Raw genomic sequence first — 57,671 nt, 5'->3', positions numbered from 1 at the left:
CGTGACTGCGATGTGCTTGTCATGTTGGGGACGGATTTCCCCTATGAATGGTTCCTGCCGGAAAAGGCTAAGATCATTCAGATCGATCGGAATGTGGAGCATTTGGGTCGCCGTGCGCCAATAGCCTCGGGCTTGTTAGGGGATGTTGGGGCGACGCTGGATCTGTTATTGCCAAAGGTAGCTGCCAAGGCAGATCGCAAGTTTGCCGATCATCAGGTCAAGCTGTGCACCAAATGGCTGAAGCAGCAAGACAAGGATGCCAGTCTGGAACGGGATGCTGAACCGCTGCATCCGCAGCTGTTTGCGCGGGAGATTTCCAACCAGGCCTCTGATGATGCGGTGTTTGCCATGGATATTGGTGAATGCACCGTCTGGGTTGCGCGGCAGACACGGATGCAGGGCGAACGCCGGATGGTGGGATCATTCAACCACTCCTCCTTAGGCTCGGGCCTGCCTTCCGCACTGGGGGCCGCAGCACTTGATCCGGGCCGTGAAGTCTGGACCTTCTGCGGGGACGGTGGCTTTGGCATGTCGATGCAGGATTTTGTGACGGCTGTGCGCTATGACTGGCCGATCAAGGTGATCGTGTTCAACAACCAGACACTGGGTTTCGTGAAGATGGAGATGGAGGTGTCAGGCTACCCCCTGAACCCGGCCGCGACCGATCTCGTGAACCCGGACTTTGCAGAATACGCCAAGGTTTGTGGCGGTGACGGTGTTCGGGTCGAACACGCGGCCGATATCAAAGATGCGATCGCTCAGGCCAAGGCCAGCACCAAGCCCTTTATCATCGACGCCATGGTAACCCCCGGAGAGTTGGTGATGCCGCCGCATATCGACAGCAAGATGGCCTGGGGATTTGGCATGTCCAAACTGAAAGAGGGCATCCTGCTGGCCAAAGGCGACCACGCACAATGGGATAACTGGGTCAAGGAACTCAAGGCCACGCTATGATCAGCGTCACCTAGGGAGAACAAAATGATTGTACGCAGAATTTACTACGCGGTGACCTATGTGGTGCTGCCTCTGACATTGATATTGGGGCTTTACTGGCCGCCCGTTCATTGGTTGCTGATCATTTTGATCCCATACGCTGTGGTCGGGCTCTATGACATGCTGACCACCAAGCACAACGTGCTGAATAACTACCCTGTTCTGGGCCACTTTCGCTACATGCTGGAATTTGTGAGCCCCGAAATCCGGCAGTACTTTGTGGAAACCAACGAAAGCGGCCGCCCGTTCAACAGGATCGTGCGCGCGTTGGTCTATTCGCGGGCAAAAGGGCAGGTAGATACGCAGGCTTTTGGCACCCAGTACGACATCATGACCGTCGGCTATCACCGGGCGAACCATTCGCTTGCGCCCAAGGATGTGCCGGAATCCGAAGAACGCATCATGTTGGGCGGTCCACAGTGCGAAAAACCCTATAACGCCTCGCGCCTGAACGTCTCAGCCATGAGTTTCGGAGCACTCAGCGCAAATGCCATCAAGGCGCTGAATGGTGGGGCCAAAGACGGAGGTTTTGCTCATAACACCGGCGAAGGTGGACTTTCGCCGCATCACCTGGCTGAAGGTGGCGATATCATCTGGCAGATCGGCACTGGCTACTTTGGATGCCGCCGACCCGATGGGGGTTTTGACAAGGACAAGTTCGCGGATAAAGCCAAGAAAGACGTCGTAAAGGCCATTGAGATCAAGCTGTCGCAGGGGGCCAAACCATCTCATGGTGGGGTGTTGCCTGCAGCTAAGGTAGATGAGGAAATTGCCGAAATCCGGGGCGTACCTGCGCATCAGGATGTAATCTCGCCTCCAATCCATTCTGCGTTTGAGGGCCCGACAGGTTTGATGCACTTTGTTCAGCATCTGCGGGAAATGTCCGGTGGCAAGCCCGTCGGGTTCAAGCTTTGCATTGGTAACCAATCCGAGTTTATGGCGATCTGCAAGGCGATGCTGGAAACGGGTATCTTGCCCGATTTCATCACCGTTGATGGAGCTGAAGGCGGCACCGGGGCTGCACCTGTTGAATTCACCAACCGTTTGGGTGTGCCGCTGAACGAGGCTTTGATTTTCGTCAACAACTGCCTGCGAGGGGTAGGTCTGCGTGATAAAATCAGGGTGATCTGTTCTGGCAAGGTCGCAACCGGCTATGACATGATCGAGAAATTCGCATTGGGTGCCGACATGTGTAACGCGGCGCGCGCCATGATGTTTGCGGTGGGCTGTATTCAGGCCTTGCATTGCAACACCAACCGCTGCCCGTCTGGCGTGGCAACGCAAGACCCGATCCGGGGTCGCGCGGTGAATGTTCCCCAGAAACGCAAGCGGGTGCACCGTTTTCACGACTCAACGCTGGAAAGCTTTCGAGAAATTCTGGGAGCCATGGGTAAAGAAAAAGTATCCGATCTGCGTCCATCCGATATACGCCGTCGCACGGCGGATGAACGGGAACATTCATACGCTGAGCTATATAGCTTTATCGATGACGGGGCTTTGCTGGGGGATGCGGTTCCCGAACTCTACGCTGCGGACTGGCAGAAAGCCACGGCCAGCCATTTCTGAGTTAAGTCGAAGAAATAATTTCCGTCCGGTGCCAAGGATCGGGGGTTGGCCTGCGTCTTACTGTTCGAGATGCGAATGATGACTTCGGATGAAGACCTGGCCAAGGCTGCTGCTGGTGGTGACGCGGATGCGTTCGCCACCCTGCTTGCGCGTCACTATGATCGCATGTTTCGGTTGGCCTTTCGGTTAACGGGACGGGCAGAAGCAGCCGAGGATCTGACACAGGACATCTGTGCGGCCTTACCTGCCAAGATCGCAGGGTTCCGAGCGCAGGCCAAATTCACAACATGGCTCTACCGTGTCGTCGTCAACGCTGCTGAAGATGCGCGTCGGCGACAGGCCAGCCGGGATCGGGCCGCAACGGGGTGGGGCGATGTTGAACAGATGCGAAGGGCAGAAGCGGCAGAGGCGACCGAGGCGATGAACTGGCTGCAGCAGGCAATGAACTCCCTTCCGGACGAGTTGCGTGAAACGCTGGCGCTGACATTGGAGGATGACATGACACACGCACAGGCAGCAAATGTCCTGGACGTGTCAGAAGGTACGGTGTCCTGGCGTTTATCCGAGGTTCGCAAACGCCTGCGTGCCATGAAACAAGAGGAGCTTGCCAATGAGTGATGAGCTCGATGATCTGAAAACCCTGATGGATGCGGCAATGCCCGCGCCTGATGCCAAACGTCGGTCCGAAAATCTGGATATGGCGCAGAAAAGTTTTGCCCAAATCCAAGGATCGCGCGTCGGGACGCGTCCCACTGTCGAGCGAGGCTTTTTGGCTCGCGTGACAGAAGGAGCGAAATCCATGTTGAATGCCCTCTCACATCGTGGCGCATTGGCTGCGACGACTGCAGTTGCCGCGGTTGCCCTTGTCATGATTGTCCCGCAAACGCGGGATATCATGGTGAATCCAACATCCCGGTCTGAAAACAGAGCGGCTGCACCGCAGGTGTCGGCTTTGTCTTCCGAGACTGACCTTGCTGATGAACTGCCAGAAGTCGCGTTGGAAGAACCCGTTGTTGAAGCCCCGCTTGCAGTTGAAGAGGCGATAGCACCCTCCTCCAAACGGGTGCAGGGATTTGCGGCGCAAGGTGGGACCACTGCCGGTTTGCTGGGGGGCGTGGTCGAACCGAGCATAGCGCCAGAGCAAAATACCGAAGCTTTCTCCAACGGCGAAACCAATCCATTGAAAGTGACGGTCGAAGATCCGGTTTCCACGTTTTCTATCGATGTTGATACGGCATCTTACTCGATCGTCCGATCCTCGCTGATGAGAGGCCATCTGCCTCCGAAAGACGCGGTTCGGGTTGAGGAAATGGTGAACTATTTTCCTTATTCCTATCCGGCGCCCGAAGGGGATGTGCCATTCAGGCCGACGATCACCGTGACGCCGACGCCTTGGAATGAAGGAACACAGCTTGTCCACATCGGCATTCAGGGTGCGATGCCCGAGATTGATGATCGCCCGCCGCTGAATCTGGTCTTCCTGATCGACACCTCAGGCTCGATGCAGGACGCAAACAAGCTGCCCCTGCTCAAGCAATCGTTCCGCCTGTTGTTGTCCGAGTTGCGGCCCGAGGATCAGGTCTCGATCGTGACCTACGCCGGCAGCGCAGGTCAGGTGCTGGAACCGACATCGGCATCTGAACGCTCCAAGATCCTGTCAGCGCTGGAACAGCTTGAGGCCGGTGGCTCGACCGCTGGTCAGGCGGGCTTGCAGCAAGCGTATCAGGTGGCTGAAGGTATGGCATCGGATGGGGAAGTGACGCGAGTCATTCTTGCGACGGATGGTGATTTTAACGTCGGACTCTCAGACCCCGATGCGCTTGAAGATTTCATCGCTAAAAAACGTGACAGCGGTACATTCCTCAGCGTTCTGGGCTTTGGTCGGGGCAATCTGGATGATGCGACCATGCAGGCGCTGGCGCAGCATGGTAACGGTCAAGCCGCCTATATCGACACATTGGGAGAGGCGCAGAAGGTTCTGGTTGATCAGCTAACCGGTGCTTTGTTTCCAATTGCCAATGACGTGAAAATTCAAGTCGAGTTCAATCCGGCCCAGATCGCGGAATACCGTCTGATCGGATATGAAACCCGTGCCTTGCGGCGTGAGGATTTTTCGAATGACAAGGTTGATGCGGGTGATATCGGCGCCGGCCATTCTGTCACCGCAATTTACGAAGTGACGCCAGTTGGTTCGGATGCAATCCGCAATGGTCCCCTGCGTTATGCAACCGAAACGGCACCCGAGGGATCAGAGGAGCTTGGGTATCTCAAGCTGCGTTACAAATCACCCGGGGCAACGGATAGTCAGCTGATTGAACAGCCAATCCTATTGGGGCAGGGGGTATCGAACGATGATGTGCGCTTTTCCTACGCGATTGCCGGGTTTGGGCAATTGCTGCGGGGGGGAGAGTATCTTGGCGATTGGTCCTATGACGATGCGATCGCTCTGGCCAACGCCTCCAAAGGTACTGATCCGTTTGGCTACCGGGCTGAGGCCGTCACCCTGATGCGCTTGGCAGAGACGCTCTCGCAATAATTCTCATTGGCTGCCGCTCAGGCGGCAGCCGCGCTACATCTGTACTAGTTGATGGATGGTCTTGGATTGTTGGCCGCGTGCGTGTTGATCTTGCGTACACTCCACTCGACTGCATCCCGCATTGTCCGACCCAGTGCCAGATCAAACGCTCTGACCAGATCGGGTGTCTTTTCACTGGCGGATACAACTTTTTCTTCGAACGAGCTGGAGGCTATGATCTGGTCTTCAAATTCGTCGATGATTTTGATGTTCAGGCGAACTTCGATCTGGATCGTTCTTGAGTTCCCGTCTTGAGCAATGACGATCCCCTGGAACTCACGCAAATCTGGAACAACGAGATAGTCTGCGCGTAGCCCAACGGTGGATTTGCCGACTGCAGCTACTTTGTTGCTGTTCTCATAGCTTTCTACCAACAGGGATTGAACGATAAGTGGCGCACGGTCCACCCAGCGTGCACGCGGCAGATATTGCACCTGCAGCGGTGTCGGCTGGATTGCGATCTGATCGGTGTTGACCGCAGCCGTAGCCGTCGGTTCCTCCACCACAATCTGTTTTCGAATACGCGGAAGCGAAGATGAAAACGTGCTTTTGGGTGTCAGCAGATACAAGTCGTTGGGTTTCGATGCCTGCTTCAGGGTCCCCAAGCCAGCGCACCCGCTAAGCGAAGCTATCGCCAGAGTCAGTAGAAAGGGCCTAATCATTGGCGAAACTCCGATGCTTGAGTGCCCAGCAGGAAGCGTGCGGGATCACGTTCTATCTTGTCCACCAGACGATCGAGGCCAATCACCAACCGCTGCGATTCCTCGACGAAGCGGACGAATTGTGGCAACCCGACCCGCAGGAAATCGGAAACCTGCCGACGGTTTTCCTGAACGATCCCATCGATGGTTCCCAACAGTTCCGATGCGGATTTCGATGCGCTCAGGATGTCAGTGGATATTTTGTCGATCTTGTCGGTGACATTCGAAACTGTGGTCGCAACCTGATCCGCCGCCCGACGAATATCTGCAACGACAGCGGACACATCCTCATCCATGACGCGGTTGGCTGAATCAAAGGCACGCTCGGCGGATGTAAGGGTGGCCTTGGCAGTTTCCATGGCCGATGTGATCGACCCGAGCGTCTTGTTTGCGTTCAGGAATGTCTCTGTGACCGTAGCAAGGGTAACGCTCCCTTCTTCGGACAACACCGTCAGGTGTTCGGCAAGGTTTGATGCCCGCTCTATGAATGGGCGTACATCCTGCTGGATGACGCGATCCGCTGTGGCCAGCGTTTCTTTGGCGCCATCCAATGCCCCTTTAGCGGACTCTGCGGCTGTCTTGATGCTCTTGAGCGTATCGGTCCCGGTTGTCAGCGTGGTTTCTGCCGTATCGGCCAACTGATCAAGCCGCTTGGTGAAAGCTCCGATCTCTTTCGCGGCACCACCAAGGTCTCCGGACAGTGTTTCGAAATCAGAAAGCGTTTTGTCCAGCCGCCCCGATGCCGACGCCAGATTATCCAGAATGTCAGACACGGCCTTGCGGTTCTTATCGTCCACGATGGAATTCAGATCCTGCAGAAGGGTGATTGCCTCGTCCAACACCTTGGGTGCACCTTCGAACAGGGATTGAATGGCGCTGCGTTTGCTTTTGATGACACTGTCTTCGGGTAAACGTTTGGCGTTTGGTGCACCGCCAGAAAGCTCGACATAACTCACGCCCGTCACACCAAGAGATTGCAGTTGCGCGATTGTGTCTTCGGTAACCGGGATGTCGGCGTCGACCTCGATCCGCACCCTGACTTTGGACGCATCGTCATCGTCCAGTCTCAATGATATGACCTGACCGACCGGCAAGCCATTGTAGCTGACGCCACCCGCGGCCGACAGGCCCGAGACATTGTCGAACAGCACATCATAATAAGCGTATTGGCGGTTCACTTCGAATTTGGCCAACCACAGGAAAAAGCCAAATGCGCAGAGAATACCCGCAAGGGTGAACGCGCCGATAAGGATGTAGTTCGCTCGGGTTTCCATCGCCTCTACCTGTCCCTACCCCTTCTTTTGCGCCGCACGAGCGCGGGGGCCGGTGAAATATTCTTGTACCCAAGGATGATCTACCTTGGTCATTTCTTCAATCGGACCTTCAACCAGGACGCGTTTTTCTGCAAGTACTGCGACTCTGTCGCAAATGGCATACAGGCTGTCCAGGTCATGCGTGACCATGAAAACGGTCAGTCCAAGCGCGTGTTGAAGCTCTCCAATCAGCTCATCATAGGCAGCTGCACCGATCGGATCCAAACCAGCGGTAGGTTCGTCCAGAAACACGATTTCCGGGTCTAGAGCCAAGGCGCGGGCCAATGCTGCGCGCTTTCGCATACCCCCGGACAGTTCCGAGGGAAACTTACCGCAGCTCAACTGAGGCAGGCCGACAAGACTGATCTTGAGGCCGCCCAATGACTGCATCAGGCTTTCGCTGAGCTTGGTGTGCTCGCGCAGCGGTGCCATCACGTTCTGCAAAACAGTCAGGGATGAGAACAGTGCGCCATCCTGAAAGGCGACGCCCCAGTGTTTTTCGATCCGCCGACGGTCTTCCTCGGGGCCGTTCAGCACATCGACGCCAAGAACTTCGATGCTGCCGGATGCGGGTTTGTTCAACCCCACGATCGTGCGCAGCAGAACCGACTTACCCGTGCCCGAGCCACCAACGATACCCAGAACCTCGCCCCGCCAAACGTCGAGGTTCAGGTTGTCATGCACGACCTGCGGACCAAATCGGTTGGTCAGATTCCGAACGCGGATAACGGCCTCGCGCTGAGCGTCCGCATGTACAGGTTTTTGCTGGGTCGCTCCGTCCATGTCAGACCCCAACTTCTGAGAAGAAGATTGAGAACAGGGCGTCGATGGCGATTACCATAAAGATGGACTGGACAACGGATGCCGTTGTCCTTTGGCCAACGCTTTCGGCCGATCCTTTGACCTGCATGGCCTGCCAGCAGGCAATGACGCCAATGACCAGTGCAAAGAACGGAGCCTTGATCATACCGACGGCCAATTGCCAGACGCCCGTGTTTTCCTTGAGCCGGGTGATAAACATACCGGGGCTCACGCCCAGATCGATCCAACTCATCAATGCGCCACCGATCAGACCGGCCATATCAGCCACAAACCCAAGTATTGGCAGCATGATAAGCAGCGCCAGAACGCGCGGGATAACCAGAACCTCGATCGGGTCCAACCCAAGCGTTCGCATTGCGTCTATTTCTTCCTGCACCTTCATCGAGCCGATCGACGCGGTGAAGGCTGAACCGGATCTGCCCGCGACAATGATTGCGGTCAACAGAATGCCAAGCTCACGAAGCACCGAGATTGAGATCAGCTCGACCACGAAAATCTCGGCACCGAACTGTTTTAATTGTGTAGCGCCCTGAAACGCCAGAACCACCCCGATCAGAAAACCCATCAGACTGACGATGGGCAGTGCTTTAAATCCGACTTCCTCCATTTGGGAAACCAGCGCGGCGCGGCGCAGGCGCCAGGGCATGATAGCAGTGCGAAACAGCCGGTGTAGTGTAAGCCCCAGAAATCCAAGGATCGAGAGGGTGTCGCGCCAGGCCCCGACGGTTTTCTCCCCTATATGTTCGACCCAATTAACAAAGCCTCGTGGGGGTTCAGCGGTGCCGACCTCTTTGGGAATGTTTTGCGATACGGTGTCGATCAGCGCAGAATAGGCCGGATCCAGACCATGAAACGCCAGCTTGGCACCTGCCTCAGTATATCGGCGTGACATGTTGGCGATCAGCCAAGCTCCGCCGGTATCCAGCGCCTCGACTTCTGACATATCTACTGTCACGTCACCGCCGCTTGGCTGAATGTTCTCAAAGTCGGATTCCACAGCACTCAGGGATTGCGTCAGCATTTCGCCTGAAATCCTTATGCGTGTGCTGTCTCCATCACGCTCTGATGCAATCGTGGGCAATGTCATGGGCGTATCAGAGGTGAAACGATGGCCCGCTGCAATGGCTTTATGCATTTGTGCCGGGATTTCAGTTGGATGAATTGCTCAGGTGTTACAGTCCGACTTGAGCCAGTGGCAAATGTGATGCGCAAACCGGTCCGTCAGGTGTCGGACAGAGGGCATGAACTGACCTCAAAGCATTTGCGTCGACTATTTTTAATGCTATCTTATTGTCAGTTTTCTTGTTGAGTTAGTTTGGTTGTGTTCAATGGCAGATCATCACGCAAATGTTGATGTCGAAATCGGGTCAGAGCGAGGCTTTGGCTACGTCTTTACAGCAGTTTTTCTGATCATAGCTTTTTGGCCGGTTTGGGGAGGTGGCGATGTTCGCTGGATTCCTCTGGCCATCGCGGCAGTAATTCTTGCGATTACCTTCTTTGCGCCACATGTACTTCGGGTGCCGAACAGGCTGTGGTTCAAGTTCGGCATGTTGCTTGGGGCGATTGTCGCCCCAATCGTAATGTTTTTGGTTTTCATTACGACTTTTGTCCCATTCGGCATTGCGGTGCGGATTTTGGGAAAAGATCTTTTGTCTGTAAAAACAGATAGTTCCAAGAAGAGTTACTGGGTTGAACGCGACGATCAGCCCGGCAGTATGAAACAACAGTTTTAAGATAGGGGGTACCAGACATGACCTTTGTTTCGGAAATCTGGTCGTTTATGAAAGTCAGGAAAAAATTCTGGCTGTTACCAATTCTCATTGTTCTGGGCGTCTTTGGTGGCTTGATCGTTATCAGCCAGGGTTCGGCCGTAGCACCATTCATTTACACACTGTTCTGATACCATGACGTATATTTTAGGAATATCTGCGCTGTACCATGACAGCGCAGCAGCCCTCCTGCGTGACGGCGAAATTGTCGCCGCCGCTCAGGAAGAGCGGTTTTCTCGACGGAAACACGACCCTGGATTTCCGGAACTTGCGATTGAGTATGTTCTGCAAGAATCAGGCATTTCACTCGCTGAAGTTGATAATGTTGTCTTCTACGATAAACCGTTTCTGAAATTCGAACGATTGATCGAAACTTATATCGCGGTGGCGCCAAAAGGGTTCAATTCTTTCCGGATGGCCATGCCTGTCTGGTTGCGAGAGAAGCTGTTTCTCAAGGACCTGCTGGCCAAGCAGTTGCGAAAGATGGATCCGGATTTCACGGTCGATAAACTGCTGTTCGCTGAACACCATGTTAGCCACGCGGCAAGCGCCTTTTATCCGTCGCCATTCGAAGAGGCGATCGTGCTGACTGTTGATGGTGTGGGCGAATGGGCCACGACCACGGTAGGTGTTGGACGTGGCAATGAATTAACCATGTTGAAAGAGCTGCATTTCCCGCATTCGCTGGGGCTGCTTTATTCGGCGTTCACCTATTACACGGGGTTCAAGGTCAATTCAGGCGAGTACAAGGTCATGGGCCTCGCCCCTTATGGTGACCCGAAATACAAGGATTTGATCCTTGAGCATCTGGTCGACCTGAAAGAGGATGGGTCGTTCCGCCTGAACCAGAAGTACTTCAACTATACCAGCGGTCTGACCATGACCAGCAAGGCGTTGGAGGATCTGTTCGGCCATCCCGTGCGAAAGCCTGAAACCGATCAGCTAACGCAATTCCACATGGATATCGCGGCCTCGGTACAGGCGGTGACCGAAGAGATCATGCTGCGCATCACACGCGATCTGGCGCGTGAACACGGCATTCGCAATCTGTGTATGGCGGGCGGTGTCGCTCTGAACTGTGTTGCCAACGGTAAGATCCTGCGCGACGGCGCGTTTGATAACCTTTGGGTTCAGCCAGCAGCCGGCGATGCCGGTGGTGCATTGGGTGCCGCTTATGCAGCCTGGCATCAGGAGCTGAAAAAGCCCCGCAAGGTTGAGCAAGGCGATCAGATGCGCGGCGCCTATCTGGGGCCAAAGTATGAAGATGGCGACATCGCGCGCGAGTTGACCGAAGTCGGGGCGAAATTCACGACTTATGAGAACGGCGAGATGATCGGTGAAACAGCTCAGGCGCTGGCAGATGGCAAGGCAGTCGGTTGGTTCCAGGGTCGGATGGAATTTGGTCCGCGCGCCCTTGGAGCTCGGTCAATTCTGGGTGACCCGCGATCTGAATCCATGCAGAAAACGCTGAACCTCAAGGTCAAGTACCGCGAGAGCTTTCGCCCGTTTGCCCCGTCGGTCTTGCGCGAGGATGTCGCTGAATGGTTCGAGCTGGACGGCGACAGCCCTTACATGCTGATCGTCGCTGATGTTCAGGATCGTATTCGCCGCCAGATGACGGATGAGGAGAACGCGCTGTTCGGGATCGAAAAGCTGAATGTCAAACGGTCCGAGATTCCAGCAGTGACCCATGTGGACTATTCAGCCCGCATTCAGACAGTGCACGAACAGACCAACCCGCAGTATCACGCGCTGATTTCACGGTTCAAAGAGCTGACGGGTTGTGCTCTGGTTGTGAACACCTCGTTCAATGTGCGTGGCGAACCGATCGTATGCACGCCGACCGATGCGTTCCGTTGTTTCATGGGCACGGATATCGAGGTTCTTGCAATCGGGAACTGCCTGTTGCGCAAAGAAGATCAGGATCCGTCCCTGAAAGAGAACTACGAGACCAAATACGAGCTCGACTAAGGTCAAATTCCCACCGTTTAGCCACATGAATGGTGGGAATACCCTCTCTTGCGGTCATATGCCGACAAATATCGGTCATATGCCGACAAATATCGGTCATTGATCCAAAATATCTTGCGCGCCTTTTGTATCCGCGACACAGTCCGCCTCAGAATCGCGGGCCTTGAATCGAGGATGTCATCATGCGGCAAGCCGGAAATGTCCTGTTCATCATCATCGACCAGCTTCGGGCAGATTGTCTGACGGGGGCGCTGGCGGATCATGTCGATCTGCCAAACATGCGAGCCTTCATGGGTGAGGCGGTTACTTTCAACCGGCATTTTTCGGTCACCAACCCTTGCGGCCCCTCACGCGCATCCCTGTTGACGGGGCAATACGCGATGAACCACCGGTCTGTTCGCAACGGTACGCCGCTGCGCCACGACATACCCAACATCGCCACTGAAATGCGCAAAGCGGGATATCTACCGATGTTGTTCGGCTATACCGACACATCCGCAGATCCGCGTGCCTTTGATGCGAATGACCCGGTACTGAAGACATACGAAAATCCGATGAACGGGTTCCACGAAGTGGTCGAGATGCGAATGGAAGAATCCTATCCATGGCAGTCGCATCTGATGCAAAAAGGGTATGAGTTTGAGAACTACTGGGATGTCTACAAGCCGGTTTCACCGAACGGGGGTGAGCCTAAGCTGAACGACCCGGCCCTCTACCGCGCCGAGGATAGTGATTCCGCCTTTTTGACGGATGCATTTTTGAACGGGATTGCGGCCTATCACAAACAGAACTGGTTCGCCCATCTGACCTATATTCGCCCACACCCGCCGTTGGTTGCGCCAGCGCCTTACAATGACATGTATGATCCTGCCTCCATTCCGATGCCAGCGGGTCTGGCCTCGCCCGAGGATGAGGTCAGGGTCCATCCGTTCTTTGGGCCAACACTGGATACCTATACTGCGCGAGAATTTGTGCACGGCTTTGATGAGGTTGAGCCAACGGACGAAAATATACAGACGCTGCGGGCAATTTATCTGGGGCTGGCGACTGAGGTGGATCATCACATCGGCCGTGTTGTCCAATATCTCAAGGATAGCGGGCAGTACGATGATACGCTGCTGGTGATTACCGCAGACCATGGTGAGATGCTGGGTGATCGCCACTCATGGGGTAAGATGTCGGTTTATGACGCGGCCTATCATACGCCGCTGATAATCCGGATGCCTGGGAACCAAAGTCAGGCGGGCGCGGTGATCGATGCTCCGACAGAATCCATCGACATCACGCCGACAATTCTGGATTGGGTTGGGCAGGATATTCCGAATTCGATGGATGGCCGGTCTCTGTTGCCGCTGGTCCGGGGCGAGACGCCGGAAGACTGGCGCAATTATTCCTTCAGCGAACTGGATTTTTCCGAGCCTGAAGCCGCAACCAAATGGCAGAAGATACTGGGTACGGGAAACAGTGACTCGTGCCTTGGGATCCTGCGCGACGACCGGTTCACCCTGGTAGAATTTGCAGCTGACTTGCCGCCGATGCTGTTTGACCATCAGGGGCAGGGAGAGCTGGAAAACGTTGCCGATAAGCCAGAGTTTACTGCGGATCTTGCGCGGCTTGGTCGCCAGATGTTGCGCCACAGGATGCGCAATATGGATCACACTCTTTCGCTATACTCGCTGACCTCTGAAGGCGCGAAATCACAGCGCAGGTATGGCTAGCTGATATTGTCAGAAGGTTTTGCCTGAAAGATGTGCCTCTAACAGCAGAATCCATCCGATTGTCACGCCTGTCGACACGATACCGATGGGCAGGACATCCTTCATGAACTGGGTGAATGTCACCTCGGTGGCACCCATTCGATCTGCCATCTGAAGAACGATGACATTGCTGGCTGCGCTGATGATGAACACGTTGCCTGCCAATGTTGATACACCGGCCAACATCATCAGGTTGGGCACTTCAAAGGATGGCAACAACTTCAGATACATGTCCACCAAGGGTACATTCGAAAAGACCTGACTGCCGAAAAAGCTGATGCCGGCCGTCACCAACGGCTCGTTCATATGTTCGCGCTCTTCACCCAGAATGGATTGCAGTGACCCGGAATCGAGCAGCGCGCCGGTTACAACGAACATTGAGACAAAGAACACAAGCGTCGGCCAGTCCAGACGTACAAAAGTCCTCACCCGTGCGCCATCAAACAAATATACGGGCAGGCAGGCGATCGCGGCGGCAACACCCAGAGGATAACCGAAATCCGATCCTGTCGCTGCCAGAATGCTCTCGACAGTGACCAGAACAACCAGAACAGCAATGGCCAGAAGGACAGGCCATTGCGTGCCTTCGGTGGTGTCTGTCATGTCGGTAGACCCGCCCTCTGGTGTGGTCACCACCATTCGCTTGGAAAGCCACAGCGCGCTGCCGCCAAGACAGATAAGGGTTGGAACGATCAGCCAGTGAACAAACGTCACCATGGGTGCTGGTACTTCGCCACTGGCGGCGATCAGCAGGTTTTGCGGATTGCCAATCGGCGTTGTCATGCTGCCGATAGTAACCGCTACGCAAAGGGCGATCAGAAAGGTGCGCTGATCTGCGCCGGTCTGATGTGCCAGCATCAGTGCGATCGGAGTTCCGATAATTGCGGCGGCATCGTTCGTCAGTATGGCTGCGACAAGTGCAAACAACATCATGAACGCGACCAGAGAAACACCGGGGGTGCGCCAGCCCACCATCCAACCCGCGATACGGTGCGAGATGCCGTTTTCATACAACGCGCGACCTATGGAAAAGACCGAAAAGAGATACAGCATGACGTTCCAGTCAATTGCGTCGAGCGCGGTTTTGGGTGTTATGGTTCCCGTTGCTATCAGAACAAACGCGCCTGCCGTCATCACGTGCCAGATTTTCAGAAATGAGGGCAGCCATTCGCGAATCGCGATAAGCGTGAAGACGGCAATCGAAACCGCAAGGCTGAATGACACGAGGTTCTCTCCGGCTTGTTGTTGAAGGTTACGGGGTCTCCGGGCTTTCGCCGCTGTTCTCATCGTGACGCGCGTGTTGCGCGGTCTCGGGCATTAGGGTTGCAAAGATCAGGGCGCCCAGCAGTGAAACGCCTGCCAGGAAATAAAAGGCGGTATCGTAACCGCTTAGCTGTACAATTTCTTCGGCGATCAGGTTGCTTGCTGATGCACCGACACCGACCAACGCCGCCAGCGCACCCTGCGCCACGTTAAAGCGACCAGTTCCTTTGGTTACATCCGACACGATCAGCAGAAACAGCACAGCAAAAATACCATTTGCTACCCCGTCCAGAGATTGGATTGCCACCAGCGCCACCGAGTTATCTGTCAACGTATAGAGAACAGCGCGAACTGGCAGGATCGAGAACGCGAGCAGGAACAGGGGTTTGCGCCCCCAGCTATCGGCAGTGCGACCGCACAGAACCGCCATCCCAATCATGATGAACTGGGCAGAGATAATACAGGCCGACGTAAAGGCGATCCCTGATTTGGTGTCGCCGCCGCTGGCCACCTTTTGACTGACCAGGGGCAGCATGCTGGCATTTGCGCAATGAAACAGAACAATGGATGCGCCGAAAATGATCAGTCGTTTGTCGCTGAGGATTGTGGCAAATCCGCTGGGCTTTTCCTGACCGGTACTGTCCTCAGCTACGCCACCGCGCGCTGCTTCGTGATCGATCTGCGATGGCTTGATCAAAAGTGTGCAGCCGATCATGCCCACGCACATTACCGAGATCAGTACAAACACCCCGTCAACAAAACCTGCCAATGCGAGACCGGCGGCAATTCCCGCTGCGGCGACATTGCCGGCGTGGTTCCATGCCTGATTGGCACTGGTTTGCCGCGTAAAGGCTTCTCGACCAACCACGCCCAGTGTAATCGCGGCAATCAACGGCCCGAGGAAGGCCAACGCCACGCCCATCGTGGTCTGGGCACCGTAGATGGCATATTTCTGGTCAGAGATGACAAGAGTAAGCGCGGCCGCTCCGACCGCCGTAACACATGCGATAATCAAGCCGCGTTTCGCATCGGTCCAGTCGATCAGCGCCCCGGCCGGGGTCTGTGCCAGAACGGTTACGATGGATCCAAGTGCAAGTGCAAAGCCGATGCTTTGCGGCGACCAGTGCAACTGCGCCAGCAGATAAATTGCCAGATACGGCCCAAACCCTGCGGTGACGTCGCCTGCAAAGAAGTTTATACCCAGCAGGGGCCGGTTTAGTACCTTGGTTCCTTGCTTTGGCGTGTCGCCGTCTATCAAAAACTCTCGCGCAAAACGAACGCCTCCTGCCCGGTGCGTCAGCCAACCTCGCACGATACTCTTCGCGTGTCAGCGTGTGTCCATACTGTGGCTTACTTTCGGATACCAAACAACCCAGACGGGATTTGGTTGCCTTGCGCTTATCGAGATGGGGCTAAATACACCCGTCTGTTAATCCTGCTGTGATCTTGATCGCCAGACATAGCAAAGTGGGTTAGGACTTTGCTTTTGCTCGATACTGTTCGCTAACACAAACTACGCCTCCGGGTTCCGGCAGCATGATGCCATAAACTTTCTGATATTCGGATAATTCTAGACAAACCCGATACTTAGGGTATCGTGACCTCAAAGATTTCCTGTTCTGATTGAATTGGGCCGGACGGGCGGCTCGGAATTCCAGAGAACGGTACGGTGTTTCTGGTGTTCTGCCTGCCCACAAGTTCGGCGCGTTCCGAGCCTGAATGTGGGAGGTGGGCAATGATTGATTGGTTTGTGAATATTCTGCGAACCTATCCTGAACTGGCGGTGTTTCTGGCTATCGGTATTGGGTTTCTGGTGGGGCCATGGAAGTTCATGGGATTCAGCCTAGGGTCGGTCACCGGTACGCTGCTGGCGGCGGTTGTGATAGGTCAGGCACATATAGATATCGATTCAGCCGTCAAATCGACCTTCTTTATCATGTTCATCTTTGCCGTCGGTTATGGCGTTGGTCCGCAATTCATGCGCGGCCTCAAGGTTGATGGCGCGCGCGAGGTCTTCTTTGCGCTCAGTGTTCTGGCCTTGTGTCTGATCGTCCCGCTTATATCCGCCAAGATTGCCGGGTTGGAACTCGGCTATGCTGCGGGTTTCTATGCCGGATCTCAGACTATCTCTGCTGCCATTGGTGTGGCGACTGATCAGATCAATCAGCTGGGGCTACCTGCGGATGAAGCGCAGAAATATGCGAACCAAATTCCTGTCGCGTATGCGGTGACCTATATATACGGAACAATCGGTTCCGCGATTATCCTCGCCAAAATCGGGCCGCGGCTGATCGGGGTCGATCTGGTGGCTGCCTGCAAAGAATACGAGGCCAAGCTTGGCGGTGCATCAGCAGTCGAGACTGGCGACGGGATAGTCTCAGCTTATCGCGCGATCGAAGCGCGCGCCTTTGAAATTCCGGACGGCAGCGATCTGCTTGGAAAGCCGGTCAAGGACCTGCTGCCGGGTGTTCGGATATACGCCGAACGTCTGCGCCGGGATGGCAAGATTATCGAGGTTGACGCCGACACGGTATTGCAGGCCGGTGATGTCGTGATGTTTTCGGGCCGTCGCGGTGATCTGGTTGGATTGCTGGAAACGAGCCTGAAAGAGGCGGATACACCCGAATTGCTGAGCATTCCGTCGGAAAAACTGGATGTCCTAATCACAAACAAGGACCTGCACGGTAAAACGCTAGAAGAGTTGGGCAAGCTGCCGGTCGCGCGCGGGGTCTATGTCTCAAAACTGTCGCGCAACATGCTGGAATTGCCTCTCTTGCCCGGCACCGAGGTGCACCGCGGCGATATCCTGACGATCCTTGGCAGCAAGCGACATGTCGAAGCGGCGATTGCCGAGATCGGCTATGCCGACCGTCCTGTCGACACAACTGATCTGGCCTTTGTCGGATGGGGTATTTTCATCGGTGGGCTGATTGGCACGCTGGCGATCATGATGGGCGGTTTCCCCATCAGCCTGTCGACAACCGGTGGCGCGCTTTTGGCGGGTCTGGTGCTGGGCTGGCTGCGCACGGTGCATCCGACCTTTGGCCGTATTCCTGCGCCTTCCCTGTGGTTGATGAACACCCTCGGGCTGAACGTCTTCATTGCTGTTGTCGGTATATCGGCAGGGCCGGGGTTCGTGGCCGGTTTGCAGCAGGCGGGTATCGCACTGTTACTTTGGGGGATCGTGGCGACATCGCTGCCAATGATCTTTTCGGTTTATGTCGGGCATTACGTGTTCAAGTTTCACCCGGCCATTCTGTTTGGTGCCTGTGCAGGTGCAAGGACGACAACAGCCGCGCTGGGTATGATTCAGGAGGCCGCGCAGAGCCGCATTCCTGCCCTTGGTTACGGTATGCCCTATGCCATCGGCAACACGCTGCTGACCATCTTCGGTATGGTCGTTGTTTTGATATTGAGCTGATTTGGAGAGGTTTGACCAATGGACAGATTAAAGCTGCACGACTACGAGGCGCTTAGCCCGTTTCAGATCAAGGATGAACTGATCCAGCTGGCTTCGGCCGAAGCGAGAAAGTCCAACAGCGCTTTCCTGAACGCAGGTCGCGGGAACCCGAACTGGGTGGCGACCCGCCCGCGCGAGGCCTTTTTTGCGCTGGGGCAATTCGCGGTTACTGAATCCAAGCGTGTCATGAACCATCCTGCCGGAATTGGCGGTATGCCAGCAATGGCCGGTTGTCATGATCGGCTGCAGGAATGGGCCAGCGCCAATGCAGATATGCCGGGCACTGACACATTACTTGAGGTGGTCGCCCATGCGATTTCGGCCTTTGACTTTGACCCCGATGAGTTCGTGCACGAGCTGACGGATTCGATCATCGGCGACAACTATCCCGTGCCGGACCGTATTCTGCAGCACAACGCCGTCATCGCACATGAATACCTGATGTGGGCCATGTGTTCGGGACGCCGACCAGACATGCAGTTCGATCTGTTTGCGGTCGAAGGCGGCACAGCCGCAATGTGCTATATCTTCAAGACGCTTAAAGCCAACCGGTTGTTGAACCCCGGAGATACCATTGCGCTTTGCACGCCGATCTTCACGCCCTATCTCGAAATGCCAGAGCTGGAGGATTACAGCCTCGAGTCCGTACATGTCGAAACGGATGAGGAAGATGGTTTTCAGCTGACTGATGCGGCGGTTGAAAAGCTTAAGGATCCCAAGGTCAAAGCGTTCTTTCTGGTCAATCCCGGCAATCCGTCCTCGGTCGCTTTGAATAAACCTTCGCTGAAAAAGCTTGCCGATCTTGTCGAAAATCACCGGCCTGATCTGATCGTGCTGACAGATGATGTTTATGGCACCTTCGTGCATGATTTCACATCCGTCATGGGGTATGTGCCCCGCAATACCATCGGAGTGTATTCCTATTCCAAGTACTTTGGCTGCACCGGTTGGCGGCTTGGGGTCATCGCCGTCGCACAAGATAACATCTTTGACCTCAAACTGGCTGATCACCCCGAGGACATCAAACAGAAGCTGGATAAGCGTTATGGCACGCTTAGTCTGACACCGCGCGACATCAGGTTCATCGACAGGTTGGTTGCCGACAGCCGGGATGTCGCCTTGAACCATACGGCAGGTTTGTCGCTGCCACAGCAGATGATGATGACGCTGTTCTCGCTGTGCGAGTTGGTGGACACCAAGAAAGCCTATCAGACTGCCTGCATGGAATTGGTACATCGCCGGTTCAAAATGCTGACCGAGGCGATGGGGATCGAAGTGGATGCAGGCGAAAACTACGACGCCTATTACGGCATTATCGATTTCGAGTTCTGGTTGCGAAAATATGTTGGTGAGGATGTCGTCGACTGGATCAAGCAGAACGTTCATCCGCTGGATATCGCGTTCAAGCTGGCCGAAGACTATGGCATCGTTCTGTTGAACGGTAGCGGCTTTGATGCGCCTGGCTGGTCTGCGCGGGTGTCTTTCGCCAATCTTCCGGACGAGGCCTATTCCCAGATCGGGCGCGCCGTCCGATCGGTCGCACGGGGATATGTAGAAGCTTATCGCGCTTCGCAGGGTAAACCTCTGCACGGCTGACTGGCCCTCGATAAGTCACAGGCAGAACCCTGCCTGTGACATCGAAGTTATTGCGTTTTTCGACTTTATTGATAAACCCGAGTGAATCTGAATCATCGGGAAAAATTATCTATAAAATGTCGGCTACATCGAACACCTGGACGCGCGAAACTGCGCAGGCAATTCACGACCTGCCGCTGATGGATCTTCTTTACCGGGCTCAAACCGTTCATCGCGAGAACTTTGATCCCAACAAGGTACAGATGTCCCGATTGCTCTCAATCAAAACAGGGGGCTGCGCCGAGGATTGTGCTTATTGTTCGCAGTCTGCTCGCAACGGCTCCAAGCTCAGCGCGTCAAAGCTGATCGAGGTTGAACGTGTTCTGAGCGAGGCGCGCAAAGCCGCCGCTTCGGGGTCGACCCGGTTCTGCATGGGCGCTGCCTGGCGCGAGCCCAAGGCCCGCGACATGGATGCGCTGGTTGCCATGATCGAAGGCGTCAAGGCAATGGGCATGGAAACCTGCATGACGCTGGGGATGCTGGATGACAATCAGGTGGTTCAGCTGCGGGATGCCGGGCTCGACTACTACAACCACAATATCGATACTTCGGAACGGTATTACCCCGAGGTGATCACCACCCGTACTTTCGCCGACCGGATCGATACGCTGAACCGCGTTCGCGAGGCGGGCATGAAGGTCTGTTCGGGCGGTATTCTGGGCATGGGTGAAAACGGCGAAGACCGGATCGACATGCTGGTGACTCTGGCCAATCTGCCCGAAGCGCCGGATTCGGTTCCGATCAACATGCTGATGCCACAGGCAGACACCCCGCTGGCCGATGCCAAGCCTATTGAGCCCATTGAGTTCGTTCGCATCATCGCGCTGGCCCGGATCATGATGCCAAAGTCTCATGTACGTCTGTCCGCTGGCCGCAGCGACATGAGCGACGAGATGCAGGCGATGTGTTTCTTTGCCGGCGCAAACTCGATCTTTGCAGGCGATACGCTGCTGACAGCTGAGAACCCCGAAGAAAGCAGCGATGCGCTACTGTTTGCCAAATTGGGTATTCAGCCTATGGAACCTGAATCCGAAGCGTGCCTGAAGGCTGCCGAATGACAGCCACTGCAAGGCTGGACCGGGCGTTGGATGTGCTGAAAACACGCCATCGCCTGCGTCAGCTTGCACCCCGTCAGGGGCTGGATTTCGCGTCAAACGACTATCTTGGCCTCGCCGGGTCGGATCTGATGCGTGAAGCCGCGCAGAACGCGCTAGCTCGGAACGTTCCATTGGGTTCGGGTGGCTCGCGACTATTGCGTGGTAACCACCCCGAGCATGAGCGGTTGGAGGCTGAAGCAGCGGCGTTCTTTGGTGCCGAAGCAGCACTGTTCATGGGCGGTGGCTTTCAGGCCAACCAGGCGATCTTCTCAACACTTCCCGCTGCGGGCGATTTGATCCTGCATGATGAGCTGGTCCATGCCAGCGCGCATGAAGGGATGCGATTGGGGCGGGCGAAAACTCTCGCTTTTCCACATAACGACGTTAGCGCAGCGCGTCAGGTTCTGGCGGACTGGCAGGCCAGCAATAACGGTCAGGTCTGGATTGCTGTGGAAAGCGTGTATTCCATGGAAGGTGACCTTGCACCTCTGGCTGAACTGGCGGCTTTTGCCCGCTCCGAAAACGCTGTGCTGGTCGTGGACGAGGCCCACGCAACAGGTGTTTTTGGGCCTCAGGGGCAAGGGTTGGCCCATGGGTTGGATGCCGAGGTTTTAACCTTGCATACATGTGGAAAGGGGTTGGGCGCCAGCGGTGGTTTGATCTGTGGTCCAAAGCCCATGATTGATACCCTGATCAACCGGGCGCGTCCGTTTATTTTCGCCACTGCCCCGTCCCCGTTTGATGCGGCCCTGGTTCGCGCTGCGATCAATGCACTGCAGGAAAGCCATACGCTGACAATTCACGCCCGGGATCTGATGGCCCATGCGCATTCCGAGGCGCAGCGCCTAGGTGGACTGGGCGGTTTTCACAGCCAGATTATACCCGTGATTGTTGGTGCCGACGAACCAACCATGAGGCGTGCCGAACAATTGCAGGAGCTTGGTTTTGACGTAAGAGGCATCCGCCCGCCAACCGTCCCGCGAGGCACATCGCGCCTGCGCGTGTCGATCACGGGCAATGCAACAAACGACGACATTACGGCCTTGTTTCAGGCCATCGCCAACCAGCAAACGGATACCCAATGACCGCGCTGATCGTGACCGGAACCGATACCGGAATAGGCAAGACAATCTTCTCAGCCGGGCTGACCGCAGCTCTGGGTGCGCAGTATTGGAAACCGGTTCAATCCGGTCTGGAGGATGCAACCGACAGCCAGATCGTGGCACAGTTGTCCGGTCAGCCGGTGCTGCCGGAAACCTACCTGCTGGATATGCCAGCATCGCCCCATCTGTCGGCCGAGGATATGGGTGTCGAGATCGATTTGGATCGACTGGCATTGCCTGAGGTTGATGGCCCTTTGGTGATCGAAGGGGCAGGGGGTATCATGGTGCCGCTCACCCGACAGGCCTATTACCTCGACCTATTTGCCAGATGGAAGACTCCGGTGATCCTTGTGGCGCGTACCGCGCTGGGGACAATCAACCATACGACCCTGTCACTGATGGCATTGCGCAATGCCGGTTGTCCGGTTGTCGGTGTTGCCTTTGTGGGCGCGGCTGAACCCGATGTGGAAGAGACCATCATCCAGATGTCCGATGTTCCGCATCTGGGGCGCTTGGACATGATCGACAATCTGAACAGCGCAACCCTCACACAGGCGTTTCAGGCCATCGACATGGACAAAATCCGGAGTGCCCTGTGACACCGTTGGAGTTTGACGCAAGCCATTTGTGGCATCCCTACACGAACGTGGCCGATCCCGGCCCGATGCATCTGATCGACCGCACCGAAGGTGTTTACCTGGTCCGCGAAGATGGTACGAAAATGATCGATGCCATGTCATCATGGTGGTGCACGATCCACGGTCATCGTCATCCGGCCATCGTGTCAGCGATGCAGCAACAGCTGGAGCAGATGCCCCATGTCATGTTCGGCGGGCTGACCCACAATCCTGCGATCGAGCTTGGGCAAAAAATGGTTTCGATGCTGCCCGAAGGTCTGGACCGCATTTTTTATTGCGACAGTGGCTCGGTCTCGGTCGAGGTCGCGATGAAAATGGCTGTGCAATACCAAATGGCCAATGGGCGGACTGGTAAAGTCGAATTTGCCACCATCCGCGGCGGATATCATGGCGATACATGGAAGGCGATGAGCGTTTGTGACCCGGTCAACGGGATGCATGGCCTGTTCCGGGGCGCTTTGTCGATCCAGCACTTCCTGCCGCGTCCTCAGGTTCGGCTGGGTGATGACTGGATTGATGATGGTGTTCAGAACGGGTTGGCCGCGCTTGAGCAGTTGTTGAAGGAAAAGGGCGATCATATCGCGGCGCTTATCCTTGAACCCATCGTGCAGGGCGCCGGTGGTATGTATTTCTATCACCCCGATTGGCTGCGTGGGGCGAAATCACTGTGCGACGCGCATGATGTTCTGATCATCTTCGATGAGATCGCCACTGGCTTTGGTCGAACAGGGCGCCTGTTCGCCATTGATCATGCGGGGATCACGCCGGATATCATCTGTTTGGGTAAGGCGCTGACTGGCGGCCACATCTCCTTTGCCGCGACGGTCACCAGCAGGAAAGTGGCCTACGGCATTGGCGACAGCGAGGCAGGTGTGTTCATGCACGGCCCGACCTATATGGCGAACCCGTTGGCCTGCGCCGCGGGCATCGCAAGCCTTGGCCTGCTAGAAAATGGCGATTGGCAAGTACGTGTTGCTGAGATCGAGGCTCAAATGACCACTGAGCTTGCGCCAGCCCGGGATTTACCCGGCGTTGCAGATGTTCGGGTGCTCGGCGCGATTGGCGTGATTGAGATGAACGATACCGTTGATCCCCGCATCGCCCATCAGCGTGCACCGGAAACCGGTGTCTGGCTTCGACCCTTTGCGCGCAATATCTATTGCATGCCGCCCTACATTATCTCTCCGGATGACCTGAGCCGTGTCACGACAGCGATGATCGACCTCGCAAGGGGGGATGCATGAGACGACACTGGCTGGCGCGCGAAGGCGGGTCTGAACTGACCCTTGTGTTTGGCGGGTGGGCCCTTGGGCCTGCGCCGTTCGCCTTGCTCAGCGGGTCAGGGGACGTGCTGGTCGTAGATGACTTTCGCGACCTTGCGGATGAGTTGTCTGAAACCAGCAGCTACGATCAGGTGCGACTGCTGGCCTATTCTTTTGGCGTTGCATCCGCTGCACATTGGCTGGCGTCTGTGCCCCTGAAACCTTCGCAACTGGTGGCGGTGAACGGGACGCTGTTTCCGGCTGATGTCGAACGGGGCATTTCCCCTGAAACTGTTGAGGCAACGGCTGACGGATTGACCAGCGCCAGCTTTGCCCGGTTTTGCCGTCGTGCTGGTTTGAACGGTACGCCCCCGGCATTGGATATTGCTGCCGCTCAGGATGAACTTAGGGTAATCGACCAACGTGGTAAGGCACCTGACACACAATTCGACCGTATCTGGATCGCCAAGCGAGACAGGATTATCCCCACCAAATCGCAGGAAACGGCGTGGCACGCGCAGGCAGAACGGGTTCGGTTGATTGATGCCTCTCATCAGCCTTTTCTTGCTGGCCAAAGCTGGAAGGAGTGGTTCGCATGAATGCCATGACCTCCGCGCGCGTGCAGCGCAGCTTTAGCCGCAGTTTCCAGAGCTATCATGATTCAGCAGGTCAGCAGGCTCGGATCGCGCAGCAACTGGCGCAACGCCTGTCCGATCTGGGTGCACCCAATTCATACAGCTCTGTTTTCGAGATCGGGTGCGGGACCGGGCATCTTACCGAAGCGCTGCATCAGCGTTTCAGTCTGGAAAACGTCATCCTGAACGACTTGATGCCCGAAGCCAGCGAAACAGCCCATCTATGGGGTGCTGAGTTTCGATCCGGGGACATTCGCAATGTAGCCTGGCCGGTGCAGCAGGATTTGATTGTATCGACATCGACGATTCAATGGCTGGATACACCGCAGGATGTGGTGGCCAACGCTGCCCGGTCTCTCGCACCCGGGGGTTGGCTGGCGATTTCAGGATTTGGGCAGGATCAGTATGCTGAGCTTGTGCATCTTGGCTCGGGCTCGAGGGCTCCGGGTCTGTGTGGACCCGATGTTCTGGCTCAGGCTTTAAAGGCTGCCGGAGACGAGATGGAAATCGTGGACCTTTGGCAAGAACGTCGCAAGTTGTGGTTCGACACCCCTCAGCATGTACTCCGCCATTTGCGGAAAACGGGTGTGAATGGCCGCGCGGCCCAAGTTTGGACGCGTTCCACGCTGGCCGCGTTCTGTGAGGACTACAATCGAGCGTTCGCCACGCCGCAGGGCGTATCGCTGACCTATCACCCGGTCTGGGTGATCGCGCGCAAAAGACCCTAGGGGCCAACAGGTCGCATCCGTTCCCTCTACACCTGCATCAGATCTGATGTTACGCATATGTCCCGGGGAGGAACGATTTGGACATAAGCGAACAGCGTATCAAGGCGATGACGACCGCCGGCTTGAACCTGATCGGTCAGGCGCTGTCGATCTATGACAGTCAGTTGCGGCTGGTTGTCAGCAACCTTCGCTTTCAGGAAATGTTCGATTTGCCCGACAAGCTCGTGCAGCCCGGGGCGTCGTTTCACGACACGATTCACTTTCTGGCCAGTCGCGGAGAATACGGTGACGATCAGAATGTCGATGAGATGGTCGATGTCCGTGTTGAACAGGCGTTGGCGTTCGAGCCGCATTATATGGAACGCGTCCGTCCGAACGGGCAGGTGATTTCGATCGAAGGTGCGCCATTGCCAGCTGGTGGATGGGTTGCGGTTTATACTGATATCACCGGTACAAAACGGGCTGAAGAATTGCTGCGCGCCCGATCCGAAGAACTGTCCGGTCAGCTTTTGAGCCATGCAGAAGAGTTGTCGGCAACAAACCGGAAATTGGCCGCCACAATCACGGCGCTGGAAGAAGCCAAGCGGCAGCTGACCGAGATCGAAGCGCGGACGCGCATGACGACCGAGATGATGCCGGCACATATTGCCCATCTGGATGCCAGTGGTCGCTATGATTATTCCAATCGCCGCCTGAGTTCCGTGATGCCGGGCCGACCGTCCGAGATTCTGGGTCTACACATTTCCGAAGCTCTTGGTGCCGCGGCCTTCGACAGGGTGGAACCGCATCTGGAACGGGCCTATTCCGGCCAGCCTTCGGTTTTCGAGTTCACCGAGGATCAGGATTCTCGCCGTATCCGGGTCTCGTTCACCCCCGATGAACAGGGTGGTGTATACGTGATGTCGGTCGATATTACTGAAGAGACGCAAGCCCGCGTCGCGCTGCAACAGACACGCAGGCGCGCCATGGCCGCCCAGATGACCAGCGGGCTGGCTCATGACTTTTCGAACCTTTTGACCATCATTCTTGGGATGCAGGCCAAGCTGGACCGGATGAACCTGCCCGATGATGCGGCCGAGCTCGTTTCGGCCACCCAACAAACCGCCCGGCGCGGGGGGCAACTGTTGAACCGGATCGCTGATATGACGGGCAACAGAACGCCCCATCCACAGGCAACGGACATGAAGGCGCTGTTGGAGGATTTGCGGATTCTGGCAACCCCCTCTCTGCCGCGCGGTGTGGGGCTTTCGGTGGTAAACACACTTCCGGATGGGGCATTGATGCTGGATCCGGGGATGGTGCAGGATGCGTTGTTGAATCTGGTACTCAACGCTCGCGACGCCTGCGGGCCATCCGGTCAGATCACCATCAGCGCCCATGCAATTGGCAACATCTGGATCGAAATCACCGTCTCAGACACCGGCCCGGGATTTTCGTCCGAGGCATTGAAGAAGGCGCTGAACCCATTCTTCACAACCAAGGGCAGTGATGGCTCGGGGCTGGGACTGCCGATGGTCTATGACACTGTCAAGCTGGCAGGCGGTGATCTGAACTTACGTAATACCCCGTCGGGTGCGTCCGTTGTGTTGCGCTTGCCCTATCGACCGGCACCTCCGGTACGCGAAGGATTGGTGCTGCTGGTTGAGGATAACGATGAACTGCGCAGCCAGTTCCGCGATATGCTTATCGAACTGAGCTGCTCGGTGATCGAGGCAACTTCGGTCGATGAGGCACTGGCCCTGACCAAGGATATCGGTGATATCGGGCTTGTGCTGTCGGATATCCGCCTGGAGGGTGCGGGGACGGGTATCGATCTTGTCGAGAAACTGAACCATTCCGTACCCTGTATCCTGATGACTTCGTTGCCCCATGACGACCCGTTGTATCGGCGCGCGCTTGGCCTTGCGCCGGTGCTGCAAAAGCCGTTTACAGGTACGCAATTGTCTGCCCTGATCCGAACCGAGGCTGCCTGATGACCCAACCGCTGGTGACCATCCTTGACGATGAGCCTGAAATACGCCGGATTCTGACTGATGCACTGGAAGAGGCCGGCTTTCGTACACAGAGCTTTGCCCGCGCGCGAGAATTCGAAGCCTCACTCAAGCGCGTGACACCCGATGTCTGTCTGGTTGACCTGTCTTTGCCGGATACGGATGGTTTGGCACTGGTTCACCGCCTGGCGTTGGAGCAAGGGGCGGCGGTGATCATCATTTCGGGGCGTGCACAGGTTCAGGACCGGGTGACCGGGCTGGAGCTTGGAGCGGATGATTACATCACCAAACCCTTTGATCCGGCCGAAGTAGTGGCGCGTATCCGTGCGAGGTTACGTTCACCAAAAGCGCAGGCGCAAAGCTCGGAAACAGCAGGATTTAACGGCTGGACGGCCCATTTCGACCGCTATGTGCTGGAAGATGAGACCGGTGCCGAAACCACGTTCAGCCACGCCGAAGGTGAGGTGTTGCGATTGTTCCTCGAAAGCCCGAAACGTCTGATCAGCCGGGCCCAGATGCAGGAAATGTTGGGCGGTGCCGCAGGGGAAAGCTTTGATCGGGCAATGGATGTACGTATTTCCCGATTGCGGACCAAACTGGGTGAAGATCCCAAAAACCCTCAGTTAATCAAGACGATATATGGGGCTGGCTACATATTTTTGGGAGAAGTTGTGTGGCGCTAGAAGCGACGGATTGCCTAGCTGCTGAGGGCCAGAGCGTGTGTTAATGGTCATGTATCCTCCTATTCTTCGCAGGCCCTCTGGAATCTTGCGCCCGTCCCGCATAACTAGGCGCAACCCGTCTTTTGCGTTGAGTCCAATTCGTTGTGGAACTTTCGGCGTGTGACAGACATGGCCGTGACAGGTTAATAATGATGAGATTTTGGAGAACGGAATGATCAGGAAAGCCTGGACGAAATGGCGATCCGGCTATATCGGCCGTTTGGTAGGTGACAGTATCCGTGGTCAAGGGTGGCTGTACGGTATCGCGATGGTTGCGATGGCCGTTGTTGCTGGTACAACTGCGGGCACTGCCTGGATGATGGAAAACATCGTCGATGCCATGACCAACCCAGATATGCGGTCTCAGGTACACCTGATCGCGTTGGGTGTGGTTGCGCTGTTTTTCACCAAAGCGGTCGCTTCATACATACAGTCTGTTTTTCTGGCGCGTGCGGGTAACCGTATCATCGCGGTGCAGCAAGAGAACGTGTATCGAAAGCTGCTTCGGCGCGGTGTTGACTTCTATTCCAAGGTTGAGTCCTCGGAACTCCTGATGCGCGTGACCTATGGAGCACAGGCCGCGCGGCAGCTGGTTGACGTGATCGTGACTAGTTTCGTACGCGACGCCCTTACCCTGGTGGGTCTCGTTTTCGTCATGGTCTATCAGCAACCCGTTCTCTCGGTGCTGTTCTTCGTCGTTGGCCCGATTGCGTTGCTGAGCGTGCGTTACTTGCTTAAAAGCGTACGAAAAATCATGCAGTCCAACCTCAAGTCACTGGCTGAGATCATCCGTGTACTTCAGGAAACTTCGGGTGGGATCAAGGTCATCAAAGTGTTCGCGCTGGAAGGTCACATGACCGAGCGCATGGATGAGGCGATCCTTGCGGTAGAAAAGCGTTCCAACGACATTGCCAAGTTGCAGTCTATTGCCAGCCCCCTGATGGAGTTTCTGGCCGGACTTGCCGTGGCCGGGGTTCTTGTGGTCAGTACGATGGGAATCGCGGGGTCGGAACCACCGACAGCAGGTCAGCTGATGTCATTCATCACAGCGCTTTTGATGGCCTACGAACCGGCAAAGCGTCTGTCACGCATGCGTGTTGTGATCGAAACCGCGCTGGTGCCGATTGGGATGATGTTCGAACTTCTGGACGAAGAAGATCCGATGCGTGAAAGCACGGAGCCGAAACAGCTGCGCTCGGGCCCGGGTGAAATCCGGATGCACAACGTGACATTTGGTTATCAGGGATCGTTGCCCGTCATCAAAGATATGAATTTGACCTTCGAGGCAGGTAAAACCACTGCTCTTGTGGGGCAATCAGGTGGCGGCAAATCCACGATCTTTGGGTTGATCATGCGGTTTTATGATCCTGACGAGGGGTCTGTTGAAATTGATGGTCAGGATTTGCTTGATGTGAGCTTTGCATCGCTGCGGCGGAAAATATCCTATGTGGGTCAGGATACTTTCCTGTTTTCGACCAACGTGATGGAAAACCTGCGTTTTGCGCGCCCTGATGCGACAGACGAAGAGGTGAAGGCCGCGGCGCGCGCGGCACATGCGCATGATTTCATCAGTGAATTGCCGGAAGGTTACGACACAGAAGTTGGCGAGAATGGCGCATTCCTGTCCGGCGGTCAGAAGCAACGTCTGGCGATTGCGCGCGCTATTCTGCGGAATGCAGAAATTCTGCTGCTTGATGAGGCGACAAGCGCGTTGGATGCCGAATCCGAGTCTCTGGTCAAAGAGGCGCTGGATAAGCTGACCGAGAATGTCACCACGATCGTGATTGCGCACCGCCTGTCAACGATCCTGGAAGCGGACCGAATTATGGTTGTGCAGGATGGTGAAGTTATCGAACAGGGCAACCTTGAGGAGCTGATGGAAGAGAATGGCAGTTTCCGAAGCCTGTTCGATCAGCAATTCAAGACACCTGCTGCCTGACCGGAATTAGGCGGTTTCTGGGGTCAATTCATCCTGCAGCGGCAGCATCAAAGCTGCCGCTTCAACATGTCTGATGACAGTCATTCTCTATTAGATGTGTTGGTCTCACACTTGCACTGACGCAGATAGTACCAAGACCCGGTTCGGCACTCCGTTGGTCTACTCGGTTACAAATCCGTAAAACCCTGCAGATGTTCTGAAGAAGATATTCTCCCACTGAGTATCGGGAACGAGGGTGGTATATCTGGATATGAGCTCTTCGTAGGTCGAGGAGAGGCTGTCGACCGGAAAGTTTGAGCCGAACATGCAGCGCTCAGGATCGAACTGGGACAGGCAGGTTTCTACAATTGGTCTGACATTGTCCGCTGACCAGTGGTGATCAAACATACCAAGCCCTGAAAGTTTGCAAAAAACCTGAGGCATCGAAGACAGGTTTTGCAGCGCTATGGCCCACGTATCCAGACCATCTTCCGATCGATCATGAGGGGAACCGGCGTGGCACAAAGCGATTTTTGTTCGGGGCGCGCGCTCCAATAACCGGGCAGTCTGTTCCATCAGTTCCGGCAATAGCTGCAGATCGAATGACAGGTCCCGCTCACCCAACTCTCTGAGACCGGCCAGAAACTTTGGGCTCTCCAGCAGATCATTCGTACCTGATTTCGCGTCCTCACCTGGCGACCGACCGATGATCTGCCGTACGCCGCGTACTGATGGAAGTGATTGCAGGCGGTCCAGCTGGTCAGGCAGATCATCCGAGGTCAGGTCGCAATAAGCGACCTGCGCCAGAGGCCAATCCGGGTGCTGATCGGCCACAGATTGGACCCACTTGGCCTCGGCCCATGGGTCCGCAGCGCCAACCTGAATGTGAACTGATGCCTTGAAATCGTATGCTTCGGCATCCTTTCGGAACTCGGGAAGAAGATAGTCTCGCTGGATCGGAGTTGGGTCACCAAAAAACCGGGGCGTGCCGGTTTCCATCAGCCACGGATAGTGGACTGCGTTCAGGTCCCACAGATGATGATGCGCATCGATCCTCATGGCGTCTCAATCCCGGTAGTCCGTTCAAGGATATCGACACCCTGCTGTTTCCAGAAATGAAGCAGATCGATAAATATCCAGTTTTCGGCCAGCTTGTCACCGCCCCTGCGATAGATATCAATCACGCGAAACTCACCTGCCTTCCCGGTCGCTGGCATACCCATGAAGCCGCCAATTGGGGCTGCAGTGAAATTCGGCCAGCCGAAAAAACCGCCATAGTACCCTTCGGCCATACGGCAGATGTGATTGGTTTTTGACCTATCCTCAAAAGCCGCACGGAAGGGGCCTGAATGTTGCTTGGCATAACGTTCGATCGTATAGGTCGCGCCGATGCCTTCGGGACCCCACCAGATCATGTCGTCATGCCATGTGCGAGCCAACTCATCTGTCAGCGAAAGCCCGCTATCCCATTGCCCAAGGTCTGCAATCATGGCGTTGATCGCGGCGAGGGTGCGTTGACCTTCTTCCTTAGGCGCATCCCTTTCCAGGATCCCGTCATGGGTCAGCGGTCCCGGCTGAACGAGATGAGCTGCTGTTTGCGGGGGGAATGGATTCTGACCCGCCTGCACCATGAGATGGGGAATGTCGAAGAACATTGCCGTCTCGGTGATTTTTCCCTCAGACACTTTGTTGAATTCACAATAGCGTAAAAAGGCCATTTTGCCGGTGGGCCGTATGCCCAGCCAGGGCTTGTCGAACAAGCCCATCAAATGCCCCATCGAGACAACCCAGATAGCGCCCTTGTCATCCAGTGAGTTTGCTCCAGCAAAGAATATGTCTTGCCGTCGTTGCAAGCGTGTCAGGCTGCGTTTCAGTGGTCGCCAAAACGCGTCCACCACGTGCGCGCCGCCAGTGATTTCATTGAATGGGTGGAAGCCATGCCACCGTAAATCCTGCGCGCAGAATCGCTCAAATATTGAGGGCAAATCTGCGCTATCTGCTTTGTCTAGCTCGTCATGAAACGACGAGACGAGTTTTTTCTCGTTTTGGAAGCTCACTGTATTACCGTTTCTTTGCAGTACGTTACGCTTGTTGTATCGGAGCAATGAATCACTGCTTTGAACCAGTTTTGCATACGTATGCAAAAAAGTCTTGCCAGAATTGACGAGTGCCGATTACAGTTTTTGCAAACGTATGCAAAACGAATCCGTAGCAGGGGGCACCATGGCGGAAATTCAACTGCGTAATGTCGGTAAGCGTTGGGGTTCCTTTGTTGGAGTTCACAATTTCGACCTGACAATCGCCGACCGCGAGTTTCTAGTGCTGCTGGGGCCGTCCGGCTGTGGCAAGACCACGACAATGCGCATGATTGCCGGGCTCGAGGATGTCACCGAAGGCGATATCCTGATCGATGGCAAAGTTGTGAACGATCTGGAACCCAAGGATCGGGACGTGGCGATGGTCTTTCAGAGCTATGCTTTGTACCCGAACATGAACGTCTATGAGAACATCCGCTTTCCCTTGAAGGTTCGCGGCATTGATCCGTCAACGCATGATGAAAAGGTTCGCCGCGCCAGCGCGATGGTCGAGCTGGATGATTTTCTGCATCGCAAGCCAGCTGAATTGTCGGGCGGTCAGCGGCAGCGTGTTGCGCTGGCGCGCGCCATTGTACGCGAGCCGAACGTGTTCCTGATGGATGAGCCTCTGTCGAACCTGGATGCCAAGCTGCGGGTTTCAACCCGAGCGCAGATTAAGAACCTGAGCCATGAACTGGCAGTCACGACCATCTACGTGACCCACGACCAGATTGAGGCCATGACACTGGCTGACCGTGTTGTGGTGATGAAACAGGGTGTGGTCCAGCAGGTTGGAAGCCCGACCGAAATCTATGACCGGCCCGCGAATACATTTGTAGCCAGCTTCATCGGCTCACCAGCGATGAACCTGATGGACGGCGAAGTTGCGGGCGGAGTGTTCCGCGCTGAACACGTCGAAATTCCGGTAGACGCACCAGACGGTCCCATGACGCTGGGCTTCAGGGCCGAAGACGCAAGCCTTGCCGAAGGTAATGGTCAGATCACCGCACCGATTTACACGCTGGAACTGTTGGGCGACGCGACCATGATTTCGGTTCGAGTTGGCGGTGCTCTGGTTTCCGTAAAGGCGGACAAAACATTCCGTGCCGAGATTGGCGAAACTGTCTCGTTCTCGGTGCCAAACGAAATCTGTCATCTCTTCGAAGCTGGAAGCGGTGCGCGGATCGGGGAGCAACCCCACAAACAGCCCATTCGGGCATAACACCGGTCCGGACGTCGACGACGGACCGATCCTGACAGGGAGAAACGCATGAAACTCAAGACGATCCTCATGGCAGGTGCCATGTCCATTGCTGCAAGTGGCGCTTGGGCTGCTTGTTCATTTGAAAATGACGTGCCGCTGAAATCGCTCTCGGCGGGTTTTGAAGCGTGGAAGGCCGTCACCGATGCGATGGCCGAATGCGGAAACTTCAGTGCTTCGCTGGATCAGGAATTCCGCGAAAAGCAGCCCGAAGCTTTTGCCGCAGATCCTGCGCTGTATCAGATTGGCGGCGTATCGAACGCCACTCTTGTACCACTGCTAAACGCTGGCACGATCCGTCCGCTGGATGATCTGGTAGAGAAGTATGGTCAGGATTTGCTGCCCAACCAGTTGATCAAAGTGGACGGTAAGACCATGGCGATCGCGATGATGGTGAATGCGCAGCACCTGATGTATCGCGATGACGTGCTTGCCGAACTGGGTATCGAAGAACCCAAGACCTATGGTGACGTTCTGGATGCTGCCGCCAAGATCAAAGAAGCGGGAGTGATGGATTATCCGATCGGTGGAACGTTCAAGACCGGTTGGAATCTCGGCCAGGAATTCGTCAACATGTATCTTGGCGAGGGTGGCTCGTTCTTTGGCGATGGCAATATGCCTGCCATCAACAACGAGCAGGGCGTAGCTGCACTGGAAACGCTCAAGGCTATGACCGAGTACATGGATCCTGAGTATCTGGTTTCAGACTCGACCTACGTTCAGCAACAGTTCCAGCAGGGTAAGATCGCCATGGCAAACCTCTGGGCCAGCCGGGCGGCTGCGATGAACGATGAGGCCGAAAGCCAGGTTGTTGGCAAGGTCACGATGGCTGCGGCCCCAATGGGTTCGGCAGTACCTGCGACCACCATCTGGTGGGACGGTATCGTTCTGGCTTCGAACATGAGCGACGAAGAGGCCGACGCCGCCTTCCGCGTCGCCCTTGAGGGCATGGACAGCGATATGGTCAGCGCAAACAATGACGTCGCTGTTTGGCTGAGCCCTGCCTATTCAGCAGGTGATTTGGCTGCTGGTGCTGCCGCTTCGGCTGAAGGCGGTGCCAAGGCGTATCCGGCATCTGGTCCGATGGGTATCATGCACACCGCGCTGGGTAACGGTCTGGCAGACTATCTGACCGGCGCCAAGGATGCACAGACAACACTGGCTGATATCGAGGCAGATTACGTCACTGCCGCGAAAGAAGCAGGTCTGATCAGCAACTGATCCTCCCCTGGGAGGGCTACGGCCCTCCCGTCCCCTCCCTTCGAGAATCATGAGAAAGGCAGAGCCATGAATTTCCGGACATTTGCCGCCTTTGTCGGCCCCTCTGTCTTTATGATGCTTCTCTTCATTGCGTTTCCTCTGGTCAGCGTGTTCAAGCAGAGTTTTTACATCACTCAGCCGATCTATGAGACGGTCGAAAAGGAAACCTGCACCCCGGGATTCTTGACGCAAACCTGTGTGACCGAGCTGGTGTCTCAGCCAAAGCTTGATGAACATGGAGAGGTCATTACCCAAACCCAATATGTCGGGCTGCAAAGCTATCGTAACGTATTGGAGCCTGAACGCGCGTGGCGGGCCATAAGCGATGGCAGTTGGCATGTAATGTCCACGATCAACTTCTGGAAGGCGCTTCGGTTTACCCTGACCTTCACGCTGATCACCCTGCCATTGGTTGTAGGTTGCGGGCTTGGGATTGCAATTCTGATCAACAACGCGGCGCGGTCTATTCGCGGGCCAGTGATCTTTGTATCGTTGCTGCCCTTTATCATTACGCCGGTGATCGGTGTGCTGTCGATCAATTGGTTGTTCAGAGGAGACGGCATCCTGACCGCGATGATGGAATGGTGGCTGAACCGAGACATAGCCCTGTTTGCCCAAGCCTGGACTATTGAAGTTCTGATGATGCTTTACCGCGTTTGGCACGTGGCGCCGTTCGCCGCCATTGTCTTCTATGCCGGTCTGCAAACGGTCAATCAGGATAGTCTCGAAAGCGCCGTGATTGACGGGGCAACCCGCTGGCAGCGCCTGAAGTACATTGTCATTCCACACCTGATGCCGCTGATCATATTCGTGTCGATGATCCACTTGATGGACGCTTACCGGGTGTTCGAAGAAATCGTGGGCTTCTCAAGTCAGGGCTACGTCATCTCACTGCAGTGGCTGACCTTCGATTACCTAACGCCGGATCAGGCGGGCAACCGATCAATCAGCCGGGCCTCGGCCAACTCAATGCTGACGATGATCGGTGTCGTGATCCTGCTCATTCTTCCGCTGCGTCGAACCTGGCGCGATCACAAAGGAGGTCACTGATATGTCCTCACGCGCGCTTCGCCAACCGTTCAGCCTGCGTCTGACCTCGAACATCTTTCTGGCGCTTTGGTGTCTGATAGCAGCCTTCCCGATCTTCTGGATCGTGGTGATGAGCTTCAAGTCACCGGTCGATGCCTTCGACAGCAATGCTCTGAATGTGATCTTTGGTCCTGCCACGCTGGGTGTTGGAAAGGGATTGTCACTGCTCGACATAATTCTGGGCATTGCAGTGATCTGGGGCACGATCTTCGCAGCCACCAAGACACTGCCTTCGATGATAAAGTCCTACACTAAGCCGGGTCAGGAATGGTTTGGCTGGCTGATCGGTGTGCTAGCGCTGTTAGTCGGATTTTTGCTGGTCTTCTTTGTCATATTGCCTGCTGTCCTGAATGTGTTGAACCCACTCTTTGGACCTCTCGGACGGGATGTGCTTGGCCTGACTACTGAACACTATAAGACAGTCTGGATCGATCGCGGCTTTTCGAACAATTTCAAGAATTCGCTGATCGTGACGACCGGTGTGGTAACCGTGTCGCTGACGGTTGGAACATTGGCCGGATATGGTTTGGCGCGTTCCGGATCGACATTGGCCTTCTGGATCCTGATCGTCGCCCTAGTGTTTCGGGCATTGCCGCATTCGGTTCTGGTGGCAGGCTATCTGCCCGTATTCATCAATTCGGCCGAATGGCTCAGCCCGATCTTGGGTGAAAACGCACCAACTTTGTACGGCAAGCCTTTTGCGGTGATTGCTGTTCTGGTCGCGATCAACCAACCTTTCACGATCTGGATGTTGCGCTCGTTCTTCCAGAACATCCCGGCCGAGCTGGATGAGGCCGCCCGAGTGGATGGATGCAGCCACTTTCAGGCCTTCCGCCGTGTCATCATGCCGGTGATGTGGCCGGGCGTGATCACTACGGGGCTGTTCAGCTTCCTGCTGGCCTATAACGACTTTCTGGTCACCGCACTGCTGCTTGATGCTCAGAACCAGACCATGGTTCCGGCCATCGTTGGCATGTTCAATCGTGAGACGACAACAACCGATCAGGTCGTTGCTGTGGCCGCTGCCGTGTCGATCACCGCGCCGTTGATCTTCCTCGTGCTGATTTTCCAGCGCCAGATTGTCAGCGGTCTGACGGCCGGGGCGGTGAAAGGCTGATGAGCAAGAACGCCCGACATAACGCCATGTCGCGCCACCCGGCGCTGAACAGGATGCCGAGGGACTTTCTGAGCATTGGGGTCGCATATCCCAATCCCTCACCTCGGCAACCTGAAAGGATAGAAAGATGAAAGGTTCCCGTCCCGAACAAGCGGTTCTGACCCGCGACACGGACATGAGCAAAACCGACGACACACGCCGCGTCATCGAAACAATGGTTGATGGTCTGAACGACCACCGCATCGACGATATAGGAGAGTTCTTCACCCAAGGATTCCGATGGATAGGCAATCAGGGCTGTGGCACCAAGATTGGCCTGCAAGAGTTTCAGGACAATTGGCAGCGCCCGTTCCAGGCTGCGTTCTCGGATAAGGTCTGCATCGACGAAGCGCGCCTTTATATGGGTGAATGGGCTGCAGCTTTTGGACGCCAGGAAGCGACCCATTCGGGTGAGTTTCTGGGAATTCCCGCCACCGGTAAACGGGTCGAAATCCGCTACATGGATTTCTGGAAAGTTGTCGATGGCAAGATCGTCGACAACTGGGTCAATGTCGATTTCGCCCATGTTGCGGCACAGCTGGGCGTTGATGTGTTCAACGGTGAAGGTTGGGAAGCATTTGACCGGGGGGAAAAACTCCCACCCCGGCCCGAAAACTGAGGATTGAGAACATGGCAATCGAGTATCTTAAACGCGGCAAATCCGATGCTGACCGGGCACAAGACGATGCCAAGACCCGCGCCGTGGTTGAGGCGACGCTGAAAGACATCGAAACTCGTGGTGATGCAGCGGTGCGTGAGCTGAGTGAGAAGTTCGACAACTACTCACCTGCTTCGTTCCGCCTGAGCCAACAGGAAATTGATGACCTGATCGGGCAATTGTCCGATCGTGAGCTGGCCGATATCAAATTCGCGCAGGAACAGGTGCGCAACTTTGCCCAGGCGCAGCGCGACTCGATGCTGGATATCGAGGTCGAGACTCTGCCAGGTGTCATTCTGGGGCATAAGAATATCCCTGTGCAATCAGTGGGTTGCTACGTTCCTGGGGGTAAGTTCCCGATGGTGGCGTCGGCGCATATGTCCGTGGCTACAGCCTCGGTCGCCGGTGTTCCACGCATCATCGCCTGCACGCCTCCGTTCAACGGTAAGCCAAATCCAGCTGTGATTGCAGCAATGCACCTTGGTGGCGCGCATGAGATCTATGTCATGGGCGGCATCCAGGCGATTGGCGCGATGGCACTGGGTACCGAGACGATCGATCCCGTTCACATGCTGGTTGGTCCCGGCAACGCGTTCGTGGCCGAGGCCAAGCGCCAGCTGTTCGGACGTGTTGGTATCGACCTGTTCGCGGGTCCAACCGAAACGATGGTCATCGCTGATGAAACTGCGGCTGATGCAGAACTCTGTGCCACGGATCTGCTTGGTCAGGCCGAACATGGATACAACAGCCCCTGTGTGCTGCTGACCAATTCGCGCAAACTGGCCGAAGACACGCTGGCCGAAGTTGACCGTCTACTGGGTATCCTTCCAACAGCAGACACCGCCAAAGTGTCGTGGGATGAATACGGCGAAGTGATCGTCTGCGACACCTATGATGAGATGTTGCAGGTTGCCGATGACATTGCCTCGGAACATGTGCAGGTGATGACTGACCGTGACGACTGGTTCCTTGAAAACATGACCTGCTATGGGGCGTTATTCCTTGGGCCGCGCACCAATGTTTCGAACGGGGACAAGGTGATAGGTACCAACCACACGCTGCCAACCAAGAAGGCCGGGCGATACACTGGCGGTCTTTGGGTTGGTAAGTACCTGAAGACACATAGCTACCAAAAGGTTCTCACTGATGAGGCGGCAACGCTGATCGGCGAGTATGGCTCACGCCTGTGCATGCTTGAGGGGTTCGTTGGTCACGCTGAACAGTGCAACGTTCGTGTGCGTCGATATGGCGGAATCAATGTTCCCTACGGTGCGCCAGCGCCTTACCGGGACGCTGCCGAATGAGTGACAAGCACACACATCACAAGGCCCTGATCGAACCGCTCAGGGCTGCGATGTATGATTTCAACGAGGCTGGCGTGCGTCGGGTTCTTGCAGATCTCACGTCACAGGATTCCGTGTTCCGTCTGTGTCATCCCTTTGGGGACAGCATCGGCAGTGATGATTTCTATGACACCGGCTATAAGGACTTACTGGCCGCCTGGCCCGATCTTGAGCGTCGGGATTACATTGTCATGGCCGGGCCGGATGAGTTCGGCGCAGATTGGGTCGGATGCGGCGGGTATTATACCGGTGTTTTCACCGGTCCCTGGCTCGACATCCCGCCAACGGGTCATCAGGTCACGATGCGGTTTCATGAATTCTTCCGCTTCGAAAACGGCAAGATCGTCGAGATGCAGGCACTGTGGGACATCCCCGAAGTCATGATGCAGGCGAATGCCTGGCCGATGGCGCCAAGTCTGGGCCGTGAATGGCACATCCCCGGACCCGCCACTCAAGACGGGTTTGTCCCCGGACCTTATGATGCAGCTAAGGGAAAACAGACCTGCCAGCATATCATAGACATGCTTGATCATCTGAAAAAGCACCCGTCCGAAGGTGGACCCGAAGTGATGGAGATGGAGCGGTTCTGGCACCCGCGCATGAACTGGTACGGTCCATCAGGAATTGGCACCGGGCGCGGTATAGCGGGTTTCCGCAATTGGCATCAGATCCCGTTTCTCAACGGTATGCCGGACCGCGGAAAATATGTAGACGACATCACCTACCATTTCTTTGGTGACGGGGAGTATGCGGCTGTGACCGGTTGGCCCAACATGATCCAAACCGTCACAGATGACGGTTGGATGGGTATCGCGCCATCAGGTAAGAAGATCACCATGCGCAGCCTGGATTTCTGGCGTTTGGAAGGCGGCAAGATCCGGGAAAACTGGGTGCTGGTTGATTTGCTGGATGCGTACCGTCAGCTTGGCGTTGACGTCTTTGCCCGTCTGCGGGAATTCAATAAAGCCCGAAATATGGGTCGTATTGAAATACCGGATGGAATGAGCTGATGACTGAATTGCCGCGCACCCCTTCATTTTCTCTGAGTGGAAAAACCGCCCTTGTGACCGGAGCCTCCTCGGGTATCGGACAGGGGTGCGCGGTAGCGCTGGCCGAGGCGGGTGCACATGTTGTTTGCGCGGCCAGAGGGGCGGATCGGTTGAATGAGACAGTTACCGCTCTGAAAGAGCAGGGATGGTCTGCCGAAGCGCTTGTGATGGATCAGGGTGATCTGGACGCCCTGAAACAGCTTTTCGATACCCGTCCCTTCGATATCGTGGTGAATTCAGCGGGCGTGGCGCGCCACAGCCCGGCTATCGAGACAACACCCGATGACTTTGATGTTGTCACCAACGTCAATTTGCGTTCGGCCTACTTCTTGTCGGCCAATGCTGCCCGCGCTTTGATCAAGGCAGGAAAGCCAGGTTCGATCATCCACATCTCCAGCCAGATGGGGCATGTTGGCGGGGTCGACCGGGCGCTTTATTGCGCGACCAAGCATGGGCTGGAGGGCATGGTCAAATCCATGGCCATCGAATGGGGCAAACAGGGCATTCGGATCAATACGGTCTGTCCGACTTTCATCCGAACGCCGTTGACCCAGTCCACATTCGACAATCCTGAACGTGCCGCGTGGATCATGGAGAAGATCAAACTGGATCGCGTGGGCGAAGTCGAAGATATCATGGGCGCGGTACGCTACCTCGCCTCGGACGCCTCGGCGCTGGTTACCGGCACCTCAATGTTGATTGACGGAGGTTGGACGGCAGACTGATGGCTGAGAAAGTAACATCCCTCCAGGTTGCCCAATTGGCCGGCGTTAGCCAGTCTGCCGTTAGCCGTGTTTTCACGCCCGGTGCCTCTGTCAGCAAAAAGACCGAAGAAAAAGTGCGCAAGGCTGCATCTGAACTCGGATATCGCCCCAACGTACTGGCACGCGCGATGGTGTCCGGCAAAAGCAGGATCATCGGTTTGGTGGTCGCCTATCTGGATAATTACTTCTACCCCGAGGCGCTTGAGAAACTGTCTAATGCCTTGCAGGAACAGGGCTATCACGTCCTGATTTTCATGGCCTCCAGAACCGCTGGAAACATTGACGACGTGATGGAGGAAATCCTTGATTATCAAGTCGATGGCGTCGTTTTGGCATCCGTTGCGATGTCTTCAGACATTGCCACCCGCTGCCAGCAGGCAGGTGTGCCCGTGGTTTTGTTCAACCGCAGTCAGGACCTCGACGGGATCACGTCTGTTACTTCTGACAACTATGCCGGTGGTCGCAAAGTTGCGGAATTTCTGATCGCCGCCGGGCACAGTCGTATCGCCTACATTGCCGGTTGGCAGGGTGCCTCAACCCAGCGGGACCGCGAGGCCGGCTTCCGCGCTGCGCTCACCGATGCGGGCCAGAAATTGTATGCGCACGAAATCGGAGATTTTCACACCGAGAAAGCACGTTTAGCTGCACGTCGGATGTTTGACGTCGAGCCGCAAAAACGACCCGATGCAGTATTCGTCGCCAATGACCATATGGCGCTGGCCGTAATGGATGTCATCCGTTTCGAGTTGGGAATGCGCGTGCCCGAAGACGTGTCTGTCGTTGGTTACGATGACGTCCCTCAGGCCGGATGGCTTGCCTACAACCTTACGACCATTCGTCAGCGGGCCAATTTGATGGTTTCCGAGACCGTTGATGCTCTGCTGGATCATATCGAAAACCCGACAGCTGTGGCGGCACGCAAAGTCGCCATCGATGGGCCGCTGATCGTGCGCACATCGGCACGTCTGCCCAAAGGCTGGACACCTCAAAGGATGAATTCATGAAAGGCTTTGATCCCAAGTTTCGGGATTTCCCCGACTATATCATCGGTATCACCAAAGAGATCTGGGAAGATCGGGGTATCGCGACACTGCATGAGTATTACAGCGAAGACATTGTGGTACGCTCACCCGGTTCGGTGGTGTTGGGCAATCAGAATGTGATTGGCGCAACCATGGCGACGCTGGCCGAGTTTCCGGATCGGCAGTTGCTGGGCGAGGATGTGATCTGGTCTGGCACTCCGGAAGAAGGAATGCTGAGTTCGCATCGCATCATCTCAACGGCCACGCATCTGGCCGAGGGTGTTTACGGCAAGCCAACCGGAACCAAGCTGCGTTACCGGATTTTGGCCGACTGCCACGCCATCGACAATCAGATCAATGACGAGTGGCTGATCCGCGACCAAGGTGCCATCGTGCGCCAAATGGGCTGGGATCCCAAGGAATACGCCGCCGATTTGATCGCCCGCGAAGGAGGCAAGGAGAGCTGCGTCAAACCTCTGACCCCCGAAATTGATCAACCTGGACCGTACAAAGGCCGTGGCAACGACAACGAGTGGGGCCAACGCTACGCCGACATCCTGACCCGGATCATGAACGCCGACATGGGTGCGATTGAGGCGGAATATGACCGGGCCGTTCAGTCAGAATATGTGGGCGGCGTCACCGGGCATGGCTGGGATGCGGTCGACCGTTTCTGGATGGGGCTGCGGGCAAGTTTTCCTAATGCCGAGTTCAAGATCGAGCACCAGATCGGGCGTAGCGATCCCGATATGCCCCCTCGTGCGGCGATCCGCTGGAGCTTGTGGGGCAAGCATGACGGGTGGGGCGTGTTTGGTGCGCCAACGGGTGCGCAGGTTTATGTTTTGGGGATCAGTCACGCCGAGTTCGGTGCGCTGATTGGCGGTCAGCCGCAGTTGCGCCGTGAATATACTCTGTTCGATGAAACGTCGGTCTGGAAACAGATCCTTTTGCAAGGCAGCGAGGACTGAGTGGTTCACCCGGTCACATATCGCATACTTGTGGATGGTCTGCATGAGACCGGGGCCAGCCGACGGTTCCACATGTTCCGTCAAAGCCTGCGCGCACGCCGATTGAACCTGCGTCCACCGGGAGAGTGAGGGCCTGTGCTGCACGAGCACAAGAACCTCCTTTCCTGAAAACGAAAAATCGGAACAAACGTTATGACCAAGTCAACCATTTCTTCCCGCATTGTTCGCTACGGTGAACTTCAACCCTGTAAAACAGCTTTCATCGACGCCCACACACCAGGCAGCGATCAGAAAGAGAATTTTACGATTGTCGGCGGCGGCGTCTCGGAATCCCCTGACCAGCACGTGCACATCACTGACAAGATCAGCTTTAACATTGGCGCTGCGGGACAGCCGCCGAAATGCCGAAACTCGCTGCATAGCCACACGACGGCCGAGGTATTCTTTGTCGCCAAGGGCCGTTGGCGGTTTTTCTGGGGGCGCTACGGAACGGCAGGCGAGTTCATTGCCGAAGAAGGCGATATCTTCAACATCCCGACTGGTATTTTCCGTGGTTTCGAAAACGTCGGTCAGGATTACGGTATGATAATGTCGATCCTGGGCGGGGATGATGCCGGTGGCGGTGTGACCTGGGCTCCGCAAGTCATTGAGGATGCCCAAGCGCATGGCTTGATGCTGGGCGACAACGGTGTTCTCTACGACTCTAAAAAGGGTCAGGAACTACCCCATAATGTGCGCCCAATGCCGTTGCTGTCCGAGGAGGAGTTGAAAAACTACCCTGAGGTTCCGGTCGAAGATGTCGTTGGAAAATACGTCGCGCGGTATTGGGATTTGATGGCGTTATCGGCCAACAAACCCGCACAGGTGATTGGTGAAAACGGCCTGATCAAGGACAAACCTGGTTTCGAAGTCGACTTCCTAGGACGTGGATCCAGTGTGGCAGACCCGGTGGTTGCAGATAAACCGGTTGTTCTGATGCCGGCCAGTGGTCATTGGCGTGTCTCGATTGATGGACATGTCGTCACTTTGTCGACCGGAGACACAGCTTTGGTTCTGCCCGGCGAATCCTATAGCGTCCAACCATCAATGACCGGACAGGCGGGCCTGTACCGGATCACTGCAACCGATGACCCGGCAGGAGCAACCTGGACAGGATGAACGCAAACCCCGATGACACCCATGCCGTCTACGAGCGGCAGGCCACCGAGTATGACAAACGTCGTTCAAAGGCCTTATTCGAAGCGCGCTGGTTGGCGCGCTTCACGGCCAGCCTGAAACCCGGCGACCATGTATTGGATCTGGGGTGTGGCGCCGGTGATCCTATTGCACGCTGGTTCATGGCCGAAGGCTTTGATGTTACAGGCGTCGATTTTTCCGAGGCGATGTTGTCCATCGCGCGGGAACGCTGGCCAGAGGGTGATTGGCGATACGCCGATATGCGTGATTTCGAACTGGATCAGAAATTCGACGGCATCATTGCATGGAACAGCTTTTTCCATCTTACGGCGGACGAGCAGAAGGCCTGTATCGCACGCATGTCGCATCATTTACGGCCCGGTGGGATGCTCATGCTGACTGTCGGCCCAAGCGAAGGCGAGGCAAGCGGCACTGTAGGGGCGGAGATCGTTTATCACGCTTCGCTGTCTCCCGCCGGTTACGCCTCGTGTCTGGAGGAAAACGGGCTGCTGCTTACCGGCTTTCTCGCCGAAGACCCGGAAACCCAAAGTCATACCATTCTGATGGCCCGAAAAATCTGAGGAGGCTCTGATGACCGTCAAAACCACACATGTTGGGTCTCTGCCCCGCACACAGGAAGTGGTGGATTTTATCTTCGCCCGCGAAAACGAAAAGCCCTACGATGCCAGCGCGTTTGACAGCTGCATGGCAAAAGCCGTTTCTGAGACTGTGCGCAAACAAGTTGAGGCTGGTGTCGATATCGTCAGCGATGGCGAGACCTCAAAGATCTCTTATGCCACCTATGTAAAGGATCGCTATACGGGCTTTTCCGGCGACAGTCCGCGAAATGCCCCTGCGGACCTGAAGATGTTCCCCAGCTTCCTGCAGCGGCTTGCTGATGATGGTGGCACACCACAATATGCGCGTCCGATGTGTACCGGTGAGGTACGGTCCAAGGGGCAGGGTGAGCTTGAGAAGGATATCGCCAACCTCAAAGCAGCGATGGCGCAACATGGTGCGGAGCGCGGATTCATGAATGCCGCATCGCCGGGGGTGATCTCTCTGTTCCTTCAGAACGATTTCTACCCCACGCGCGAGGCTTATCTGGGCGCATTGGCCGATGCCATGAAAGAAGAATACGAGACCATCGTTGGCGCCGGTCTGGATCTTCAACTGGATTGCCCGGATCTGGCGCTGTCACGTCATATGCTGTTCACCGACCTCTCCGATGATGAGTTCGTCAAGATTGCCGACATGCATGTTGCAGCGCTGAACCATGCGCTTGAGAACGTTCCGCAGGATCGCGTTCGCGTTCATATTTGCTGGGGGAACTACGAAGGCCCGCATTGCTGTGACATCGCTATGGACAAGGTGTTCAATACCCTGATGTCGACCAAGGCGCGCTATGTTCTGTTTGAAACCTCAAACCCGCGCCATGCCCATGAATGGACTGTCTTTCGGGATCGTAAGACTGAAGTCCCGGACGATAAAGTCCTTGTGCCGGGGGTGGTTGATACGACGACAAACTTTGTGGAACACCCGGAACTCGTTGCGCAGCGCATTGAACGATTTACCGACATCGTGGGGGCTGAGCGAGTGATTGCGGGCAGCGATTGTGGTTTCGGGACGTTCGCAGGTTTCGGCGCAGTTGATCCGGAAATCGCCTATGCCAAACTGACGTCCTTGTCGGAAGGCGCAAAGCTGGCTGCGCGATGACACCACTGGTTCTTTTGCCGGGAATGATGTGTGATGCGCGCCTGTTCGGGCCGCAGATCAATGCGTTGTCCGGTTCAAGACCGTTGATGACGTTTCCACTGTCGGGGCAAGAGAGCATAGAGCTCGTTGCCTCAGAGATACTAGAAAACGCACCGCCCGTATTTACCTTGTCTGGTTTGTCGATGGGCGGGATCGTTGCAATGGAAATCTTACGGCAGGCGCCTGACCGGGTTGAGCAGTTGGCGTTGCTGGACACGAACCCGCTTGCTGAAACTGATGAGGTAAAGGCACGACGTGGCCCACAGATGGAAGCTGTTCGCGATGGTAAGCTTCGGCAGGTGATGCGGGATGAGATGAAGCCGAACTACCTTGCTGATGGCCCGAGACAGGGTGCCATTTTGGACCTTTGTATGGAAATGGCGATGGGCCTTGGGCCCGAAGTTTTTCTGCGTCAGTCCAGGGCTCTCATGAACCGGGCGGATCAAACGGAAACACTGTTGAACTATCAAGGGACCGCATTGGTCCTGTGTGGCCGAGAAGACGGGTTGTGCCCCGTTGAACGGCATGAATTGATGCATGATCTGCTGCCCAACAGCACGCTCGAAATCATCGAAGATGCAGGGCATTTGCCCACTCTGGAAAAACCCGACGAAACAACGGCGGCCCTGATCCGCTGGCTGGAGGATTCATGACACCGTCCCTTTTGGCATTGCTGCGCAAAGTTGATACGCCAACAGTCTGCAACGCCATCGAAGTTGCACAGGGCAAACGCGGTTTTGATAGTTTCACACGCGGAATGATGCTGTGTTCGGCCCCGTCTGAGCCCGCTATTGTCGGCTACGCCCGTACTGCAAAAATCGCTGCCGTAAATCCGCCATCCGAGCCGCCAGAAATTATCAAAGAACGTCGGATGGCCTACTATAAATACATGGCCGAAGCGCCCGCTCCGTCAGTCGCGGTGATCGAGGATCTGGATTATCCCGACTGCATCGGCGCGTATTGGGGCGAAATCAACACTACGGTGCATAAAGGGTTTGGTATGTCGGGCGCGCTGACAAACGGGGTCATGCGCGACCTTGGAGACCTTCCTGACGGATTTTCCGTTGTCGCCGGGTCGGTTGGGCCAAGTCACGGTTTTGTTCATGTTCACGAGATTGACACGCCCGTTTCCGTATTTGGTCTTGGGGTTAATCCCGGTGATCTGATCCATGCGGACCGGCACGGGGCGCTGGTCATCCCACCCGATTTGATCGAGCAGCTCGAAGCAGCAATTCAAAAACTCTTCGCGACTGAGCGCATAGTTCTAGATGCGGCCACACAGCCGGGTTTCGATTTCGACAAGTTTCGCCAAGCTTGGGAAGAATTCGAGCGGGCGCGGGTTTGACATGAGCCATCAGCTGTAGCAGCCCACAGACCGACACACGGGCCAATACCCTGGCCCGTCGGATGGCGATAGCGCAGCTTTATCACGCCACTGATGGAACAAATGAACCTGTCCGCCGATGCGAACCCATCGGCGGGCAGGAGTGACCGGCACTTACGTTGTGTAATGGGGTGCTTCGACATCAAGGCGTCTGCGAATGGCCAGCCATTCCAATTCGCCTTCATAGCCATACCAATCACTGTTGTTCATGTCCGTCAGGTGACGCTGGATCTCATGTTCAGGGATCTCCCGAATAGTGGCGCCACCGGCTGCGGATTTCTGAACCTCAAGCTGCACGGCGCAGGCCTGATCGAGATAGAAGGACCGAAAGAATGTTTCGCCGGCGGTCGCTCCGAATACAAATGCGCCATGCCATGCCTCGACAATAGCCTTTTTGCCGATCCCGGCCTTGAGCAACCCGGTGAGAAAGTCATCAGTGCACTCGAACTCGTAGTCGGTGTATCCAAGCACGTCGCCGCCACCGATCATCAGATAGGCTTGGCTTAGTGGCTGCAGACCCTCTTTCTGAGCAGACACTCCCATTATCGCCTTTGTATGGATATGCATGATGCAATTCATGTCAGGGTTGGCTTCAAAAAAGAGCTTGCCGATTTCCGTGGCCGATGGGTTCGGTTCACCGTTTTCCGGATTGTGGTTGGTGCGATCAAACCCAACTTTGATCAGATTGGATGCAGTGACCTCTTCGTGCATCCAGCCGTAGTGATGGGTTAAAAGAGCATCTTCACCGGGCACCCGAACGGCGTGCCATTGGTTCGTAAGATCCGTCAGACGATACTTTACCAGCGCGTTGTAGATGGCAGCGAGCTCGCAGCGAGCCTCCCACTCTGCATCACTGCAGTTTGCTGGGCGCTGGCCGCTTGGCTTTGGGGTCATGATATTCATTGCAGATTCCTCCAATCTGCTACCACCGTAAAAATCCAGAGCCGCAATATTTGTCTTGATTTGCCCTGAATTATGCGCCGAATACCCATGTATGAAAAAAGTCAGCTTTGTCCTTTTCCCGGAATTCCAGATGCTTGCCTATGTTTTGGCGACCGAGACCTTGCGGATCGCGAATAAATGCGCGGGCCGAAGCGAGATTGTCTGGCAAACCCGCACCGCAACCAACACACCGGTGCAGGCATCAAACGGGGCAATGATCGCGCCGGATACACTCGATTGGTCGGGTGCCCCCGATGCCGACTTTGTGGTTCTTTGTGCCGGGTACAGTCCGCTGGATTATCTTACATCGCGCGTGCGCGCGTATATTGCCCGCGCCGCAGCTGAGGCACGCGTGCTGGGCGGGCTTGATACCGGGGCGATCATTCTGGCTGAGCTTGGATTGTTAAATGGCAGTCAAGCCGTCTTGCACCATGAGGCCGAAGCGGCCTTTCGCGAGCGTTGGCCCGAAATCATCATCGCGGATAAGATTTTCTGTCTGGATAAACAGAGGCTCACGGCGGCAGGGGGCACAGCGACCGGTGATGCCATGCTTGCCTGGATCGCCCGTGATATTGATCAGGAACTTGCGGAGGCAACGGCAAACGGGATGATCCATGGTGGACCCCGGAGCAGTGAAACCCCCCAGCGCCATATTCGAACAGCGGATCCAGCGCTTTTGCAGATGCATCAATTGATGGTGGACAACATCTCAGACCCACTGACCGTTCAGGATATCTGCACCAAACTGGGTCTGTCGCAAAAACAGTTACGGCGACGTTGCTGTGCTGCCTACCAGATGACGCCATCGGAGTACTATCGCCGCAGGCGGTTGGAAGCGGCCCACCAACTGCTGGTTAATTCACAACTATCAGTGACCCAGATCGCACTTTCTTGTGGGTTTGAAACGGTTTCGAGCTTCTCGCGGGCTATGCATCAGTATTTTGGGAGCCCGCCAAAACAAATCCGAAAGCGGTACTTGGGCTCGGGCTAAACGATCACGTGCTTCAATGCCCACAATGATAATCAGGGAAGTTGTTTATAACCCGAATTCACACCAAAGCGGCAAATGGTCCGATACCCGGTGTGAGATCGAATTCCTGCTGAAATCGGTGTCGGTGTAGACGAAGGGAAGAAAATCAAAATTTCCACCGGACCGCAGTTCAATATCAATCAGCGCGCCGGAACCGGTGGTAAACCAGGCAATCTGATCATAGTAGTTATCATCACTTGGATCGCCGGGATCATCAAACACTGTTCGTGGCAGATTGCGCAATTGATCCGGAATGCGCAGGCCGGTCGATGTGAAGGCGTCAAATAACGGGCTGCCCTCGCGATCGATGTTGAAGTCGCCCAGACAGATGAGGTTGTGATGAAACCTGTTTGATCGTCTGGCCCAGTCTCTGAAGATGTCAGCGATTTCAGCCAGTTCCGGAATTCGGTCTGCGGCTACATCTCCGAAGAGAATGTGAAGCGTGACAAGTATGAAGGTGGTGTCCGACCTGCGAAAGCTGACCGCGTACGGAGTTCTGACAAACTGCTCTCGCAGGGCATCTGCCCCCACTCTTTCCAGCCGATCCGGGGGCACAACCAACTCTGCTGCCAATCCGGATGGCCTGATGCGGGTTCGGTCGAAAATGAAGGCCAGACGTTCGTTGTTTCCGGCTTCCCCAGCGGTCACATCCGTCATCAGGAAATCCCAGTCATCCCCCAGAAATCGCATCGTATCGCGCAGCGCACGGAGGTTACCTTTGAGTTCCTGCACGGCGATTACATCGAAACGCGAGAGGATCTCGATGATCGCGCGCAATCCGCGCAGGTCACGCTTGGGTGAATCGTCTGAGGACGCGGTCCACTTACGCGTCAGGGACGAGAAAGAGCGGATGTTCCAAGTCGCGATAAGCAGGTTATCAGCTTGTTTGACTGGGATTTCTGCATCCAGGCTTGTCGCAAGCGCGTTCAGATCATCTTGAATTGGGGCAGGGGGATTGTCGGTAATGACAGACAAAAAACATCTCCGGTATCGCGTTGATCTTTGAAATAAGTTTATCGGATCTCATAATGTTTGCTCGAAATGCGTAGTGTTTTGAGCTGTCATATAGTGCCAGATCGACAGGGCTCGGACCAAGCATATCTTTCGAAAATCTGCAGACTTATATGTGCCCAACCGCAAATACATGGTCCGAGGTCAGTTTTCTCGTTCGTGGTTGCGGTTCTCTTCACGGAGTGATCCCGCCGGTTTGAAATGTGGTTATAATTACAAGCTTTTAATTGACGATTGAGCCGTCTAAGCTCAGGTCTCCGGCGCCCTCCGCCATAACTGGAGCTGCTATGCGTGTCAGCGTAGGCATCGCTGTAACAATGCTTGTTGCGCTGTCGATCGGTGTGTCGACATTTGTTGTGCACTCGTTGTGGTGGACAACCGCCCGGGAAAACAGCCGGATGCTTGCGGCCGAGATCAACAGTCAGATCGCAAATACAGTGCGGATTGAAGTTGGTCTGACTCTCAGATCCGCAGAAGCGGCATGGGCCGCAGTGCGAACCATTTTCGTTCAGAACGTCATCACCACCCGACAGGCTGACAAACGTGAGTTTGTCTTCCTGTCTCAACTGCAGGCCCAACCTAACATCTCATGGATCATGTTCGGCTGGCCGGATGGGAATTTTTTTGCTGCACATCGTCTGGGCGATGGTGGGCTTGAGATGATGGAAATTGACGATGAAATCCGCGACGGGATGCTGCGCCGGGATCGATACATCTTCATCCCAGGCGACATTCAGTTTGAAGAACGAGATTTCTCGGCAACGAATTTCGACCCACGAGAACACGCTTGGTACGCGAACTTCATCGGGCGTGACGCCACGGATTGGATAGAAGCCCGCGACTTACCCGGCAGTCAAAAGACGGTCTACGCCTATGCAGGTCCGGTCGATGTGAACCGCAGGCGACAGGGGGTGTTGGCTGTCGTTATCGAAACCGACCGGTTGTCGCGATTTTTGGGAACGTTACGGCCGGGTGAGTTCGGCGCTGCATTCATCCTTGATGCAGACGGAAATGTGATTGCAGCACCCGACCCAAATGCAGATGAAGTTACGCCCGCTCGTATGGGTGAAGGAGATCTCTACGAAATCGCGAAAATGTCCGGTGAGCAGCTGCTAGGCGGATCCGACATGCCTCCGGTTGCCAATTCGACGACAAGGATTGTCAATGATGGGGTTCCTTACGCGGTCGCTTTGACACCACTTGGTTTCTATGGGTGGCGAGTCGCTACGGTTATTCCGGAATCCGCCTTCCTGTCCGGGATCGATGCAGCGCTGTTGAACCTGATTTATATATTGATTGGCGTTGTGGTCGTGGCAACTGCACTTGCGATCTGGCTTATGCGGACGGTTGTCGCAACGCCGCTTGCACATATCGTTGAAGATCTCAGCAAGGTTGAACGCTTTGATATCGAACAGATTGCGCGCCGCCCTTCCAAGCTCAAAGAGCTTTCGAACCTGTCGGCGGCGACTGTGAATATGGCCGCTGGCCTGTCGGCGTTTCGAAAATACGTACCCACCGACCTTGTTCGAAGCCTGGTTGCTGAGGGTGTCGAAACCCAACCCGGTGGAGAGATGAAGCGGATTTCGGTGCTGTTTTGTGACGTTGCCGGATTCACTGGCTTGTCCGAACGGATGGGGCCCAAGATCGTTCAATTAATGGAGCCGTTTTTCAGTGCGACCTCATCGGCCATCGCGCGTCATGACGGGACGATCGACAAGTTCATGGGTGATGCGGTGATGGCATTCTGGGGTGCACCGCGTCCCGATCCAAAACACGCTGAAAACGCCTGCCGGGCCGCACTGGACCTCGTGGCGACCGTCGCTGCGACGGGTATCAAGGATGACACCGGATCGCCCTTGCGCATTCGTTTGGGCCTGAACACGGGTGAGGCGCTGGTCGGCAATATCGGATCGGAAGAACGGCTGAATTACACAGCCATTGGTGACGCAGTGAACGTAGCCAGCCGTTTGGAAGGGGCCAACAAAGTATATGGTACCGCAATTCTGATTGGCCCGGAAACACGGCGTGCTGCCGGTGATACGGTGGTTGTGAGAGAACTGGATACGCTGGCGGTTTTCGGCCGCGCCGAGGGCCTCGTTATATTCGAATTGATCGCAATGGCGGACAGTGCCGATGGATCTTTTAGCTGGATAGAGACCTATGAGGAAGGTCTGGATCACTATCGGAACCGGCGTTTTGACATAGCGATCGAAGCATTTGAGGCTACCGACAAGAAACGTGGTGGAGATCCTGCTTCTGCTGTCATGAAAGAGCGTGCCCAAGCCTTTCAAACCGAGCCGCCGCCTAGTGACTGGGTGGGCGTTGCGATTGCGGACAAGAAGTAAGGTGGCTTACACAACAGGGTCAAAACAAAGCGAAGCGCTGGATTGGGTCCTGCTCTATGCTTCTCTCTGCGAAAAAAACACCACACCATTGAGCCGTATGACCCGTCTTTAGCGATCTAGAGTCTGGTATTTTGCCCGAAGGGCTTCAAGTCGTCTGGCAATTACTGCGTTGGGTCTGCAGGTAGCTATCCGATAGTGAGGTCAGGTAGCTGCCCCTCTGGAATGCAGTCCTCTGGCAAGTACAGTGTAAATACTTGGCTCATATTCAGCCCGACTGAGGGTCACGCGTCCGGTAGACATATATCTACCGGGTGGGCGTGGTGCTAAACTGCGCACCACCGCCCCGCGCTATCGGGGCGATACAGTTCCGGAAACCCAAAACTCGTTTCGCCTGGATCTGATCCGTTCAGCAAGAAAGTCGACAAATAGTCGGACGCGTGCCGTGTTTCGAAGGTCGCGATGCAGCAAGAGCCAGATGTTCCTATAGGGCATAGGCTTTTGGAACGGCGCGCGGATTAGGTCGGGGTGACGGTCGCCAAGGTTGCACGCAAGGTAGGCCATCCCCAAACCTGATGCCGCCAAAGTGATCAACGGAACCAACTCCGAAACCCGGTGTTTTAACGTGGCTTTTGGGTAGTAGCTGTCTTTCACCCATTTCGCCGTGGTTGCCTCTTCGGGTTCGTGCCAGCCGATCAGGTGCAATCCTTCGCCACCATTGTCGCAGATCCGTTCGGCGTATTCGCGCGTGCAATAGGCCGCCTGAGACATCTGGACCAGTTTCCGCCCGACCACATCATCTGTCACTTCGTCAGCTACACGCAAGGAAACGTCGGCTTCCCGACGCATGAGATCGCGAACATCGTTTGTGAAATTCATGTTGAGGATGATGTCCGGATAAAGATCGGCAAAGGCAGTAAAGTCATCCATCAACGAAGTCATCGCCAGCCCGTGAGGCAGGGTGACGTAGACTGTGCCGGACGGTTGCGCATCCCGGCCCACAATGACCCGCGATGCAGCTGTCATTTCTGCCTCAACGCGTTCGGCATGAGGCAGCAGATCTTCGCCAAGCTGTGTCAGGGCGAGGCCAGACCTGGTACGGTCGAATAACCGACTGCCCACGCGCTCCTCCATGACTGAAAGCCTACGCGTCAGCGTGGTGTGGTTCACCTGAATACTGTCTGCCCCACCCCGAAGGGTTCCGGTTCGTGCAACCGCAAGAAAGTACTTCAGATCGTCCCAGTTTAGGGAATGGCTTTCCTTTATCGACATGAGACATGTGTTTCATTTTTGAAGCGCGGTGTCCAGAAATACCCATCTACAGATCAAATAATGGGCGCCTTACCTTGGCTTCACCAATCTTGACTCAAAGGAGCCCAACCCATGAACCAGATCCAATCTGTATTGATCACTGGCGCAAATGCCGGACTGGGCCGCGAGGCTGCCCGACAACTCGCCCTACAGAAAGGTATTGCCAAAATCTATTTGGCTTGCCGCAACCGGAGCAAAGCGGAGGCCGCCAAAAAGGCACTGGAGCATGAGACCGAGCGTAAAATCTTTGAAATCGTTCTGATGGATGTGACAGATCCCGCTTCGGTTCGTAAAGCGGTCGCTGAGCTCTCTACCCCGATTGATGCTGTCATTCTCAATGCCGGTGGCACCGGCGGGCAGCGTCCCAACGGTCTCACCAGGGATGGCGTAACCAATATCTTCGCGACCAATGTTCTGGGCCATGTCGTACTGGTGGACGAATTGATGGAGCGCCAGTTGGTAACGTCCACAATACTCTACGCAGGTTCCGAGGCAGCCCGGGGTATTCCCAAAATGGGTATGCACCGCCCTGATCTGTCCGAAGGTACCGTGGACGAGTTCAGATCAATCGCCGATGGCAGCAAGTTTGGCCCCGAGGGCGATCCGATGCAGACCTATGGTTATGCCAAGTTGACGGCGACACTTTGGATGGGGGCGATGGCTCGTCGGCACCCGCATGTTCGCTTTGTCACCATGAGCCCGGGTGGCACCACAGGTACTGCGGGCTTTGACGATCTGCCTCTGATGAAACGTATCTTCTTCAAACATGTGGGTGGAGTGCTGATGCCTCTGTTCGGGATGATGCACAGCGTTGAAACCGGGGCAAAACGGTATCTCGACGGATTGCTCAACCCGGAATTCAAGACCGGTCATTTCTACGCCAGCCAGGCAGGGTATCCCACAGGGCCGGTCGTCGATCAGGCCAGCATCGATGGCGCTCTGTCAGACATCAACACCCAAGACAATGCCGATCTGGCGCTGCGCCAGTTTGTCTAATTCAAAGGAGATATGAAATGGAAACTACACTTAGCATACTCGTCGTTCTTGCAACTCTCATGTTAGCTGGCCTCGGCCTCACGTCGATGTTTGCACCCCGTCGAATGGTCGCGAACTTTGCCATCGAACCGGTGGGAACAGCGGGGCTCAGCACAATTCGCTCGGTAGTTGGGGGGCTATTCCTGGCGTCAGTTGCCTTGCTGGTGATTGGCCTGACGACCGGCCAGACACAGGGCTATTTGGCGGTCGCAATCCTGATGGGTGTCGTAGCCATAGGGCGTATTGTGGGCATTCTCGCTGACGGGTTCGACAAGGCTGTTCTGCCGCCGCTGGTTGCAGAGCTGGTGATCATGGCGGTGTTGATCACGGCCCATAGCCAACTGTCCGTTTAGACGGTCGGAGATCATTCGGGCGGCGGCTAGGGTGAAATCGCCGCTGCCCTTTCAGTTTTGGGTCAAGCAAAACGGCAGATGCCATGGATAGCTTCCGCAGCGGAAGCCCGCACGCTGCACACCAGGCAAATGCCCCGTTCTTAATCTCGCCACGTCAGGCTTTGCGTTGAAATGCTGCGTCACGGAAGGCTTGGATTTGGGTGTATTCACATTGTGAACAGAAGCGACTAAATTAAGCTATTGTCATCAGACCGACCCAAATCTCTACCGGTTTTTTGGCGATCCTTGACAGCTCAGCACAGCTGTTACGATTTTAGAGTAGTACGTTTGAACGAAACGGAGGCTTTGGCCACCAACAAACTTAAAATTCATTTGCGTGATACAATCGGCATTAACCGCTCCGTTTTCCAGCGCATCAATCAGAGACGCCAACAGCTAATGCATTTTAACGATATCGATTTTGTGATTATTGGCGCCGCGAAGTCGGCAACCACATGGCTTCAGAAACAGTTGCAGACGGATCCGGCCGTCTACATGCCCGACCCGGAGCTTCACTATTTTTCCAGAGAGTACAGTAAGGGGCAGGACTGGTATTTTTCGCAGTTCGACGAGCAACTGCTCGATAGGGTCGTTGGCGAGAAATCCAACTCCTACCTTTATGAACCCGAAGCTGCGGCCCGTCTTCACCGAGACCTGCCGCAGGTGAAATTGATCGCGCAACTGCGCAATCCGGTTGAACGAGCCTATTCCAGCTACTGCATGCGGTTCCGGCGCGGCGAGGTCGGGAAGGATATAGAATCTTACCTCGATCCCACGTTAGGTGAGAACCTCAAGTACCTGATCTCGGGAAAATTCGCGTCGCACCTACAGACCTTTGTCGACCTCTATGGCCGAGACAAGCTTCTTATCTTGTTTTTCGAAGGCGTCTCGCTCGATCCGGAGGCTCAGATGGCTCAGGTCCGATCCCACCTTGGCCTGCCGCCACGTCCGTTTTCGTCAATCGGGCGAGAGAAGGTAAAGGACAAGACATCACTGATGGTCTCTCCCCGATTGCGCAAGCATCTTGCGTGGGTAAAACCCATAGTTCGCCCCTTAAGGGGGACGTCCGGGTTCGAGACTGTCCGGGGATTGGTTACCCAGCAGACCCGGTATCCGAAGCTGACAGACGAGTTGCGAAATCGTCTTTACGATTACTATCACCCCTCGATCGAGGCCCTAGAAAAGATGAGCGGCCAGTCGCTCAGCCACTGGTATGGGCCGTTGGATCGGGCCAGCTGATGAGACACTCGCTTTATTCAGGTCTTCACGCCCGGTTCCACGATCTGTGCGGGGCACATGTAATAACTGGAAACCTTACAGGAAGCGACACCTGCGACAGTTCTGAAAGACAAGGAGGAAAAGTGAAAGCGTAATGTCTTTCACTTATTGATATGAAGAAGTTTATTATCACCGGAATTCAGATGAGAAACAAAGGCTCACAAGCCATGTTTCTATCTTTGTGCTATGGTTTGAAGTCTATTTACAAGGACTGCGAGGTTATTGGTTTTGCTAATAAATATGACTCGCCCGAGCAGTATTCGTTCAAGTTGTTACCCTACGACTACTACACGCGTTTGATATTCAAATATCATTTGAACAAGGTGCCACTGTTGGAATCGCTGCTAACGCGTTTTGCCGGTTTCTGGAGAAAAACTGACAAATGGAACGGCAAGGTTCCGGAAATGGTAAAAGCTTTGAAAGACGCGGACGCCATTCTCGATGCAAGCGGCTATACGCTTGGCTCTGGCTGGCCCAAGGGCGGCGGCGAGTTGTTAATGCAAACGATAAAAATCGCAAAACGTTACAATAAACCAGTCGTCCTGATGCCCCAGAGCTTTGGTCCGTTTGACTGGCCTGACGGTAATAATGAGGAATTCCTTAAGAGAGTGAAAAAGGAGTTAACTTACGCCACCAAAATCTATGCCCGCGAAAAAGAAGGGTATGAGTGCTTAAAATCTCTGGACCTGGACAATGTCGAGCTGTCAACGGATATGGTTATCCGGGAGAAGGTTTTTCCAACAGCCAGCGATATCTATGCTTCGCACGAGAATGACGAGATAGACTATCCAGCCCCCAATTCTGTCGGCTTCATTATCAATGAAAACGTATTCAGGATTGGTGATTCCAGTTCGGTGTTTGATCTCTATGCAAAGATACTTGATAGGTTGGTCGACAATGGCGAAAATGTGTACATCCTGAACACGTCCACCGCCGATATTCACCTTGTCGAAAAGGTTCTGAACAAAACCAGGAACAGAGACAAGGTAAGCTTGATTGCCAAAGAATACGCGAGCCCGGAACTGATCGACATCATCGGAAGGTTCAAATACGTGATCGCGTCGCGCTATCACTCGGTGGTATTCGCTTATCGGAGTGGCGTTCCTGCAATTATTCTCGGATGGGCCAGCAAATACACTGACCTTGCAGAGCATTTCTTGCAGCAAGATTACGTATTTGACATCAGAAACCCGGGTGTTGATCAGATTATCGAAAAAATCGACAACATGGGTGAGAAACATGAACAGGAATCACGCCGCATAGCTGGCCAGCTAGAAAAGCTGCAGGCCACTTCGGTTGTGCAAGATGCCATGGATGCTTTGAAGAGTTGAGCTTCCTTGAACCGTCGTCCCGCAACGGTCACTCGTCGCGAAAACCCGCTGCTTTGAAGCGGGTGTTGGCTGCTCCAGATGTGCAGCGTTTCGAGAGACGGAGGGTATCTGGTTCATCGA

The 57,671-nt window shown here is 55.3% G+C and carries 51 protein-coding genes (1 of these 51 only partly in view); 40 read left to right on the top strand and 11 right to left on the bottom strand.

Translation table 11 applies throughout. From position 1 onward, the window contains the following. The 4 genes from ACR0CW_RS11670 to ACR0CW_RS11655 all read left to right on the top strand — a co-directional run. Positions 1-954, top strand: the 3' portion of a protein-coding gene (locus ACR0CW_RS11670) for a thiamine pyrophosphate-dependent enzyme (protein WP_480787912.1). 792 nt of this gene lie to the left of the window's left edge; the window shows 954 of its 1,746 coding nt (coding positions 793-1,746); the start codon falls outside the window, past its left edge; its stop codon occupies positions 952-954. A gap of 24 nt (positions 955-978) precedes the next feature. Then, positions 979-2,559: an FMN-binding glutamate synthase family protein gene (locus ACR0CW_RS11665; protein WP_480787911.1), complete on the top strand. Its 1,581-nt coding sequence runs from the start codon at positions 979-981 to the stop codon at positions 2,557-2,559. 75 nt (positions 2,560-2,634) lie between these two features. Further along, positions 2,635-3,177: an RNA polymerase sigma factor gene (locus ACR0CW_RS11660; protein WP_170333820.1), complete on the top strand. Its 543-nt coding sequence runs from the start codon at positions 2,635-2,637 to the stop codon at positions 3,175-3,177. Then, positions 3,170-5,095 carry a vWA domain-containing protein gene (locus ACR0CW_RS11655; protein ID WP_480787910.1) on the top strand — a complete coding sequence of 642 codons (1,926 nt, stop codon included), beginning with the start codon at positions 3,170-3,172 and terminating at the stop codon, positions 5,093-5,095. The genes ACR0CW_RS11660 and ACR0CW_RS11655 overlap by 8 nt, the downstream gene beginning before the upstream one ends. Positions 5,096-5,139: 44 nt before the next feature. Here the strand turns inward: ACR0CW_RS11655 and ACR0CW_RS11650 are convergent, their stop codons facing one another. From ACR0CW_RS11650 to ACR0CW_RS11635, 4 genes are read right to left on the bottom strand one after another with little or no spacing between them, the layout of a single operon-like run. Further along, complete coding sequence (locus ACR0CW_RS11650) at positions 5,140-5,796, bottom strand: ABC-type transport auxiliary lipoprotein family protein (RefSeq protein WP_170333414.1); 657 nt, start codon at positions 5,794-5,796, stop codon at positions 5,140-5,142. Then, positions 5,793-7,109, bottom strand: coding sequence for an MlaD family protein (locus ACR0CW_RS11645; RefSeq protein ID WP_155148374.1), 1,317 nt, complete (start codon positions 7,107-7,109; stop codon positions 5,793-5,795). The genes ACR0CW_RS11650 and ACR0CW_RS11645 overlap by 4 nt, the downstream gene beginning before the upstream one ends. Before the next feature lie 15 nt (positions 7,110-7,124). Beyond that, positions 7,125-7,931 (bottom strand): ABC transporter ATP-binding protein, encoded by an 807-nt coding sequence (locus ACR0CW_RS11640; RefSeq protein WP_480787909.1) that lies wholly within the window; start codon positions 7,929-7,931, stop codon positions 7,125-7,127. 1 nt (position 7,932) lies between these two features. After that, the gene (locus tag ACR0CW_RS11635; RefSeq protein WP_480788052.1) at positions 7,933-9,057 is read right to left on the bottom strand and encodes an ABC transporter permease; all 1,125 of its coding nucleotides are present in this window, start codon (positions 9,055-9,057) and stop codon (positions 7,933-7,935) included. Positions 9,058-9,298: 241 nt separating this feature from the next. Between ACR0CW_RS11635 and ACR0CW_RS11630 the strand changes: the two genes are divergently transcribed. The 4 genes from ACR0CW_RS11630 (at position 9,299) to ACR0CW_RS11615 (ending at position 13,428) form a co-directional block, all read left to right on the top strand. After that, complete coding sequence (locus tag ACR0CW_RS11630; protein ID WP_155148368.1) at positions 9,299-9,703, top strand: SxtJ family membrane protein; 405 nt, start codon at positions 9,299-9,301, stop codon at positions 9,701-9,703. Positions 9,704-9,720: 17 nt separating this feature from the next. Then, on the top strand, positions 9,721-9,870 hold the full coding sequence (locus tag ACR0CW_RS11625) for a DUF5989 family protein (RefSeq protein WP_155148366.1): 150 nt from the start codon (positions 9,721-9,723) through the stop codon (positions 9,868-9,870). A gap of 4 nt (positions 9,871-9,874) precedes the next feature. Next, a complete protein-coding gene (locus ACR0CW_RS11620) occupies positions 9,875-11,710 on the top strand; it encodes a carbamoyltransferase family protein (protein WP_480787908.1) in 1,836 nt (611 codons plus the stop codon). A gap of 182 nt (positions 11,711-11,892) precedes the next feature. Continuing rightward, a complete protein-coding gene (locus ACR0CW_RS11615; protein WP_480787907.1) occupies positions 11,893-13,428 on the top strand; it encodes an alkaline phosphatase family protein in 1,536 nt (511 codons plus the stop codon). A 9-nt stretch (positions 13,429-13,437) separates the two neighbouring features. Here ACR0CW_RS11615 and ACR0CW_RS11610 read toward each other — a convergent pair whose 3' ends face one another. Continuing rightward, entirely contained in the window at positions 13,438-14,691 is a 1,254-nt protein-coding gene (locus tag ACR0CW_RS11610) for an ArsB/NhaD family transporter (RefSeq protein ID WP_480787906.1), read from the bottom strand. A 28-nt stretch (positions 14,692-14,719) separates the two neighbouring features. After that, the gene (locus ACR0CW_RS11605) at positions 14,720-16,042 is read right to left on the bottom strand and encodes an MFS transporter (RefSeq protein WP_480787905.1); all 1,323 of its coding nucleotides are present in this window, start codon (positions 16,040-16,042) and stop codon (positions 14,720-14,722) included. 423 nt (positions 16,043-16,465) lie between these two features. On the opposite strand from ACR0CW_RS11605, the gene aspT reads away from it, so the two are divergent. From aspT to ACR0CW_RS11550, 11 genes are all read left to right on the top strand, one after another. After that, positions 16,466-18,151 (top strand): aspartate-alanine antiporter, encoded by a 1,686-nt coding sequence (gene aspT / locus ACR0CW_RS11600; protein ID WP_480787904.1) that lies wholly within the window; start codon positions 16,466-16,468, stop codon positions 18,149-18,151. A gap of 18 nt (positions 18,152-18,169) precedes the next feature. Then, entirely contained in the window at positions 18,170-19,786 is a 1,617-nt protein-coding gene (locus ACR0CW_RS11595; RefSeq protein WP_480787903.1) for a bifunctional aspartate transaminase/aspartate 4-decarboxylase, read from the top strand. 116 nt (positions 19,787-19,902) lie between these two features. Then, positions 19,903-20,883, top strand: a complete 981-nt coding sequence (gene bioB / locus ACR0CW_RS11590; protein ID WP_155148352.1) for a biotin synthase BioB — start codon at positions 19,903-19,905, stop codon at positions 20,881-20,883. Beyond that, positions 20,880-22,007, top strand: a complete 1,128-nt coding sequence (locus ACR0CW_RS11585) for an 8-amino-7-oxononanoate synthase (protein WP_480787902.1) — start codon at positions 20,880-20,882, stop codon at positions 22,005-22,007. The genes bioB and ACR0CW_RS11585 overlap by 4 nt, the downstream gene beginning before the upstream one ends. After that, positions 22,004-22,624 (top strand): dethiobiotin synthase, encoded by a 621-nt coding sequence (gene bioD, locus ACR0CW_RS11580; protein WP_480787901.1) that lies wholly within the window; start codon positions 22,004-22,006, stop codon positions 22,622-22,624. Before ACR0CW_RS11585 ends, bioD begins: the two co-directional genes overlap by 4 nt. After that, positions 22,621-23,907, top strand: coding sequence for an adenosylmethionine--8-amino-7-oxononanoate transaminase (gene bioA, locus ACR0CW_RS11575; RefSeq protein ID WP_480787900.1), 1,287 nt, complete (start codon positions 22,621-22,623; stop codon positions 23,905-23,907). Before bioD ends, bioA begins: the two co-directional genes overlap by 4 nt. Next, positions 23,904-24,524, top strand: coding sequence for a pimeloyl-ACP methyl esterase BioG family protein (locus tag ACR0CW_RS11570; RefSeq protein WP_155148346.1), 621 nt, complete (start codon positions 23,904-23,906; stop codon positions 24,522-24,524). Before bioA ends, ACR0CW_RS11570 begins: the two co-directional genes overlap by 4 nt. Then, a complete protein-coding gene (locus ACR0CW_RS11565) occupies positions 24,521-25,288 on the top strand; it encodes a methyltransferase domain-containing protein (protein WP_155148344.1) in 768 nt (255 codons plus the stop codon). Before ACR0CW_RS11570 ends, ACR0CW_RS11565 begins: the two co-directional genes overlap by 4 nt. Before the next feature lie 77 nt (positions 25,289-25,365). Continuing rightward, complete coding sequence (locus ACR0CW_RS11560; RefSeq protein ID WP_170333391.1) at positions 25,366-27,261, top strand: PAS-domain containing protein; 1,896 nt, start codon at positions 25,366-25,368, stop codon at positions 27,259-27,261. Next, positions 27,261-27,962 (top strand): response regulator transcription factor, encoded by a 702-nt coding sequence (locus ACR0CW_RS11555; protein WP_480741914.1) that lies wholly within the window; start codon positions 27,261-27,263, stop codon positions 27,960-27,962. Before ACR0CW_RS11560 ends, ACR0CW_RS11555 begins: the two co-directional genes overlap by 1 nt. Positions 27,963-28,173: 211 nt before the next feature. Further along, positions 28,174-29,940 (top strand): ABC transporter ATP-binding protein, encoded by a 1,767-nt coding sequence (locus ACR0CW_RS11550; RefSeq protein ID WP_155148338.1) that lies wholly within the window; start codon positions 28,174-28,176, stop codon positions 29,938-29,940. A gap of 159 nt (positions 29,941-30,099) precedes the next feature. On the opposite strand, the gene ACR0CW_RS11545 is transcribed toward ACR0CW_RS11550, so the two are convergent. Both ACR0CW_RS11545 and ACR0CW_RS11540 read right to left on the bottom strand, forming a co-directional pair. Continuing rightward, positions 30,100-30,978 carry an amidohydrolase family protein gene (locus tag ACR0CW_RS11545; RefSeq protein ID WP_480787899.1) on the bottom strand — a complete coding sequence of 293 codons (879 nt, stop codon included), beginning with the start codon at positions 30,976-30,978 and terminating at the stop codon, positions 30,100-30,102. Further along, positions 30,975-31,976, bottom strand: coding sequence for a nuclear transport factor 2 family protein (locus tag ACR0CW_RS11540; protein WP_480787898.1), 1,002 nt, complete (start codon positions 31,974-31,976; stop codon positions 30,975-30,977). The genes ACR0CW_RS11545 and ACR0CW_RS11540 overlap by 4 nt, the downstream gene beginning before the upstream one ends. A 166-nt stretch (positions 31,977-32,142) precedes the next feature. Between ACR0CW_RS11540 and ACR0CW_RS11535 the strand changes: the two genes are divergently transcribed. The 15 genes from ACR0CW_RS11535 to ACR0CW_RS11465 all read left to right on the top strand — a co-directional run bounded on the left by ACR0CW_RS11535 (position 32,143) and on the right by ACR0CW_RS11465 (position 46,840). After that, the gene (locus tag ACR0CW_RS11535; protein WP_170333380.1) at positions 32,143-33,216 is read left to right on the top strand and encodes an ABC transporter ATP-binding protein; all 1,074 of its coding nucleotides are present in this window, start codon (positions 32,143-32,145) and stop codon (positions 33,214-33,216) included. A 48-nt stretch (positions 33,217-33,264) separates the two neighbouring features. Continuing rightward, the gene (locus tag ACR0CW_RS11530; RefSeq protein WP_155148332.1) at positions 33,265-34,476 is read left to right on the top strand and encodes an ABC transporter substrate-binding protein; all 1,212 of its coding nucleotides are present in this window, start codon (positions 33,265-33,267) and stop codon (positions 34,474-34,476) included. 66 nt (positions 34,477-34,542) lie between these two features. Next, positions 34,543-35,565: a carbohydrate ABC transporter permease gene (locus tag ACR0CW_RS11525; protein WP_480787897.1), complete on the top strand. Its 1,023-nt coding sequence runs from the start codon at positions 34,543-34,545 to the stop codon at positions 35,563-35,565. A 1-nt stretch (position 35,566) separates the two neighbouring features. Beyond that, positions 35,567-36,721, top strand: a complete 1,155-nt coding sequence (locus tag ACR0CW_RS11520; protein WP_480787896.1) for a carbohydrate ABC transporter permease — start codon at positions 35,567-35,569, stop codon at positions 36,719-36,721. Between the two features lie 127 nt (positions 36,722-36,848). Then, a complete protein-coding gene (locus tag ACR0CW_RS11515; protein ID WP_480787895.1) occupies positions 36,849-37,379 on the top strand; it encodes an ester cyclase in 531 nt (176 codons plus the stop codon). A gap of 11 nt (positions 37,380-37,390) precedes the next feature. Then, positions 37,391-38,722: a histidinol dehydrogenase gene (gene hisD, locus ACR0CW_RS11510; RefSeq protein ID WP_480787894.1), complete on the top strand. Its 1,332-nt coding sequence runs from the start codon at positions 37,391-37,393 to the stop codon at positions 38,720-38,722. Continuing rightward, on the top strand, positions 38,719-39,771 hold the full coding sequence (locus ACR0CW_RS11505) for an ester cyclase (protein WP_480787893.1): 1,053 nt from the start codon (positions 38,719-38,721) through the stop codon (positions 39,769-39,771). Before hisD ends, ACR0CW_RS11505 begins: the two co-directional genes overlap by 4 nt. After that, positions 39,771-40,535: an SDR family NAD(P)-dependent oxidoreductase gene (locus tag ACR0CW_RS11500; RefSeq protein ID WP_155148320.1), complete on the top strand. Its 765-nt coding sequence runs from the start codon at positions 39,771-39,773 to the stop codon at positions 40,533-40,535. Before ACR0CW_RS11505 ends, ACR0CW_RS11500 begins: the two co-directional genes overlap by 1 nt. Beyond that, positions 40,535-41,578 (top strand): LacI family DNA-binding transcriptional regulator, encoded by a 1,044-nt coding sequence (locus tag ACR0CW_RS11495; RefSeq protein ID WP_480787892.1) that lies wholly within the window; start codon positions 40,535-40,537, stop codon positions 41,576-41,578. Before ACR0CW_RS11500 ends, ACR0CW_RS11495 begins: the two co-directional genes overlap by 1 nt. Beyond that, a complete protein-coding gene (locus ACR0CW_RS11490; protein WP_480787891.1) occupies positions 41,575-42,564 on the top strand; it encodes a nuclear transport factor 2 family protein in 990 nt (329 codons plus the stop codon). The genes ACR0CW_RS11495 and ACR0CW_RS11490 overlap by 4 nt, the downstream gene beginning before the upstream one ends. Before the next feature lie 192 nt (positions 42,565-42,756). After that, positions 42,757-43,722, top strand: a complete 966-nt coding sequence (locus ACR0CW_RS11485) for a cupin domain-containing protein (protein ID WP_480787890.1) — start codon at positions 42,757-42,759, stop codon at positions 43,720-43,722. After that, positions 43,719-44,321, top strand: a complete 603-nt coding sequence (locus ACR0CW_RS11480) for a class I SAM-dependent methyltransferase (RefSeq protein WP_480741903.1) — start codon at positions 43,719-43,721, stop codon at positions 44,319-44,321. The genes ACR0CW_RS11485 and ACR0CW_RS11480 overlap by 4 nt, the downstream gene beginning before the upstream one ends. A gap of 10 nt (positions 44,322-44,331) precedes the next feature. Then, complete coding sequence (locus ACR0CW_RS11475) at positions 44,332-45,456, top strand: cobalamin-independent methionine synthase II family protein (RefSeq protein ID WP_480787889.1); 1,125 nt, start codon at positions 44,332-44,334, stop codon at positions 45,454-45,456. Then, complete coding sequence (locus ACR0CW_RS11470) at positions 45,453-46,148, top strand: alpha/beta fold hydrolase (protein WP_480787888.1); 696 nt, start codon at positions 45,453-45,455, stop codon at positions 46,146-46,148. The genes ACR0CW_RS11475 and ACR0CW_RS11470 overlap by 4 nt, the downstream gene beginning before the upstream one ends. Next, on the top strand, positions 46,145-46,840 hold the full coding sequence (locus tag ACR0CW_RS11465; RefSeq protein WP_480787887.1) for an RraA family protein: 696 nt from the start codon (positions 46,145-46,147) through the stop codon (positions 46,838-46,840). The genes ACR0CW_RS11470 and ACR0CW_RS11465 overlap by 4 nt, the downstream gene beginning before the upstream one ends. A 153-nt stretch (positions 46,841-46,993) precedes the next feature. On the opposite strand, the gene ACR0CW_RS11460 is transcribed toward ACR0CW_RS11465, so the two are convergent. Then, complete coding sequence (locus tag ACR0CW_RS11460) at positions 46,994-47,782, bottom strand: class II aldolase/adducin family protein (protein WP_155148309.1); 789 nt, start codon at positions 47,780-47,782, stop codon at positions 46,994-46,996. A gap of 91 nt (positions 47,783-47,873) precedes the next feature. Here ACR0CW_RS11460 and ACR0CW_RS11455 point away from each other — a divergent pair, with 91 nt between their 5' ends. Next, positions 47,874-48,812: a GlxA family transcriptional regulator gene (locus ACR0CW_RS11455; RefSeq protein ID WP_480787886.1), complete on the top strand. Its 939-nt coding sequence runs from the start codon at positions 47,874-47,876 to the stop codon at positions 48,810-48,812. A gap of 45 nt (positions 48,813-48,857) precedes the next feature. Here the strand turns inward: ACR0CW_RS11455 and ACR0CW_RS11450 are convergent, their stop codons facing one another. After that, positions 48,858-49,826 carry an endonuclease/exonuclease/phosphatase family protein gene (locus ACR0CW_RS11450; protein ID WP_480787885.1) on the bottom strand — a complete coding sequence of 323 codons (969 nt, stop codon included), beginning with the start codon at positions 49,824-49,826 and terminating at the stop codon, positions 48,858-48,860. Between the two features lie 323 nt (positions 49,827-50,149). On the opposite strand from ACR0CW_RS11450, the gene ACR0CW_RS11445 reads away from it, so the two are divergent. After that, positions 50,150-52,207 (top strand): adenylate/guanylate cyclase domain-containing protein, encoded by a 2,058-nt coding sequence (locus tag ACR0CW_RS11445; RefSeq protein WP_480787884.1) that lies wholly within the window; start codon positions 50,150-50,152, stop codon positions 52,205-52,207. A 348-nt stretch (positions 52,208-52,555) separates the two neighbouring features. On the opposite strand, the gene ACR0CW_RS11440 is transcribed toward ACR0CW_RS11445, so the two are convergent. Then, positions 52,556-53,476, bottom strand: coding sequence for a LysR family transcriptional regulator (locus ACR0CW_RS11440; RefSeq protein WP_480787883.1), 921 nt, complete (start codon positions 53,474-53,476; stop codon positions 52,556-52,558). A gap of 111 nt (positions 53,477-53,587) precedes the next feature. On the opposite strand from ACR0CW_RS11440, the gene ACR0CW_RS11435 reads away from it, so the two are divergent. From ACR0CW_RS11435 to ACR0CW_RS11420, 4 genes are all read left to right on the top strand, one after another. Further along, positions 53,588-54,511 carry an SDR family NAD(P)-dependent oxidoreductase gene (locus tag ACR0CW_RS11435; protein WP_155148297.1) on the top strand — a complete coding sequence of 308 codons (924 nt, stop codon included), beginning with the start codon at positions 53,588-53,590 and terminating at the stop codon, positions 54,509-54,511. Positions 54,512-54,528: 17 nt separating this feature from the next. Beyond that, a complete protein-coding gene (locus ACR0CW_RS11430; protein ID WP_155148296.1) occupies positions 54,529-54,903 on the top strand; it encodes a DUF4345 family protein in 375 nt (124 codons plus the stop codon). 345 nt (positions 54,904-55,248) lie between these two features. Continuing rightward, positions 55,249-56,181, top strand: a complete 933-nt coding sequence (locus tag ACR0CW_RS11425) for a sulfotransferase family protein (RefSeq protein WP_480787882.1) — start codon at positions 55,249-55,251, stop codon at positions 56,179-56,181. A gap of 152 nt (positions 56,182-56,333) precedes the next feature. Further along, the gene (locus ACR0CW_RS11420) at positions 56,334-57,551 is read left to right on the top strand and encodes a polysaccharide pyruvyl transferase family protein (protein ID WP_480787881.1); all 1,218 of its coding nucleotides are present in this window, start codon (positions 56,334-56,336) and stop codon (positions 57,549-57,551) included. Positions 57,552-57,671 lie beyond the last annotated feature (120 nt).

The sequence above is a fragment of the Ruegeria sp. CH6 genome (assembly GCF_056537005.1).
Note: the sequence above shows the minus strand (reverse complement) of the source record. Positions and strands in the feature narration are given on the sequence as shown.

What these genes read in the sequence shown, in the direction of transcription:
- ACR0CW_RS11545 (WP_480787899.1), bottom strand. Translation starts at nt 30,978, where the DNA reads ATGAGGATCGATGCGCATCATCATCTGTGGGACCTGAACGCAGTCCAC.
- ACR0CW_RS11550 (WP_155148338.1), top strand. Translation starts at nt 28,174, where the DNA reads ATGATCAGGAAAGCCTGGACGAAATGGCGATCCGGCTATATCGGCCGT.
- ACR0CW_RS11595 (WP_480787903.1), top strand. Translation starts at nt 18,170, where the DNA reads ATGGACAGATTAAAGCTGCACGACTACGAGGCGCTTAGCCCGTTTCAG.
- ACR0CW_RS11585 (WP_480787902.1), top strand. Translation starts at nt 20,880, where the DNA reads ATGACAGCCACTGCAAGGCTGGACCGGGCGTTGGATGTGCTGAAAACA.
- ACR0CW_RS11490 (WP_480787891.1), top strand. Translation starts at nt 41,575, where the DNA reads ATGAAAGGCTTTGATCCCAAGTTTCGGGATTTCCCCGACTATATCATC.
- ACR0CW_RS11420 (WP_480787881.1), top strand. Translation starts at nt 56,334, where the DNA reads ATGAAGAAGTTTATTATCACCGGAATTCAGATGAGAAACAAAGGCTCA.
- ACR0CW_RS11645 (WP_155148374.1), bottom strand. Translation starts at nt 7,109, where the DNA reads ATGGAAACCCGAGCGAACTACATCCTTATCGGCGCGTTCACCCTTGCG.
- ACR0CW_RS11455 (WP_480787886.1), top strand. Translation starts at nt 47,874, where the DNA reads ATGAAAAAAGTCAGCTTTGTCCTTTTCCCGGAATTCCAGATGCTTGCC.
- ACR0CW_RS11650 (WP_170333414.1), bottom strand. Translation starts at nt 5,796, where the DNA reads ATGATTAGGCCCTTTCTACTGACTCTGGCGATAGCTTCGCTTAGCGGG.
- ACR0CW_RS11520 (WP_480787896.1), top strand. Translation starts at nt 35,567, where the DNA reads ATGTCCTCACGCGCGCTTCGCCAACCGTTCAGCCTGCGTCTGACCTCG.
- bioD (WP_480787901.1), top strand. Translation starts at nt 22,004, where the DNA reads ATGACCGCGCTGATCGTGACCGGAACCGATACCGGAATAGGCAAGACA.
- ACR0CW_RS11460 (WP_155148309.1), bottom strand. Translation starts at nt 47,782, where the DNA reads ATGAATATCATGACCCCAAAGCCAAGCGGCCAGCGCCCAGCAAACTGC.
- ACR0CW_RS11485 (WP_480787890.1), top strand. Translation starts at nt 42,757, where the DNA reads ATGACCAAGTCAACCATTTCTTCCCGCATTGTTCGCTACGGTGAACTT.
- ACR0CW_RS11660 (WP_170333820.1), top strand. Translation starts at nt 2,635, where the DNA reads ATGATGACTTCGGATGAAGACCTGGCCAAGGCTGCTGCTGGTGGTGAC.
- ACR0CW_RS11475 (WP_480787889.1), top strand. Translation starts at nt 44,332, where the DNA reads ATGACCGTCAAAACCACACATGTTGGGTCTCTGCCCCGCACACAGGAA.
- ACR0CW_RS11665 (WP_480787911.1), top strand. Translation starts at nt 979, where the DNA reads ATGATTGTACGCAGAATTTACTACGCGGTGACCTATGTGGTGCTGCCT.
- ACR0CW_RS11515 (WP_480787895.1), top strand. Translation starts at nt 36,849, where the DNA reads ATGAAAGGTTCCCGTCCCGAACAAGCGGTTCTGACCCGCGACACGGAC.
- ACR0CW_RS11630 (WP_155148368.1), top strand. Translation starts at nt 9,299, where the DNA reads ATGGCAGATCATCACGCAAATGTTGATGTCGAAATCGGGTCAGAGCGA.
- ACR0CW_RS11635 (WP_480788052.1), bottom strand. Translation starts at nt 9,057, where the DNA reads ATGACATTGCCCACGATTGCATCAGAGCGTGATGGAGACAGCACACGC.
- ACR0CW_RS11640 (WP_480787909.1), bottom strand. Translation starts at nt 7,931, where the DNA reads ATGGACGGAGCGACCCAGCAAAAACCTGTACATGCGGACGCTCAGCGC.
- ACR0CW_RS11525 (WP_480787897.1), top strand. Translation starts at nt 34,543, where the DNA reads ATGAATTTCCGGACATTTGCCGCCTTTGTCGGCCCCTCTGTCTTTATG.
- ACR0CW_RS11535 (WP_170333380.1), top strand. Translation starts at nt 32,143, where the DNA reads ATGGCGGAAATTCAACTGCGTAATGTCGGTAAGCGTTGGGGTTCCTTT.
- ACR0CW_RS11480 (WP_480741903.1), top strand. Translation starts at nt 43,719, where the DNA reads ATGAACGCAAACCCCGATGACACCCATGCCGTCTACGAGCGGCAGGCC.
- ACR0CW_RS11565 (WP_155148344.1), top strand. Translation starts at nt 24,521, where the DNA reads ATGAATGCCATGACCTCCGCGCGCGTGCAGCGCAGCTTTAGCCGCAGT.
- ACR0CW_RS11495 (WP_480787892.1), top strand. Translation starts at nt 40,535, where the DNA reads ATGGCTGAGAAAGTAACATCCCTCCAGGTTGCCCAATTGGCCGGCGTT.
- ACR0CW_RS11435 (WP_155148297.1), top strand. Translation starts at nt 53,588, where the DNA reads ATGAACCAGATCCAATCTGTATTGATCACTGGCGCAAATGCCGGACTG.
- ACR0CW_RS11445 (WP_480787884.1), top strand. Translation starts at nt 50,150, where the DNA reads ATGCGTGTCAGCGTAGGCATCGCTGTAACAATGCTTGTTGCGCTGTCG.
- ACR0CW_RS11505 (WP_480787893.1), top strand. Translation starts at nt 38,719, where the DNA reads ATGAGTGACAAGCACACACATCACAAGGCCCTGATCGAACCGCTCAGG.
- bioB (WP_155148352.1), top strand. Translation starts at nt 19,903, where the DNA reads ATGTCGGCTACATCGAACACCTGGACGCGCGAAACTGCGCAGGCAATT.
- ACR0CW_RS11615 (WP_480787907.1), top strand. Translation starts at nt 11,893, where the DNA reads ATGCGGCAAGCCGGAAATGTCCTGTTCATCATCATCGACCAGCTTCGG.
- ACR0CW_RS11470 (WP_480787888.1), top strand. Translation starts at nt 45,453, where the DNA reads ATGACACCACTGGTTCTTTTGCCGGGAATGATGTGTGATGCGCGCCTG.
- ACR0CW_RS11440 (WP_480787883.1), bottom strand. Translation starts at nt 53,476, where the DNA reads ATGTCGATAAAGGAAAGCCATTCCCTAAACTGGGACGATCTGAAGTAC.
- ACR0CW_RS11555 (WP_480741914.1), top strand. Translation starts at nt 27,261, where the DNA reads ATGACCCAACCGCTGGTGACCATCCTTGACGATGAGCCTGAAATACGC.
- ACR0CW_RS11625 (WP_155148366.1), top strand. Translation starts at nt 9,721, where the DNA reads ATGACCTTTGTTTCGGAAATCTGGTCGTTTATGAAAGTCAGGAAAAAA.
- ACR0CW_RS11570 (WP_155148346.1), top strand. Translation starts at nt 23,904, where the DNA reads ATGAGACGACACTGGCTGGCGCGCGAAGGCGGGTCTGAACTGACCCTT.
- ACR0CW_RS11430 (WP_155148296.1), top strand. Translation starts at nt 54,529, where the DNA reads ATGGAAACTACACTTAGCATACTCGTCGTTCTTGCAACTCTCATGTTA.
- ACR0CW_RS11530 (WP_155148332.1), top strand. Translation starts at nt 33,265, where the DNA reads ATGAAACTCAAGACGATCCTCATGGCAGGTGCCATGTCCATTGCTGCA.
- ACR0CW_RS11655 (WP_480787910.1), top strand. Translation starts at nt 3,170, where the DNA reads ATGAGTGATGAGCTCGATGATCTGAAAACCCTGATGGATGCGGCAATG.
- hisD (WP_480787894.1), top strand. Translation starts at nt 37,391, where the DNA reads ATGGCAATCGAGTATCTTAAACGCGGCAAATCCGATGCTGACCGGGCA.
- ACR0CW_RS11500 (WP_155148320.1), top strand. Translation starts at nt 39,771, where the DNA reads ATGACTGAATTGCCGCGCACCCCTTCATTTTCTCTGAGTGGAAAAACC.
- aspT (WP_480787904.1), top strand. Translation starts at nt 16,466, where the DNA reads ATGATTGATTGGTTTGTGAATATTCTGCGAACCTATCCTGAACTGGCG.
- ACR0CW_RS11620 (WP_480787908.1), top strand. Translation starts at nt 9,875, where the DNA reads ATGACGTATATTTTAGGAATATCTGCGCTGTACCATGACAGCGCAGCA.
- ACR0CW_RS11465 (WP_480787887.1), top strand. Translation starts at nt 46,145, where the DNA reads ATGACACCGTCCCTTTTGGCATTGCTGCGCAAAGTTGATACGCCAACA.